General features: G+C 59.9%; 46 protein-coding genes and 1 tRNA gene. 10 read left to right on the forward strand and 37 right to left on the reverse strand.

Going from position 1 to position 41871, the window contains the following annotated elements; translation table 11 throughout:
- The 6 genes from AAC126_RS09415 to eno form a co-directional block, all read right to left on the reverse strand.
- The coding region (locus AAC126_RS09415; protein WP_339852593.1) for an FAD-dependent oxidoreductase at window positions 1-428 on the reverse strand (428 nt) is incomplete at its 3' end.
- A gap of 98 nt (window positions 429-526) precedes the next feature.
- Window positions 527-1873, reverse strand: a complete 1347-nt coding sequence (locus AAC126_RS09420) for a pyruvate dehydrogenase complex dihydrolipoamide acetyltransferase (protein ID WP_339852595.1) — start codon at window positions 1871-1873, stop codon at window positions 527-529.
- A gap of 12 nt (window positions 1874-1885) precedes the next feature.
- Window positions 1886-3271: a pyruvate dehydrogenase complex E1 component subunit beta gene (locus AAC126_RS09425; protein WP_339852597.1), complete on the reverse strand. Its 1386-nt coding sequence runs from the start codon at window positions 3269-3271 to the stop codon at window positions 1886-1888.
- A 55-nt stretch (window positions 3272-3326) separates the two neighbouring features.
- Window positions 3327-4370, reverse strand: a complete 1044-nt coding sequence (gene pdhA, locus AAC126_RS09430) for a pyruvate dehydrogenase (acetyl-transferring) E1 component subunit alpha (protein ID WP_339852598.1) — start codon at window positions 4368-4370, stop codon at window positions 3327-3329.
- Between the two features lie 149 nt (window positions 4371-4519).
- Entirely contained in the window at window positions 4520-4936 is a 417-nt protein-coding gene (locus tag AAC126_RS09435; RefSeq protein ID WP_339852600.1) for a septum formation initiator family protein, read from the reverse strand.
- A gap of 165 nt (window positions 4937-5101) precedes the next feature.
- On the reverse strand, window positions 5102-6385 hold the full coding sequence (gene eno, locus AAC126_RS09440) for a phosphopyruvate hydratase (RefSeq protein ID WP_339852602.1): 1284 nt from the start codon (window positions 6383-6385) through the stop codon (window positions 5102-5104).
- 165 nt (window positions 6386-6550) lie between these two features.
- On the opposite strand from eno, the gene AAC126_RS09445 reads away from it, so the two are divergent.
- Both AAC126_RS09445 and AAC126_RS09450 read left to right on the forward strand, forming a co-directional pair.
- On the forward strand, window positions 6551-7024 hold the full coding sequence (locus tag AAC126_RS09445; RefSeq protein ID WP_339852605.1) for a cupin domain-containing protein: 474 nt from the start codon (window positions 6551-6553) through the stop codon (window positions 7022-7024).
- A 186-nt stretch (window positions 7025-7210) separates the two neighbouring features.
- On the forward strand, window positions 7211-7648 hold the full coding sequence (locus AAC126_RS09450) for a glyoxalase superfamily protein (protein WP_339852607.1): 438 nt from the start codon (window positions 7211-7213) through the stop codon (window positions 7646-7648).
- 135 nt (window positions 7649-7783) lie between these two features.
- On the opposite strand, the gene AAC126_RS09455 is transcribed toward AAC126_RS09450, so the two are convergent.
- The 5 genes from AAC126_RS09455 to tpiA form a co-directional block, all read right to left on the reverse strand.
- Window positions 7784-9187 carry a tetratricopeptide repeat protein gene (locus tag AAC126_RS09455; RefSeq protein WP_339852610.1) on the reverse strand — a complete coding sequence of 468 codons (1404 nt, stop codon included), beginning with the start codon at window positions 9185-9187 and terminating at the stop codon, window positions 7784-7786.
- Window positions 9188-9203: 16 nt separating this feature from the next.
- Window positions 9204-10046, reverse strand: coding sequence for a 3-deoxy-8-phosphooctulonate synthase (gene kdsA / locus AAC126_RS09460; protein WP_339852613.1), 843 nt, complete (start codon window positions 10044-10046; stop codon window positions 9204-9206).
- A 36-nt stretch (window positions 10047-10082) separates the two neighbouring features.
- A complete protein-coding gene (locus AAC126_RS09465; RefSeq protein WP_339852615.1) occupies window positions 10083-11717 on the reverse strand; it encodes a CTP synthase in 1635 nt (544 codons plus the stop codon).
- A 102-nt stretch (window positions 11718-11819) separates the two neighbouring features.
- The gene (secG, locus tag AAC126_RS09470) at window positions 11820-12134 is read right to left on the reverse strand and encodes a preprotein translocase subunit SecG (RefSeq protein WP_339852616.1); all 315 of its coding nucleotides are present in this window, start codon (window positions 12132-12134) and stop codon (window positions 11820-11822) included.
- A gap of 120 nt (window positions 12135-12254) precedes the next feature.
- Entirely contained in the window at window positions 12255-13001 is a 747-nt protein-coding gene (tpiA, locus tag AAC126_RS09475) for a triose-phosphate isomerase (protein WP_339852619.1), read from the reverse strand.
- Window positions 13002-13176: 175 nt separating this feature from the next.
- On the opposite strand from tpiA, the gene AAC126_RS09480 reads away from it, so the two are divergent.
- Window positions 13177-15096, forward strand: coding sequence for a SurA N-terminal domain-containing protein (locus AAC126_RS09480; protein ID WP_339852621.1), 1920 nt, complete (start codon window positions 13177-13179; stop codon window positions 15094-15096).
- A complete protein-coding gene (gene trpE, locus AAC126_RS09485) occupies window positions 15096-16604 on the forward strand; it encodes an anthranilate synthase component I (RefSeq protein ID WP_339852624.1) in 1509 nt (502 codons plus the stop codon). The genes AAC126_RS09480 and trpE overlap by 1 nt, the downstream gene beginning before the upstream one ends.
- Window positions 16605-16702: 98 nt before the next feature.
- Here trpE and AAC126_RS09490 read toward each other — a convergent pair whose 3' ends face one another.
- Window positions 16703-17908, reverse strand: a complete 1206-nt coding sequence (locus AAC126_RS09490; RefSeq protein ID WP_339852626.1) for an MFS transporter — start codon at window positions 17906-17908, stop codon at window positions 16703-16705.
- 146 nt (window positions 17909-18054) lie between these two features.
- On the opposite strand from AAC126_RS09490, the gene AAC126_RS09495 reads away from it, so the two are divergent.
- Together AAC126_RS09495 and AAC126_RS09500 are read left to right on the forward strand one after the other, a co-directional pair.
- Complete coding sequence (locus AAC126_RS09495) at window positions 18055-18327, forward strand: hypothetical protein (RefSeq protein WP_339852629.1); 273 nt, start codon at window positions 18055-18057, stop codon at window positions 18325-18327.
- A gap of 66 nt (window positions 18328-18393) precedes the next feature.
- On the forward strand, window positions 18394-18882 hold the full coding sequence (locus AAC126_RS09500) for a hypothetical protein (protein ID WP_339852631.1): 489 nt from the start codon (window positions 18394-18396) through the stop codon (window positions 18880-18882).
- Window positions 18883-18914: 32 nt separating this feature from the next.
- On the opposite strand, the gene AAC126_RS09505 is transcribed toward AAC126_RS09500, so the two are convergent.
- The 7 genes from AAC126_RS09505 to AAC126_RS09535 form a co-directional block, all read right to left on the reverse strand.
- Window positions 18915-18991: transfer RNA gene (locus tag AAC126_RS09505), tRNA-Pro, on the reverse strand.
- 98 nt (window positions 18992-19089) lie between these two features.
- The gene (locus AAC126_RS09510) at window positions 19090-19608 is read right to left on the reverse strand and encodes a MerR family transcriptional regulator (RefSeq protein WP_339852632.1); all 519 of its coding nucleotides are present in this window, start codon (window positions 19606-19608) and stop codon (window positions 19090-19092) included.
- A 20-nt stretch (window positions 19609-19628) separates the two neighbouring features.
- Window positions 19629-19940 carry an integration host factor subunit alpha gene (locus tag AAC126_RS09515; protein ID WP_339852634.1) on the reverse strand — a complete coding sequence of 104 codons (312 nt, stop codon included), beginning with the start codon at window positions 19938-19940 and terminating at the stop codon, window positions 19629-19631.
- A 243-nt stretch (window positions 19941-20183) separates the two neighbouring features.
- The gene (locus AAC126_RS09520) at window positions 20184-21170 is read right to left on the reverse strand and encodes a beta-ketoacyl-ACP synthase III (protein ID WP_339852636.1); all 987 of its coding nucleotides are present in this window, start codon (window positions 21168-21170) and stop codon (window positions 20184-20186) included.
- A complete protein-coding gene (gene plsX / locus AAC126_RS09525; protein ID WP_339852637.1) occupies window positions 21167-22231 on the reverse strand; it encodes a phosphate acyltransferase PlsX in 1065 nt (354 codons plus the stop codon). The genes AAC126_RS09520 and plsX overlap by 4 nt, the downstream gene beginning before the upstream one ends.
- Window positions 22232-22373: 142 nt before the next feature.
- Window positions 22374-22922: a DUF177 domain-containing protein gene (locus tag AAC126_RS09530; protein WP_339852638.1), complete on the reverse strand. Its 549-nt coding sequence runs from the start codon at window positions 22920-22922 to the stop codon at window positions 22374-22376.
- Window positions 22923-23004: 82 nt separating this feature from the next.
- The gene (locus AAC126_RS09535; RefSeq protein ID WP_339852690.1) at window positions 23005-23481 is read right to left on the reverse strand and encodes a ubiquinol-cytochrome C chaperone family protein; all 477 of its coding nucleotides are present in this window, start codon (window positions 23479-23481) and stop codon (window positions 23005-23007) included.
- On the opposite strand from AAC126_RS09535, the gene AAC126_RS09540 reads away from it, so the two are divergent.
- The gene (locus AAC126_RS09540) at window positions 23395-23712 is read left to right on the forward strand and encodes a hypothetical protein (RefSeq protein WP_339852692.1); all 318 of its coding nucleotides are present in this window, start codon (window positions 23395-23397) and stop codon (window positions 23710-23712) included. The two genes, AAC126_RS09535 and AAC126_RS09540, sit on opposite strands and share 87 nt — an antisense overlap.
- A 45-nt stretch (window positions 23713-23757) precedes the next feature.
- On the forward strand, window positions 23758-24207 hold the full coding sequence (bamE, locus tag AAC126_RS09545) for an outer membrane protein assembly factor BamE (RefSeq protein ID WP_339852639.1): 450 nt from the start codon (window positions 23758-23760) through the stop codon (window positions 24205-24207).
- Window positions 24208-24281: 74 nt separating this feature from the next.
- On the opposite strand, the gene AAC126_RS09550 is transcribed toward bamE, so the two are convergent.
- From AAC126_RS09550 to rpiB, 12 genes are all read right to left on the reverse strand, one after another.
- Window positions 24282-26378, reverse strand: coding sequence for a sodium-translocating pyrophosphatase (locus AAC126_RS09550; RefSeq protein WP_339852642.1), 2097 nt, complete (start codon window positions 26376-26378; stop codon window positions 24282-24284).
- Between the two features lie 204 nt (window positions 26379-26582).
- Window positions 26583-27797, reverse strand: a complete 1215-nt coding sequence (locus AAC126_RS09555) for an MFS transporter (RefSeq protein ID WP_339852644.1) — start codon at window positions 27795-27797, stop codon at window positions 26583-26585.
- Between the two features lie 91 nt (window positions 27798-27888).
- Window positions 27889-28362: a flagellar basal body-associated FliL family protein gene (locus AAC126_RS09560; protein WP_339852647.1), complete on the reverse strand. Its 474-nt coding sequence runs from the start codon at window positions 28360-28362 to the stop codon at window positions 27889-27891.
- 20 nt (window positions 28363-28382) lie between these two features.
- Complete coding sequence (gene thiL, locus AAC126_RS09565) at window positions 28383-29369, reverse strand: thiamine-phosphate kinase (RefSeq protein WP_339852649.1); 987 nt, start codon at window positions 29367-29369, stop codon at window positions 28383-28385.
- Between the two features lie 2 nt (window positions 29370-29371).
- Window positions 29372-29875 carry a transcription antitermination factor NusB gene (gene nusB, locus AAC126_RS09570; RefSeq protein WP_339852651.1) on the reverse strand — a complete coding sequence of 168 codons (504 nt, stop codon included), beginning with the start codon at window positions 29873-29875 and terminating at the stop codon, window positions 29372-29374.
- 8 nt (window positions 29876-29883) lie between these two features.
- On the reverse strand, window positions 29884-30321 hold the full coding sequence (locus AAC126_RS09575; RefSeq protein WP_339852654.1) for a 6,7-dimethyl-8-ribityllumazine synthase: 438 nt from the start codon (window positions 30319-30321) through the stop codon (window positions 29884-29886).
- A complete protein-coding gene (ribB, locus tag AAC126_RS09580; protein WP_339852657.1) occupies window positions 30318-31487 on the reverse strand; it encodes a 3,4-dihydroxy-2-butanone-4-phosphate synthase in 1170 nt (389 codons plus the stop codon). The genes AAC126_RS09575 and ribB overlap by 4 nt, the downstream gene beginning before the upstream one ends.
- On the reverse strand, window positions 31480-32103 hold the full coding sequence (locus tag AAC126_RS09585; protein WP_339852660.1) for a riboflavin synthase: 624 nt from the start codon (window positions 32101-32103) through the stop codon (window positions 31480-31482). The genes ribB and AAC126_RS09585 overlap by 8 nt, the downstream gene beginning before the upstream one ends.
- Before the next feature lie 9 nt (window positions 32104-32112).
- Window positions 32113-33213 carry a bifunctional diaminohydroxyphosphoribosylaminopyrimidine deaminase/5-amino-6-(5-phosphoribosylamino)uracil reductase RibD gene (gene ribD, locus AAC126_RS09590; protein ID WP_339852664.1) on the reverse strand — a complete coding sequence of 367 codons (1101 nt, stop codon included), beginning with the start codon at window positions 33211-33213 and terminating at the stop codon, window positions 32113-32115.
- 79 nt (window positions 33214-33292) lie between these two features.
- Window positions 33293-33754: a transcriptional regulator NrdR gene (gene nrdR, locus AAC126_RS09595; RefSeq protein WP_028464858.1), complete on the reverse strand. Its 462-nt coding sequence runs from the start codon at window positions 33752-33754 to the stop codon at window positions 33293-33295.
- A 56-nt stretch (window positions 33755-33810) separates the two neighbouring features.
- Window positions 33811-35103 (reverse strand): serine hydroxymethyltransferase, encoded by a 1293-nt coding sequence (gene glyA, locus AAC126_RS09600; protein WP_339852668.1) that lies wholly within the window; start codon window positions 35101-35103, stop codon window positions 33811-33813.
- Window positions 35104-35174: 71 nt separating this feature from the next.
- Window positions 35175-35624, reverse strand: a complete 450-nt coding sequence (gene rpiB / locus AAC126_RS09605; RefSeq protein ID WP_339852670.1) for a ribose 5-phosphate isomerase B — start codon at window positions 35622-35624, stop codon at window positions 35175-35177.
- 315 nt (window positions 35625-35939) lie between these two features.
- Between rpiB and AAC126_RS09610 the strand changes: the two genes are divergently transcribed.
- Window positions 35940-36392: a MucR family transcriptional regulator gene (locus AAC126_RS09610; protein ID WP_339852673.1), complete on the forward strand. Its 453-nt coding sequence runs from the start codon at window positions 35940-35942 to the stop codon at window positions 36390-36392.
- Window positions 36393-36466: 74 nt separating this feature from the next.
- Here the strand turns inward: AAC126_RS09610 and AAC126_RS09615 are convergent, their stop codons facing one another.
- Window positions 36467-36691 (reverse strand): hypothetical protein, encoded by a 225-nt coding sequence (locus tag AAC126_RS09615; protein ID WP_339852675.1) that lies wholly within the window; start codon window positions 36689-36691, stop codon window positions 36467-36469.
- Between the two features lie 135 nt (window positions 36692-36826).
- On the opposite strand from AAC126_RS09615, the gene AAC126_RS09620 reads away from it, so the two are divergent.
- Complete coding sequence (locus AAC126_RS09620) at window positions 36827-38050, forward strand: acyl-CoA dehydrogenase (protein WP_339852678.1); 1224 nt, start codon at window positions 36827-36829, stop codon at window positions 38048-38050.
- Window positions 38051-38127: 77 nt separating this feature from the next.
- Here the strand turns inward: AAC126_RS09620 and AAC126_RS09625 are convergent, their stop codons facing one another.
- From AAC126_RS09625 to AAC126_RS09645, 5 genes are all read right to left on the reverse strand, one after another.
- Window positions 38128-38676 (reverse strand): hypothetical protein, encoded by a 549-nt coding sequence (locus AAC126_RS09625; protein WP_339852680.1) that lies wholly within the window; start codon window positions 38674-38676, stop codon window positions 38128-38130.
- 228 nt (window positions 38677-38904) lie between these two features.
- Complete coding sequence (locus AAC126_RS09630; protein ID WP_339852681.1) at window positions 38905-39156, reverse strand: DUF1467 family protein; 252 nt, start codon at window positions 39154-39156, stop codon at window positions 38905-38907.
- A gap of 15 nt (window positions 39157-39171) precedes the next feature.
- Window positions 39172-39576 (reverse strand): methylmalonyl-CoA epimerase, encoded by a 405-nt coding sequence (gene mce, locus AAC126_RS09635; protein ID WP_339852683.1) that lies wholly within the window; start codon window positions 39574-39576, stop codon window positions 39172-39174.
- A 21-nt stretch (window positions 39577-39597) separates the two neighbouring features.
- Window positions 39598-41265 (reverse strand): RNase J family beta-CASP ribonuclease, encoded by a 1668-nt coding sequence (locus AAC126_RS09640; RefSeq protein WP_339852686.1) that lies wholly within the window; start codon window positions 41263-41265, stop codon window positions 39598-39600.
- Window positions 41262-41871 (reverse strand): type III pantothenate kinase (locus tag AAC126_RS09645; protein WP_339852688.1); only part of this gene is annotated, 610 nt, incomplete at its 5' end. The genes AAC126_RS09640 and AAC126_RS09645, both read right to left, overlap by 4 nt.

Below are 41871 nucleotides of genomic sequence, written 5' to 3' on the forward strand. Positions count from 1 at the left end.
GTGGCGAGGATGATATGCTTGGCTGAAAGGGTCTGCTTCTTCCCCTTCTCGTCGATCTCCACCTTGCCGGAACCGGCAAGTTTGGCCGCTGCCATGAAGACAGTCACCTTGTTCTTCTTCAGCAGATGGCCGACGCCCTGATTGAGCTGTTTTGCCACTCCCCGGGAGCGCTGCACGACCTTGTCCAGATCGAAACCGATATTGCCCGCACTCAGGCCGAAACTGTCCGCATGCTTCATGTGATCGTAGATCTCGGCGGAGCGCAGCAGCGCCTTGGTCGGGATGCAGCCCCAGTTGAGGCAGATACCGCCAAGATGCTCGCGCTCGACCAGCGCCGTCTTCATGCCGAGCTGGGCGGCACGGATCGCGGAGACGTACCCGCCCGGGCCGCCGCCAATGACAAGGATATCGAACTGGGTGTCAGCCATAACTTCCTCCGGATCGAAGCCGGTGCCCCTTGGGCCTGTCCGGCTCCGGATATTGGAAACGCCTGAGATGGAACGGGCGGCTCTCCGCCGCCCGGCCCTCAGAGCAGCATGGTTAGCGGATCTTCGATCAGCTTCTTGAAGGCCGCCAGGAACTCGGCCCCGACCGCACCATCAACAACCCGGTGGTCGACCGAGAGCGTGCAGCTCATGACCGTGGCAACGGCGAGCGCGCCATCCTTCACGACCGGACGCTGTTCACCCGCACCGATGGCCAGGATCGCGCCCTGCGGCGGGTTGATCACGGCACAGAAATCCTTGATCCCGAACATGCCGAGATTGGAAATCGAGAAGGTGCCGCCCTGATATTCCTCCGGCATCAGCTTGCCGTCGCGGGCACGGGAGGCGAGATCCTTCATTTCCCGGGCGATGTCGAGAGCACCCTTGTTCTGCGCACCGCGAATGACCGGGGTGATCAGACCACCCTCAATGGCAACAGCAACCGAGATATCAACGGATTTGAAGATCCGGATCGCTTCGTCGGTCCAGCTCGCATTGGCGGCCGGCACTTTCTTCAGAGCCTGCGCGGACGCCTTGATGACGAGGTCGTTCACCGAGACCTTTTCGCCGTCGAGCTTGCCGTTGAGCTGCTTGCGTACTTCGAGCAGGGCATCGATTTCGCAATCGACGGTCAGATAGAAGTGCGGGGCGAACTGCTTGGACTCGGTCAGGCGCTTGGCGATGACCTTGCGCATGTTGGTGTTCGGAATCTCGTCGAACTCCGGCAAGCCAGGAACGTCCGGACTCGGCGCGGAGCCGAGAGAGGGTGCCGGAGCCTTTGCCGCCGCAGCAGGCGCGGGTGCGGAGTCAGCAGCAGCCGGAGCAGCCTTGCCGGTGCCGCCTGCGATAGCTTCCTCGATATCATGCTTCACGATCCGGCCATTCGGACCGGAGCCCGAGATCTGTCCGAGATCGAGCCCTGCCTGCTCCGCCATACGGCGGGCGAGCGGGCTGGCGAACACGCGTTCGCCCGACGATGCGGCTGGAGCCGGTGCAGGTTTCGGCGCCGGTGTCTCTTTTTTAGCTGCCGGTGCAGGTGCTGCCGCCGGAGCGGGCTCAGGTGCCGGTTCCGGCTTGGCTTCCGCTTTCGGAGCCGGACCGCCGCTACCGGCGACGGCGTCCATGTCGACACTGCCGGCGTCTTCGCCTTCTTCCAGAATCACGGCGATCGGCGCATTGACGGCAACATTATCGGTGCCGGCGGCAACGATGATCTTGCCCAACGTGCCTTCATCCACGGCTTCGACTTCCATCGTTGCCTTATCGGTTTCGATCTCCGCAATCACATCACCGGCGGAAATCTTGTCGCCCTCGGCTACCATCCAGGTGGCGAGTTTGCCCTCTGTCATGGTCGGCGACAGGGCAGGCATCAGAACGGGTATGGCCATCTTGTCTCTCCCTTAGCCGCGATAGCAGACGGACTTTGCCGCCTCGATGATGTTTTCCACCTGCGGCAGAGCCATTGCTTCCAGATTGGCCGCATACGGCATCGGCACGTCTTCACCGGCAACGCGCGCAACCGGCGCATCGAGATGGTCGAAAGCCTGCTCCATCACCATGGTCGCGATTTCGGAGCCGATACCACAGGTCGCCCAGCCTTCCTCGCATGTGACGAGGCGGTTGGTTTTCTGTACGGAGGCGACAATCGTGGCCGTATCGAGCGGACGGATGGTGCGCAGGTCGATGACCTCGGCGCTGATCCCCTCCTCGGCCAGTTTCTCGGCCGCCTTCAGGGCCTTGCCGACCATGATGGAGAAGGCAGTGATGGTCACGTCCGTGCCTTCGCGGACGATCTTGGCCTTGCCGATCGGAACGGTGAAGTCCTCGCTCACCGGCACGTCGAAGGACTGGCCGTAGAGCACCTCGTTTTCGAGGAAAATCACCGGGTTCGGATCACGGATCGCGGACTTCAGCAGGCCCTTGGCATCGGCCGCCGAATAGGGGGAGACCACCTTGAGGCCCGGGCAATGCGCGTACCAGCTGGCATAGCACTGGGAATGCTGCGCACCGACTCGTGCAGCGGCGCCGTTCGGGCCGCGGAACACCATCGGGCAGCCCATCTGGCCGCCGGACATGTAGAGTGTCTTGGCGGCCGAGTTGATGATGTGGTCGATCGCCTGCATGGCGAAGTTGAAGGTCATGAACTCGACAACCGGCTTCAGACCACCGAAAGCCGCCCCGACGGCGAGACCGGCAAAACCGTGCTCGGTGATCGGCGTGTCGATCACCCGCTTGTCGCCGAATTCCTGCAGCAGCCCCTGGGTCACCTTGTAGGCACCCTGATATTCCGCGACCTCTTCGCCCATGACGAAGACGCGGTCATCCGACCGCATTTCCTCGGCCATGGCATCCCGCAAGGCTTCGCGGATGGTCTGGGTCTTCACCTCGTCGAAATACTTGTCCTCGTCACTCTCCGGCACCACGGCGGCCGGAGCAGCAGGCGCGGCGGAGGCAGGTTCTTTCGCTTTCGGCTCTTCAGCGGCCGGAGCTTCGGCTACCGGTGCGGGTGCTGCATCAGCGCTATCGATGGCGCTGGCGTCCTCGCCCTCTTCCAGCAGAACCGCAATCGGGGTGTTCACCGCGACATTGTCGGTCCCGGCATCCACCAGAATCTTGCCGATCGTGCCTTCGTCAACGGCCTCGACTTCCATCGTGGCCTTGTCGGTCTCAATCTCCGCAAGCACATCACCGGCGGAAACAGTATCCCCTTCCTTGACCATCCAGGTGGCAAGTTTGCCCTCGGTCATGGTCGGCGACAGGGCCGGCATCAGGATTTGTACGCTCATTCGCTTCTTCCTCCCGCGGCGCCGCGCAGAACCTGCGCGGGCAGCGCGCGCTTACTCAGGCTTCGACCAAAATATCCGTGAAGAGTTCGGAAGGATCCGGCTCCGGGCTGGACTGGGCGAAATCGGCGGCGTCCGTAACAATCGCCTTGATCTCGCGGTCGATGCCCTTCAGCTCTTCTTCCTCGACTCCGATTTCCAGCAGGGTCGCCCGCAGCTGGTCGATCGGGTCATGCTCCTGACGCATCTTGTTGACCTCGTCCTTGGTCCGGTATTTCGCCGGATCGGACATGGAATGGCCGCGATAGCGGTAGGTCTTCATTTCCAGGATGTACGGGCCCTTGCCGGAGCGGCAATGCTTGACCGCTTTCTCCGCCGCTTCCTGTACGGCGACGACATCCATGCCGTCCACTTCCGCACCCGGAATGCCATAGGCCGCGCCACGCTGGTAGAGCGAAATACCGGCCGCCGCACGGGTTACCGAGGTACCCATGGCGTATTTGTTGTTCTCGATGATGAAGATGACCGGCAGCTTCCAGAGCGCCGCCATATTGAACGTCTCGTAGACCTGGCCCTGGTTCAGGGCGCCATCGCCGAGATAGGTCAGGCTGACCTCGTTGGTGCCGTTGAACTTGTTGGCGAAGGCAAGACCCGCACCGATCGGAACCTGGGCGCCAACGATACCGTGGCCCCCGTAAAAATCCTTCTCGCGGCTGAACATGTGCATGGAGCCGCCCTTGCCCTTGGAGTAGCCACCAATCCGGCCGGTCAACTCAGCCATCACACCGCGCGCATCCATGCCACAGGCAAGCATATGTCCGTGATCGCGGTAGCTGGTGACGACCTTGTCGCCCTTGCCAATGGCGGACTGCATGCCGACCACGACCGCTTCCTGGCCGATATAGAGGTGGCAGAAGCCGCCGATCAGCCCCATCCCGTACATCTGACCCGCTTTTTCCTCGAACCGGCGGATCAGCAGCATGTCGCGATAAAACGGCAGCAGCTCCGCAGCGTTGTTCTTTGGTGGTTTGGCGGGTCGGGATTTACGAGTCCGTGTGGGTGCGCTGCGGCTGGCGCCGGCAGCAGACTTCGCTTGAGCCATCTCTCTCCCTTTCGACCGGATCAAAGGTGTCATTTGATGCGTTGACACCTCAGTTGGTATGGAAAGAGAAGTACTTCAAATTAATTGGATTTTCAATAGAGTTAACTTATTGAAAATAAAGAGATATCCTATATTCAACCCGATTTAGGTTAATTGTTGTTGGAAGCTATTGAAATTGCCCGCGTTTTTGCATTTTTGTGCATTGCATCAATGGTTTGCTGCGCTGCACCAACGGGTTTTACCGTCTCCGTGGCGGACATTCCGGAGATCACGAAATCATCCTGATCCAGGTAGTTCAGCACCCGGCGCGCCTGCTCTGTCAGCAGGTCACGGTCGATGCTGTCCGGATGCAGCATCGAGACCTTTTTCTCCAGCGACTCGCGCTTGCCCTTGAGCACGGCAAGCTTGGCCTCCGCGATCTCTATCTTGCTGTCGAGCGCGCGCCAGGCATGGATGCCCCGGTCGCCCTCAATGGAATGGAAAACGAAATAGCCAAGGAGCAGGCAGCCGATAACCGGGCCGACCACGTGTCGTGCACGCCGTTTGAACTCGAATGCGAGGGTCATGACCTGTCTCCAATGACCCGCAGTGAATCACTCGCGAATCGGACGGTCAACGTGAACGAAATGAGAACCTTCAATTTAAGGTTCTCAATCGGAACAACATGTTGCCAAAAGGACTCACCCGGAGACGACGTGATCGCCTCCGGGTTGAAGTGTCACGCGATTTTATCAGGCGCGCGGGCCGAGGGCTGCACGGCCGGCATAACGGGCCGCCGAGCCAAGGTCTTCCTCGATCCGGATCAGCTGATTGTACTTCGCCATCCGGTCGGAGCGGGAGAGCGAACCGGTCTTGATCTGTCCGGCATTCACGGCAACCGCGAGGTCCGCAATAGTCGAATCCTCGGTCTCGCCGGAACGGTGCGACATGACCGTGGTGTAACCGGCCTTGTGCGCCGTCTCGCAGGCATCCAGTGTCTCGGTCAGGGTGCCGATCTGGTTGACCTTCACCAGAATGGAGTTGGCCGCGCCCATGGCGATGCCCTTGCGCAACCGTGCCGGGTTGGTGACGAACAGATCGTCGCCGACAATCTGGACCTTGCCGCCGATCCGGTCCGTCAGGGCCTTGAAGCCGTCCCAGTCATCCTCGGACAGCGCATCCTCGATGGAGACGATCGGGAAACGGGCGCAGAGATCCTCATAGAGATCGATCATGCCGCCCGCATCCAGCGTCTTACCCTGCCCGGCCAGCACATACTTGCCGTCCTTGAAGAATTCCGTCGAAGCCGGATCGAGCGCGATGGCGACATCGTCACCCGGCTTGTAACCAGCGGCTTCAATCGCCGACATGACGAAGCCCAGGGCTTCCTCTTCGCTCTTCAGGTCCGGTGCGAAACCGCCCTCGTCGCCGACATTGGTGCTGTGCCCGGCCTCGGAGAGCTTCTTCTTCAGCGCGTGGAACACTTCCGCTCCGACGCGCACTCCATCCGCCAGAGTGGCAGCGGAGACCGGCATGATCATGAATTCCTGGAAGTCGATCGGGTTATCCGCATGCGCCCCGCCATTGATGATGTTCATCATCGGCGTCGGCAGCAAATGGGCGAAAGCGCCGCCGATATAGCGGTAGAGCGGCATCTCGTGATCGTCGGCTGCGGCTTTGGCGACGGCAAGGCTGACGCCAAGCATCGCGTTGGCGCCGAGGCGCTCCTTCTTGTCGGTGCCGTCGAGTTCGAGCAGGGTTTTGTCGATGACGATCTGCTCGCTCGCATCCATATCGTAGAGCGCGTCGAAGATCTCGCCATTCACCGCGTCCACGGCCTGCAGCACACCCTTGCCGCCATAGCGGCCGGCATCCTGATCGCGCAGCTCCAGAGCCTCGTAAGCGCCCGTGGAGGCACCGGACGGCACGGCGGCGCGGCCCATGGCACCGGTCTCAAGGGTCACATCGACCTCGACGGTCGGGTTGCCGCGGCTGTCGAGAATCTCGCGTCCGGTGATATCGACGATGGCGCTCATGGGATCGTTCTCCAGAAAGACGATGATCGGATCTGAAATCGCCGGAAACCCCGGCCGGGAGAGGCATACTCGGCGCGGCGTCCGGTTGCAATGCCGTCGCGGTGATTTTGTGTGTGGTCACGCTTCCCCTATGATCCTGTTAACCAAAACACAGGAGAGACAGGAATGAGCAAACCGGCGAAACCGGCCTTCGATCCGATGGATGTTCCGGCACGGATCGGCAGCAGCTATCCCGCCCCGTTCCAGGAAGGCTGCGAGCTGCGCGAGAAGAGGCAGCTTGGCGAATTCGGCGGGCTGGTCAATTTCGGCGTCAACCTGACGACAGTGCCCCCGGGACAGGGTTCCGCCCTGCGCCACTGGCACACGATGCAGGATGAATTCGTCTTCATCGTTTCCGGCGAGCTGACGCTGATCACCGATGCTGGCGAGCAGGTTCTGACGCCCGGCATGTGCGCGGCCTTCCCGAAGAACAAACCCGACGCCCACTGCCTGGTGAACCGGTCCGATGCGCCGGCAAGCTACCTCGAAGTCGGTGACCGGACGCCCGGCGATCAGGTGGATTATCCGGAACTCGATCTCAGGGTTGACTGGGTCGACGGTGACCATCAGTTCCAGAAGAAAGACGGCACGCCCTATTGAGGGTCTGTTGACTTGAACGCTTTTGCCGGTATTTTCCACGAACGGGCTCGGGGATGCCCGCCGCTCGCGGCTCTGCCACGGTGAAATCCCCTTCAAGACGATGATCAAACCGATGTCTCCGGCATGCGGGAATGGCAAGGCGAGCACCATTCACTTTCCGCATGTCGCGTGGATGAAAGGTTTGTCATGTCCGACAGCGAAACACTTCCCTCAACCGAAGAGCTGAAATACAGCGCCGGCGAACTACGCCGAGACCTCGCGGCGCAGGGGATCGTCATTTCCCACAGCCAGTCCCTTGAACGGATCGCCCACGACATGGGCTTCAAGGACTGGAACAGCCTGTCAGCCGCAGCCAGCCGGCCCAAAAACCGGAGCCCGGTCAGCAAGGGCGACCGCGTCACCGGCCGCTATCTCGGCCAGCCATTCACGGCAACTGTTCTGGATGTCAGTGCCGCCGAAATGCACGCCCGCTTCCGCGTCACCCTGCATTTCGACGAACCGGTCGACGTGGTGACGTTCGAGAGTTTCTCGTCCTTCCGCCAGCGCGTCACCTGCACGCTAACGCCTGATGGCAGGACGCCGCAGAAAACTTCAAACGGCGCGCCACAACTGGTGTTGGATTGAGAATCCGGGATAACAACATCCCCCCACACACCGTCATCCCGGTGAAAATCGGGATCCATGTAAGGCGCACACCACCCTACGATGCCTAGGTCCCGGATCGGGGTCCGGGATGACGGCGGTGATAGGTGACTTTCGTCAGGCCTGCGCGAGTAATTCGTCCGCGCGGGACTTGGCGCTCGTCGCCTCGGGAGTATCTCCCAGCGCGTCGCCATAGCGCTGCCAGCTCCAGGCGCTGTGCGGCTTCCGGGTTGTCCGCTCGGCGAGTAGAGCGCGGGCGATACGGGGATCGTTGCCTTTCAGGCTCGCGTCCACGAGCATTTCCTCGAACACGTCGCGCTGCGCATGGCTGCCGCCGATCAGGCGGATGTCATAGCGCACCGGCCAGATCAGGGAAACGGCGCGGGATGGGTTGCCGGTGCGGATGGCGGTCATGGCGCCGGCCAGGGCGAGGCCGACTTTCTTCGTGACCTTCGCCTGTGTCTGGCCCCGGGTACCTTCGCCGTCAGCGTAGGCGCGCAGCTTCTCGACCAGCTCACCCGCCTCTTCCATCCGGCCGGCGCCAAGCAGCGCCATCAGGTAATGCAGGCTAACGAAAACGAGTTCGTGATCGTCCAAGTGGTTCTTTGCCAGCTCCGCCAACGCGGCCCAGCGTTCCGGGCCGACTTTGATACCGTAAAGTTCCAGCCGCCAGAGCAATGCTGCCGCGTTCACCACGTCGAGATACTGGTCCGCCTCAAGATCGCTGGCGACCTGACTGTCATAGAGCTCCAGCACCGTGTCGAACTCGTAGCGTTCCAGATGAAACAGTGTGCGGTGCCACCAGACATGGAAGCGGAAATTGTGCACGGAACTCCAGTGCGGCTCCAGGCCCTGGATCCAGTCGATCCCTTCCCGGTGCCGGCCTTCCATCTCCATGACATGGGCGACGGCATGCACGCTCCAGGCATCCTTCGGGTCGATATCGACCGCCTCGCGCGCCATCCGCTCGCCCCGGCGGTAATCGCCGGATTCCTCCAGCCCGAAACCGTACATGCCGATCAGGTTGCCGTAGAGCGGATGGGATTTGTCCCAGGACGGCAGAACCCGGGCCACGCTGTCCCGCATTTTGCTGCCGTCTCCGGCATAGAAATGGGCGAAATGGGCCAGCCGGAGCGCCAGCATGTCCGTCGGATGATCGAGCAGAACGCTCTCCCAGGCATCCGCCGCGCCATCGATATTCCCGGCGCACCAGTTGTCGAGGGCAGCGAGGTGGCCCTGCTCCCGGTCGGTAATCGCAATCCTGGAGGAAAGCTCTTTCGCGGTACCGAGCGCCTTGTCCGCCCGCAATGCCATTGCCTTTGTCCCGAAGAGCTTCATGAAATAGCCTTGGGTCACATGTGCGAGAGGCATGTCCGGGTCGGCGGTCAGGGTATTTTTGAGACGGTCGCCGGTATCGCGCGTGAAGCGGACATAGCCCTCAACGGTCCCGCCGAAAGCCGCTGCGGCCTCCCCGGAGGCGGCTGTGACTGAAAGTCCAAGACCATCCGAGAAAACCGGCATTTTCCGCTCCTGAGGCTTATTCGAGAGAGATGGGATTCGCTTTCGCGAGACTGTCGAATGCCTGCAGAGTTTCAAGCAGTGCGCGCATTTCCGCAAGGGGCACCATGTTCGGACCGTCGCTTGGCGCGCTCATCGGGTCCTCGTGGGTCTCGATGAAAACACCGGCGATGCCGAGGGAGATTGCCGCACGCGCCAGCACCGGCACGAACTCGCGCTGACCGCCGGACGTGCCGCCCTGCCCGCCCGGCTGCTGCACGGAATGGGTCGCATCGAAGATGATCGGATAGCCGGTCTTGGCCATGGTCGGCAGGCCGCGCATGTCGCTGACCAGGGTGTTGTAGCCGAAGCTCGTTCCCCGGTCCGTCAGCAGGATGTTCTCATTGCCGGTGCTGGCGACCTTGGCCGCCACATTCGGCATTTCCCACGGGGCCAGGAACTGGCCCTTCTTCACGTTCACGGTCTTGCCGGTCGCGGCTGCCGCGAGCAGCAGGTCCGTCTGACGGCAGAGGAAGGCCGGGATCTGAAGGATGTCGACATATTCGCCGACCTGCGCGCATTGCTGGGATTCGTGCACGTCCGTCAGCACCGGGCAGCCGAATTTCTCCCGCACCTCGGCCAGGATCGGCAGGCCTTTTTCCATGCCGACACCACGGCCGGAGCCGACACTGGTCCGGTTCGCCTTGTCGTAGGAGCTTTTATAGATGAAGCCGATGCCGAGATCGGCGCAGATACCAGTCAGGGCTTCCGCCATCTCCAGCGCATGGTCCCGGCTTTCCATGGCGCAGGGCCCGGCGATGAGCGCGAAGGGCTTGTCATTGGCAAACTCAACGGGACCGACTTTGACGGTTTTCGCGCTCATATGGATCCTCCCGGGCCGTACCCGGCCCACCTCGACCTAGACGAGACGGGACTGGGTAACGGCAGCCTCGATAAAGCTGGTGAAAAGCGGATGCGGCTCGAACGGCTTCGACTTCAGTTCCGGATGGAACTGCACGCCGATGAACCAGGGATGGCTCGGCAGCTCGACAATCTCCGGCAACTCGCCATCCGGCGACAGGCCAGAGAACCGCAAACCGGCCGCTTCCAGTGCCGCCTTGTGATTGATGTTCACCTCATAGCGGTGCCGGTGACGCTCGCTGATCATCTCGGTGCCGTAAATTTCGCGCACCTTGGAATCGGCGACCAGGCTGCAATCATAGGCGCCCAGACGCATGGTCCCGCCAAGATCGCCGTCCGCCGCGCGCTGCTCTGTCTCGTTGCCGCGCACCCATTCGGTCAGCAGGCCGACAATCGGAAGCTCGCACGGACCGAACTCGGTCGAGCCAGCGCCCTCCATCCCGGCCAGCGCACGGGCGGCTTCGATCACCGCCATCTGCATGCCGAAACAGATCCCGAAATAAGGAATCTTGTGTTCGCGGGCGAAAGTCACGGCCTTGACCTTGCCTTCGGCTCCGCGTTCGCCAAAACCGCCGGGCACCAGGATGCCGTGGACATCCTCGAGCCGGTGAAGAGTGTCGTCGCGCTCGAAGATTTCGCTGTCGATCCAGTCCAGCTCCACCTTCACCTTGTTGGCAATGCCGCCATGGGTCAGGGATTCGGCGAGAGACTTATAACTGTCCAGCAGGCTGGTATATTTGCCGACAACCGCGATCTTCACCGTGCCTTCCGGATTGCGGACGGTATGGGTGATATCGGTCCAGCGCGTCAGATCCGGTTCCGGCTCGCCCTCTTCCAGCAGACCAAAATGGCGGCAGACCTCAACATCGAACCCGTCATTATGGTAGGCGACCGGCACGTGATAGATCGAATCCACGTCGAGCGCCGGGATCACCGCTTCCGGGCGGATGTTACAGAACAGTGCGATCTTGCGGCGCTGCTCGGCCGGGATCTCATGCTCGGAGCGGCACAGCAGGATGTCCGGCTGAATACCGACGCTCTGCAGTTCCTTCACCGAATGCTGGGTCGGCTTGGTCTTCAGCTCGCCGGCGGAAGCAATCCACGGCACCAGCGTCAGATGCACGAACAGGGAGCGCTCGCGGCCAAGCTCGTTGCCGAGCTGACGGATCGCCTCGAGAAATGGCAGGCTTTCGATATCGCCGACCGTGCCGCCGATCTCGCACAGCACGAAATCCTCGTCTCCGAGATTCGACCTGCAGAATTCCTTGATGGCGTCGGTGACGTGCGGAATGACCTGGATGGTGGCGCCGAGATAGTCGCCGCGCCGCTCCCGCGAGATCACGTCCATATAGATCTGGCCGGTGGATACGCTGTCATTCTTGGTCGCGGAGACCCCGGTGAAGCGTTCGTAATGGCCGAGATCGAGATCGGTTTCCGCGCCGTCGTCGGTGACGAAGACTTCGCCGTGCTGATACGGGCTCATGGTGCCCGGATCCACGTTCAGGTAAGGGTCGAGCTTGCGCAGCCGGACCTTATAGCCGCGCGCTTGCAGGAGCGAGCCAAGGGCCGCAGAGGCGAGACCTTTACCGAGAGAGGAAACCACGCCGCCGGTGATGAAAATAAAGCGAGACATGGAGCTGCGTTATATCCGAATTGATGAAACTGACATAGACAAAACGCGCCCGTTCGCCCGCCCGTTTTCGAGCGGGGCGCCGAACACGCCGGAAACTAAGAGTTATTCAGAGACCGGAGCCGCGGGACCGGTCGGAGCAGCAGGCTCGGAAGTCACCGGAACCTGATCGGCAATCGAGCCGCGTGTGTTCGTTTCGGCGAGAATCGCAAGCAGGATACTCGTGCCGAAGAAGCAGGCCGCGAGAATTGCCGTGCTCCGGGTCAGCAGGTTTGCCGTACCGCGTGCGGACATGAAACCGCCGCCAGCGCCGCCGCCGCCACCGATGCCCAGCCCGCCACCTTCGCTCCGCTGCAGCAGAACGACGATTACAAGGGACAGAGCGATCATCAGATGAACGACAAGCAGGACTTCGATCATGATTCTTTCCAGGCTCTCTTCCGGCGCAACGACTGGACGCGCTCCGAAAGGTAGAATGATTGAAGCCGCGTTTTAGCTCCCTCGCCCGCGCTTGGCTAGGGCGAATTCTATCTCGCGGCTTTACGGTGCGGCCGCGGCGATGGCGAGAAAATCTTCCGCCTTGAGACTTGCACCGCCGACAAGAGCGCCATCCACATCCTCAAGCGCGAGGATTTCCACGGCATTTCCCGGCTTTACGGAGCCGCCATAGAGCAAGCGAAGCTTGTCGGCACCGCCCAGCACGTTACCGGCCACCTGCCGCATATGGGCATGCATGGCGGCTATGTCATCCACGGTTGGTGTCCGGCCGGTGCCAATCGCCCAGACGGGCTCGTACGCAATGACGATGGTATCTTCGGCTGCAGCTTCCGGAACGGATCCCCGAATCTGTTTCCCGACGATGGTTTCCGCTTCCCCCGCATCGCGCTCCGCTTCGGTCTCGCCAACACAAATGATCGGCGTCAAACCGGCGGCCAGCACTGCGGCAGCCTTAGCTCTGACAATAACATCGCTTTCCGCATGATCGGCCCGCCGCTCGGAATGGCCGACAATGACATAAGCCGCGCCGAGATCCTTGATCATCGCCGCCGAGATATCGCCGGTATGGGCGCCAGCCTCATTCATATGGCAATCCTGGGCACCAAGGGCGACGGAGCTGTCGGCAAGCACGGCCGAGACCGGCGCCAGAAGGGTCGCAGGCGGGCAGACCAGCAGATCAGCCGACGCACCCGGCTTGATACCGGAGGTCAAAGCAGCAGCCAACGCCTCTCCCCCGGCGCGCAGCATATTCATCTTCCAGTTTCCGGCGATCAGGGCACGGCGCGTCATATCGGTTTCTTCCCTTGAACTTGAACAAATGGCGGGTTCGGCTTAGCACACAAGGCCCGTCTGAGGGAGGCAGGAAATCATCGCAGAATTGCGAGTTGCAGCGACGATTGCGCCGCTTCTATGATGCGCCTCCCCATTGGGGGCCGTGAAACCCGAAAAGGCCGCGACGTTACTCATGCTTCAACTGATCCGATCCCGCGTCACATCGATCTTCGTCAAGGCGCTGTTTGTTCTGCTGATTGCATCCTTCGCTGTCTGGGGTATCGGGGATATTTTCCTCGGCTCGCCGACCGGCAAGGCTGCGATCGAAGTCGGCAGCGTCGAAATCACGACAGCCGAAGTGCTGGACGAGTTCGAGCGCGTCCGGCGCACGACCGGCCTGCAGATGACCGCACAGGAAGCAGCCGAGATCGGCCTGCTCGAACAGGTCATGGACGATCTTGCCAACCGCGCCCTCTTCATTGCCGAAAGCGATGACCTCGGTCTTGCCGTCGGCGAGGATCTGGTGCGCCAGCGCATCGGCGAAATGCCGGCCTTCAAGGACCAGACCGGCCAGTTCAACCCGGATCTTTTCCGTCAGGTTCTGTACCGCGCCCAGTTGAGCGAAGACGCCTTCGTCCGGCTGCTCCGGGAAGAAATCATGCGCGACCAGATCGTCAATGCTGTGACCGCCGGTATCGCGGCGCCCGCTGTCCAGACGGATCTGCTCTACAGCTACCGGAACGAGCGCCGCCTGGCCAAGCTGGTTGCCCTCGACGTGAAAAGCCTGCCGGAACCTGCGGCACCGACCGACAGCCAGCTCGACAATTTCTATAACGAAAACAAGGAAAGATACCGGGCGCCGGAATACCGTTCCGCGACCGTGCTTTCGCTGACCGCCGATGCATTGGCGGCGGATATCGAGGTATCCGAAGACCGTCTGCACGAATCCTATGAAGCGCGGCTTGACGAGTTCCGCACCGACGCGCGGCGCACCGTTGACCAGATCTTCCTCTCCGACAAGGAGACTGCGGACAAAGCCGCCGCAGCTCTGAATGAGGGGCAGAGCTTCGAGGCCGTCGCCAAGGACATCGCGGACTTGCCCGCCGGAGCCCTGTCCCTCGGTACGGTAACCCGCAGCGATCTCGACGGAACGGCGCTTGCCGATTCGATCTTCGGCGCCGAACTGAATGTCCCGACGGCGCCCGTCCAGAGCGATCTTGGCTGGCACATTTTCCGGGTGACGAATATCACCGACGAAAGCACGCAGCCCTACGCGGATGTGAAAGACCGGCTCAAGACGGATCTTGCACATAATGACGCGCTGGACCGGATCTTCGAGATCGCCAACCAGATCGAGGACGCCCTGGCTGGCGGCGCCACCATCGAGGAAGCCGCGAAAACGGTCGATGTCGATGTGCAGACGTTTGCCGCACTCGATAATCAGGGCCGCGATGCCGAGGGTAATCAGGTTGACGGCATTGCCCGTGATCCCGCCTTCCGCACCACGCTTTTCGCAACCCCGCTGAAGGACCAGAGCCAGCTTGAAGAGACCCGCAACGGCGGTTACTTCATCCTGCGCGTTGACGGAATTTCCGAATCCGCGATCCGTCCTCTTGAGGACGTGAAGGAGCAGGTGAAACTCAACTACATGGAAGAGCAGCGGGCCAATGCAAATCTGGCCCGGGCACAGGAGCTGTCGAAAGCATCGGCAAGCGGAGGCCTCACGGCCGCCGCGAAAGAAGCCGGATACGACATCATCACGACCGAGCCGTTCACCCGCACGGGTGATGGCCTTCCTGATGGCGCTCCGGCGGATGTCGCGGAAATCGCATTCGGCCTCAAGGTCGGTGATATCGGCATATCAGAGGACCTGACTCAGGTCTATGTCACCGAGCTTTCCGAAATCCGGACCGCCGAACTGAGCAGCGATGTCACGGACCCGCTTGGCCAACAGGTCAAGGCCGGGATCGCGTCGGATGCGGTCGAGCTTCTGATTGCCGCGCTGCGCAAGAACCATGATGTTTCCATCAACCCTGCCCTGCCGCTCAGCGTCATCGAGGGCGTGGATCAGAGTGGCGCAATTTCCTCGCAGCAGAGCGGCGGGCTGTTCTGATGCAGGTCTCCCCGGAACGCGCCCCGTTCTCCAGGACTTACGAGGACGGGGCTCCACAGGTTGTCTGGACGACGCTTGTTGCCGACCTGGAGACCCCGGTCTCGGCGATGATGAAGCTGGCTGAGCGCAGGGCCAATTCCTTCCTGCTGGAATCCGTCGAAGGCGGCAGCGTGCGCGGGCGCTTCTCGATCATCGGCCTGCGGCCCGACGTGATCTGGCGCTTCAAGAAAAAGCAGGCGGAAATCAACCGGCAGGCCCGGATCGATCCGCATGCCTTCGAGCCCTGCCCCGAAGACCCGCTGACCTCATTCCGCAGCCTTCTCGCGGAATCGGAAATCGATCTGCCTGAAGGCCTGCCGCCCATGGCTTCCGGCCTGTTCGGCTATATGGGATATGATGCGGTTCGGCTGGCAGAGCGCATTCCGGACGAGAATCCGGACGACCTCGGCGTTCCGGACGGCTTGTTCCTGCGTCCGACGGTGATCTGTATCTTCGACCGGCTTGAGGATGTCGTTACCATCGTAACCCCCGTGCGGCCGAGCGAAGGCATGTCCGCCGAAGCCGCCTATGATGCGGCCCGGACTCTGCTGGCGGATGTTCTCCAGGATTTCGACCGGAACCTGCCGCTTGCACGGCAAGGTGTCGGCGAAGCGACGCCCCTGCCCGAGCCGACCTCGAATACGACGCATGAGGAATTCCACCAGATGGTGGAAAAGGCGAAGGACTATATCGCCGCCGGAGACGCCTTCCAGGTTGTTCCCTCGCAGCGTTTCTCCGTCCCGTTCAAGCTGCCGCCGCTGGCGCTCTATCGCTCTCTGCGCCGGCTTAACCCGTCACCGTTCCTGTTCTACTTCGATTTCGGCGACTTCTCGATCGTCGGCTCCAGCCCGGAAATTCTGGTCCGGGTGCGCGATGGCGACGTCACGCTGCGTCCCCTAGCCGGCACCCGCAAGCGCGGGGCGACGGCCGAGGAAGACAAGGCGCTGGCCGAAGAGCTGCTGTCCGATCCGAAGGAACGCGCCGAGCATCTGATGCTGCTCGATCTCGGGCGAAACGATGTTGGACGGGTCGCCAAGATCGGCACGGTCAAGGTCATCGAACAGTTCGTCATCGAATATTATTCCCACGTCATGCATATCGCCTCCCATGTGGACGGCAAGCTGCGGGATGAACTGGATGCGGTCGATGCTCTCTGGGGCGGTTTCCCGGCCGGAACCGTCTCCGGCGCGCCGAAGGTGCGGGCGATGGAAATCATCGACGAGCTGGAGAAATCCAGGCGCGGTGTCTATGCCGGTGCCGTCGGCTATTTCAGCGCCAACGGCTCGATGGATACCTGTATCGCCCTGCGCACAGCTGTGGTGAAAGACGGCACCATGTATGTCCAGGCAGGTGGCGGTGTGGTCGCCGACAGTGATCCTGAAGGCGAATATCAGGAATCGGTGAACAAGGCCCGCGCCCTGTTCCGTGCCGCCGAGGAAGCCGTCAAGTTCGCCGCCCGGACGAGCTAGTCCAGCGTTTCACAAACGTTTCACGGCGAAGGAAGTCGCCGTGAAACGTTTTATTATTGTCGTGAAACAGACTCTTACGGCAAGCCTTTAAAGTCGCCTTACTCAGCCGGCTCCGCAGCCAGCTCCGATGCGCTCCGCACCTCTTCCGTCGGCAGCAGAGCGGCTGCCGCAAGTGCAGTCGCCGCCAATGCCCCCAGGATCAGGAACAGCCACTGGAAGTCCCCGGTCGCGCTGTAGACCCAGGCAAGCAAGGGGACAGCGCCGGCCGAAACACCAAGCGTCAGCAGAAATTTCACACCGAACGCAGTGCCTCTCCAGGCCGGCGGAGAAAAGCGGGCGAACAGCGCATTCTCGGTTGGAACCGCAATCGTGTTCGACAAGACCATGCAGATCGCGACCGGGAATAGCAGCCACCCGTTAAGCGACGCCACGATCACCAGAAGCGGGATCTGCAAGATCCAGGCAATGACATAGACCCGCTTCTTGTTGAACTTGTCGGCAAGCCATCCGCCCGCGATCTGTGCCCCTCCGGAGCAGAAATAGATCGCCGAGACCAGCAGGCCGATCCCGACAAGCCCCTCACCCGAGCCAAGACGGTCCTCGAACAGCTTCGGCAGCGCGAAGGAGGTTGCCTGATAGATCAGGCCCGAGCAGCACACCGTTACCGCCAGAGCCAGCGCTCCGCGCCGCATATCCTTGCGGGAGGACTCGGAGGCCGCGGGCTTGCCCTTGCGTGTATCGTGCTCGATCCAGCCCTTCCAGACGCCCAGGGTCAGAAACAGGCCGGTCATGACGCAGATGATCCCCGGAAGGATGAAGGCGAGGCGCCACGAGCCGAGGTCCGAAAGCAGAGCGGCGATCAGTGGAGCGGAGCCCACTCCCAGGCTGCCGAAAACACCGTTGATCCCAAGAGCCTTGCCGCGATTCGTCACGTGCCGCGCGACCCAGGCGATGCCGACCGGATGATAAATAGCGGCAAAAAAACCGATCGCCGTCAGACCGGCCGCAATCTGGAACAGCGAGGTCGCAAATCCGGTGAGAATCGACATGGAGCCGGTGCCAAGGAAGAACACCACCATCATTCCCGTCGCACTCCAGCGGTCGCCAAGATAACCGGCCGGGATGGCACAGAGCCCGAACATCAGATTACCAAGGAACATCAGCCCGATGAGCTCGTGATACGGCGCGTTGAAAACCGGCTGCAACGCGATGACCGCCGTCGGGTAAAGCAGCATGAAGAAATGCGAATAAAAATGCCCGATGCTGGAAAAGCCGAGCGATAAACGATCCGAGAGAGGACTCATGGCGATGTTCCACGAAAACATGAATGCCCAACCGTCGCAGTAAGGTAAGAGTTTCACAACTCCTCTTTGTGCATTTGACTCATTCCGGCAGGTATTTACGATACTGACCGACCTGCCCGTGGTTTGGGCTGCCGGAAACCATAAAAATGCCCTCTACATCCGACACACCGCCGCCCAGCAAGGACAAACGCCCGACGAAGGCTCAAATTTCCTGGCTCGCACGCGGCCTTGAGGAGCCGGGCGGGAAGCTGCCGCTCTTCACAACGGAAGGGCAGAGGGTCAATGATCGCATGGTACAGTCCTGCCTCAACAATGGCTGGGCTGAACCCTGGTTCGAGAACCCGCTGAAACCCAACTGGCTGGTCTGCAAACTCACCAATCAGGGCCGCGCCATCCTCGCCGGAGGAAACGCACGCTAGGCGCCCTCGCGGCTCCAAACCGGAACAGCCGCTTAACGATCCATAAAAGCCGCTCAGGGAGGCGGAATGACCCTTGAGGAATATCTGAGCACCATTATCGGCAGCAAGCCTGCCCAATGGCGTGCCTCGAACGTCCCGACCTTCATGCACCGCATCGTCCCGTCCCGGACGCCCGGCTCGGATTTCGAGTTGCAAGAGCACAATGTGCTGCTGAACTTCACCGAAGATATCCGGTTCTCGATGGCCTGGGGACTAGTCGCAAACAAAAACTACAATGAGCCCTGGCTGGACAAGCTGGCAAATAAGCGGGGAGACACAGTCATCCTCGACTTCCTGTTCAACGGCTCTCTGGTCTATCGGGAAAAGCTGATCGCCGTCGATAACTGGCGATGCATTATGCCTCAGCCCCTGAATACGGAGACCGCGCCCTATCGTGTTCCGGAGCGGCGCATGCAAATCGCCAGGCTGGTACACAACCTGGTTGGTCCGGACACCAATTTTGGCTCTTATTTCAAGCGCGTCGGTATGGTCACGGTCGAGACACCGTGGCCATAAAACGCCAACCAATTTCTGATTATGCCGAGATTTGGTCGGAGCGGCGGGATTCGAACCCACGACCCCTTCACCCCCAGTGAAGTGCGCTACCAGGCTGCGCTACGCTCCGACCGATCTGGAGGGGTTTCTCTAGCCCGTTGGACAGCCAGACGCAAGCGCCTTCAGGCTTGCCATGGATCATAGATGTTATTGGCGGGATATCGGCGCTTAGCGGCGCACCTTATCCAGGGCTTTTTTCAAGGATTGCAGCTCACCGAGAGCAGCACGCACCTCCTGCAGTGCGTCCGTACCGATCGGAGCGGCTTCCGCATCGGCCGCATTCTGTATCGCCGTTTCGAGCGGGAGGGTAGGCTCGCTGTCCTCTGCCGTACGGGCAGCAGTGGAGGGTCCCGGAATCTCCGGATCGTACTCACCGCCTTCATCATGCCGCATGGCCGCGCGGGCGCCGCCATCCTTCAGGAGTTTCTGGACCCCCTTGATGGTATAGCCGTCTTGATACAGCAAGGTGCGGATACGACGCAGAAGCGCAACGTCTTCCGGTCGATAATACCGGCGTCCACCCCCGCGTTTCAGCGGTCGCACTTGAGAGAACTTGGTTTCCCAGAAACGCAAGACATGCGGCGGCACGTCCAGATCATCGGCGACTTCGCTGATCGTCCGAAAAGCGGAGGCCGACTTGCCGTTTCTACGAGTCCCAGTGCTTTGATGGTCGGTCTGCATAGCCATAAGGCGTCATGCCTCCCTACTCACCCGGCGTCTCCGCCAAGCCCTTCGTTGATCCGATTCTTGAGGACGTGGGAAGGCCTGAAGACCAGGACTTTACGCGGCAGGATCGGAACCTCTTCACCGGTCTTCGGATTCCGACCGATACGCTCACCCTTCTGGCGGACAAGAAAGCTTCCGAATGAAGAGATCTTCACTACCTCGTCACGCGACAAGGATTGCGCGATTTCCTCGAGCACCAACTCAACCAGTTCGGCAGACTCATTACGAGAAAGACCGACTTCCTGATACACCGCCTCGCTCAATTGAGCTCGTGTAACCGTCTTACCAGTCATTGCCACCCCCATCCTTGAAGGACCAAAGTATCGTGGAAATTCGGGACAGTCAATTAATCTACTTATTACAGGAATTTGGAGCGGTTTTCTGAACTAATGTCGAACCGTGTGAAGTCCCAAATCACCGTTCCGGAAAGCGGATTCGAATCGGCCTCTACCGCTCTGATTTAGCAGCAAATTAAGACATTCCGCTTGTCGTTTGACAAGATAATTTCCGGTAGATTAGCGACCGCTATACGGTATTCACGGAGCGCCGATTCGGACCAGCCCGGCGCCCCAAACCAGCCCTCCGCCAATCGCTTCGAACAGCACCAGATCGCCATTCTTCACACGACCGTCGATAACAGCCTCCGTCAGCGCCAGCGGAACCGAGGCGGCCGAGGTGTTCGCATGCCTGTCGATCGTTGAAACCACCTTCTCTTCCGGCAATTTCATTTTCTGCGCCATGCTCTTGATAATACGGCTGTTCGCCTGGTGCGGGATCAACCAGTCGACGGTCGAGGAATCCAGCCCGTTGGCGGAAAGCGCCTCATCGATCACGCCAGACAGCTTGGAGACAGCGTGCCGGAACACCTCCTGCCCGGCCATGCGGACATGACCAACGGTCTGGCTCGATGACGGACCGCCATCAACGTAAAGGACATCACGGTGCCTGCCATCGGAGTGCAGATGGGTGGACATCACACCGAAGTTGCTCTCCGTCTCGTCACCTTCCGCGGCGCGCAACACGATAGCCCCCGCGCCGTCGCCGAAAAGAACGCAGGTCGTGCGATCTTCCCAATCCAGAATGCGGCTGAAGGTCTCGGCACCGATAACCAGCACGGCACGCGCCTGCCCGGCCTTGATGAAATTATCCGCCGTTGCCAGCGCATAGATGAAGCCGGCACAGACCGCCTGAATGTCGAAAGCCGCGCCATGCTCCATACCAAGCTTGGCCTGCACCTTCGTCGCGGTCGACGGGAAGGTATCGTCCGGTGTGGTTGTGGCGACGATGATCAGATCGATATCGTCAACGGTCATCCCGGCGCGCGTCAGCGCATCCCGCCCCGCATTTACCGCAAGATCGGAGGTGGTTTCACCATCCGCCGCAATATGACGCTGCTTGATCCCTGTCCGCTTCGTGATCCACTCGTCAGAGGTATCCACGGTCTTGGAGAGTTCGTCATTCGTCACGATCCGCTGCGGCAAATAGGAGCCGCAGCCGATCAGCAGAGACTTTTTAAGGGTCATGAAGCTACCGATGTCTGGCGTGTCAGGGCCGCGCTTTCGGAACTTCCGTACAGCGCGATCTCTTCTTTTACTTTGTCCAGGAAGTCATATCGGCACATATCGGCAGCCACGCAAACAGCATTGGCGAAACCGAGCGCGTCGGTACCGCCATGGCTCTTCACACTGATACCATTAAGGCCAAGAAAGACGGCGCCGTTGTAGCGCCGGGGGTCGAGCCGTTTGCGCATCTGCTCCAGCGCGCCGCGGCACAGCAGGTAGCCGATCCGCGCGGACCAGGAGGAGCTGAACGCATCACGCAGGAACTGCGTGATCATCCGAGACGTGCCCTCGGCTGTTTTCAGCGCGATATTTCCGGAAAAACCGTCGGTGACAATCACGTCGACCGTTCCGGCCGTGATGTCATCGCCTTCGACAAAGCCGATATATTCGAAATTCTCGGACTTGATCTCACGCAACTTGGCCGCGGCACCGCGCACGGCTTCGCTGCCCTTCTGCTCCTCACTGCCGACATTCAGCAGACCGACAGTCGGTTTGTTGAGGCCGAGGACCATGCGGGAGAAGATCTCTCCCATCAAAGCGAACTGGAACAGGTTCTCCGCGTCGCAATCGACATTGGCACCGAGATCCAGCATGCAGGTCTCTCCCCGTTTTGTAGGGAAGAAACTGGCAATCGCAGGCCGCTCGATACCCGGACACATCCGGAGCACGAATTTCGACATGGCCATCAGCGCGCCGGTATTGCCGGCGGATACCACGCCGTTCGCCTTGCCTTCGGCAACCTGATTGATCGCAATGCGCATGCTTGAGTCACGGCCGGACCGCAAAGCCACGGAAGGTTTTTCCGAGGCCCCGACTTCCTTGTCCGTATGGACCAGCGTGTAGTCGCTGTTACGCAACCGCTTGGTCTTCTCGATCAGCGGGCGCACTTTCGATTCATCGCCGACCAGAATCAACTTGAGATCAGGCAACCGCTCAAGAGCGATATCCGCTCCACGAACAACAATGTCAGGCGCGTGATCGCCGCCCATGGCGTCCAGGGCGAGTGTTGGACCGTCTACCATATGTTCGACATCATCCGGGCTGAAGACGCAGCCGACACGGCGCGTTTCGAAACCTCTTGGTAATTAACCTTCCACATAGTCACACCAGAGGAAGGCAGGTGATCGAGGGTCATATGCAAAGGTTCACAAAAATTCAATATTTTTAGTCCCCATCTCGCAAGCGGTCCCGCATTTCAGACAAGACCGAAAACGGATTTGGCTCCGCTTCCTCTGCATCCTCGTCCGTCCAGACAATACCATCCGGAGCATCAACTTCACCCGGTTTTCTCGGATGCTCATCAAGCAGCAGAGCCAAATTCTGGGAGACGACCTCGCCGAGGTCAAACCCGCCGTCCTCGATCAACCCCATATTTTCATCATCCGGCGTAAGCTCGATTTCCGTATCGGTTTCCGGTGATACCTCGTTGCTCAGAATCTCGGAGAAGGATTCATCAATGACGGCATCGAACGGCTCGAGTGAAACCACGGACCGGTAAGAGAGATTTGCAACAATCGTCCCTTCTATGCGCACGGCCCGGTCACGTGCCAGGCGCTCGACGCGGGTCTTGGCCAGCAGTCCGCTGATCTTTGGCAGCCCCAAACGCTCGGCGAGAGCATGACACTCCTCGGCCGAAGCTTCTATATCGATATAAGTGATCCGTTTCTTCAGATCCTTGATCCGGACCGGGCGGGAAAGTTCGATGTTCTGCATTTTTTCCATGGGAAGCGCACAATATGCCTCGAGAGGCTCCCCCTCAAGCACTACAAAGGGGCAGCCGTCCAAGGTGCACGATTTACGGTGACGTAAAGCTGAGTTTACCGGAGACGATCTCTGCTACGGACAGCGTATCGAGATGCTCGGCCTGCCGTATCACATAATCCGCCATCGGTGCCCCCTGCGGCTCTGCCTCCGGCAGTCCCCGGTACAGGTTCCGGTAAAGGGCATCGGCAAGCTGCCTGCCTCCATCCCCCTCCGAAGAAGCCTCCAGCCCCAGCCGATAGGCATCCAGGCGCCCGTAGAACGCCTTGCCCATCTGCTTCACCTTCTTGCCCACGGACATGTCGCTGACGCCGATTTCCCGCAGGGACTGATCAAGGTCAACGAACAGAGTGTCGAACAAGGCCTGTGAAAAGCGCTCCGATTCGGCGCGATCCCTCCGCAGGCGGAGCACAATGAGGACCGTATGCAGGACAAGCAGGTCGAACCGCCCATCCAGAGTATCCGGTACGCCGTATCGGGTATAAAAGTCGGGCTGCCGCGCCTGCCGGATTACGGCCTGATAGGTTTCCCTGGCTGCGTCGTCGACTTTATCACGCTTAAAAAACTTGCTGAACACGCGGAGTTTTCCAAATCCGGTTTGCATTGGCCGCAAAATGGCTGTGCGGGCCTTCGCCGTCAACGCTGGCTAAGAGGAATGTTGACCTTGGCCTCGGCGGTGCCCAAATTGTCGCCAGAAAGCCGGGCAGCGCAGCCGTCCCAAGCGTTAGCGCAAATTTCATGACAGCGCGAGCCTCCAGGCAATGACGAGACGTAACGGAGACAGTGAGTGAGCCGCATTCCGTTCTGGCGCACCGGACTCGCCTTCCCCCTGATTGCCATGCTTCTTCTGGCATGCACGCCGAGGGTCGAGATTCACGGTAATCTGGTCGATATCGACAACCTCGCGGCCATTGAGCCCGGGAAAAGCGACAAGGGGCGCGTTCTTGCCCTGCTCGGTTCCCCCTCGACGGAAAGCGAATACGGCCAGGAAACCTGGATGTATATCGCCCGCCACACCGAACAGTCGGCCTTCTTCGCCGAGGAAGTCATCGAGCAGCGGGTAATCTATATCTCCTTCGATGAAGCCGGCATTGTCGACAGCATCGGCCGGCTCAACAAGGAAGACGGCAAGCAGATTGAATATGTGAACCGGGAGACTGAAACCGCCGGGCAGAAAATTTCCATTCTGCAGCAGCTTCTCGGCAATGTCGGGCGCTTCAATCAGGAAGTAAACTAACAGCCGTAACAGCGTTCAAACGTCAAAGGCCCCGCCAGAGCGGGGCCTTTTTCGTTGAAGTGTGGTTGCAGCCCTCAGGCAGCGAGCGCTGCAAGCAGCAGCAGTGCCACGATGTTTGCGATCTTGATCATCGGGTTCACCGCAGGACCGGCTGTGTCCTTGTAGGGATCACCGACGGTATCGCCCGTGACGGCAGCCTTATGGGCTTCCGAGCCCTTGCCGCCATGATTGCCGTCCTCGATATATTTCTTCGCGTTATCCCAGGCGCCGCCACCTGCGGTCATGGAGATGGCAACGAAGATACCGGTGACGATGGTCCCGAGCAGCATGGCACCAACAGCGGTGAAGGCCGCGCCCTGCCCACCAATCATGTTGAACACGAAGTAGACCACGACCGGAGCCAGCACAGGCAGCAGCGACGGGATGATCATCTCCCGGATCGCGGCTTTCGTCAGCATGTCGACCGCCCGGCCATATTCGGGCTTTTCGGTGCCCTTCATGATCCCCGGATGCTCACGGAACTGACGCCGCACTTCTTCCACGACGGCTCCACCTGCCCGGCCGACCGCCTGCATGCCAAGCGCACCGAACAGGTACGGCAAGAGACCGCCGATAAAGAGGCCAACCACGACATAGGGATCCTGCAACTCGAACGTCACGTTCAGTTCGGGGAAGTAGTGAGCAAGATCCTCGGTGAAGGCCGCAAACAGCACCAGGGCGGCGAGACCGGCGGAACCGATCGCGTAGCCCTTGGTCACCGCCTTGGTGGTGTTGCCGACGGCGTCCAGCGCGTCCGTGATCTCACGCACCTCGGGGGGCAAGTCCGCCATCTCCGCGATACCGCCGGCATTGTCCGTTACCGGACCGTAGGCATCCAGCGCCACGACCATGCCCGCAAGCGCCAGCATCGTGGTAGCGGCAATGCCAATGCCAAAGACACCGGCCAGCATATGTGCCGCAATGATTCCGCCAGAAATGATCAGTGCCGGAAGGGCCGTGGCTTCCATGGAAACCGCAAGCCCCTGGATCACATTGGTGCCGTGTCCCGTTTCCGAGGATTTGGCGATTGATCGCACCGGCCGGTATTCGGTCGACGTGTAATATTCAGTCACCCAGACAATGAGGCCGGTGACGACAAGACCGACGATCGCGCAACCGAAGAGCGTTTTTCCGGTTACCTCCAGGCCGTTCTTCATCGCCATCGGCGCATCCCAGCCAAGCGTCTGGCTGATCACCCCACCAATCAGGACCGCAGACAGAACGGCACTGACGATGAAGCCTTTATAAAGCGCCTTCATCACCTTCTTGTCGGACCCGAGCCGGACGAAGAAAGCCCCGACCACGGATGCCAGAATGCAGACCGCGCCAATCAAGAGCGGGAAAGTCAGCATCAGGCTCATGGCCTCGCCGGTGAAGAAAATCGCCGCCAGCAGCATGGTCGCCACCACGGTCACCGCGTAGGTCTCGAACAGATCCGCCGCCATGCCCGCGCAGTCGCCGACATTGTCGCCGACATTGTCGGCGATCACCGCCGGGTTCCGGGGATCGTCCTCGGGGATACCGGCCTCGACCTTGCCGACCAGATCGGCGCCGACATCGGCTCCCTTTGTGAAGATCCCGCCACCAAGGCGGGCAAAGATGGAAATCAGGGAGGCGCCGAAACTGAGTGCGACAAGCGCTTCCAGAATATGCCTGAGCCCAGCTTCGGTGCCTGCATCGTAGTAATTGAGCAGGATCGCATAGTACCCGGCAACGCCGAGCAAGCCGAGGCCGACAACAAGCATCCCGGTAATAGCGCCGGACTTGAACGCGATGTTAAGAGCCGGAGCCATACCGATAGTCGCAGCCTGTGTTGTCCGGACATTAGCACGCACAGAGACATGCATGCCGATGTAACCAGCGGCGCCGGACAGGATCGCCCCGATGATGAAGCCGATCGCGACGGTCATGCCAAGCGTCAGCCCGAGAATGACCGCAACAACGATTCCAACGATGCCGATGGTTGTATATTGCCGGTTAAGATATGCCGCAGCGCCTTCCTGGATCGCGCCCGCAATTTCCTGCATCCGTGCAGACCCGGCATCAGCGGCCAGTACCGACCGGATAGCCCAAAGCCCATAGAGCAAGGCTGCCACCCCGCAAAGGATGACAAACACCAAAGTTCCGCTCATATCCGAAACCCTTCTTTCCTCTTGTGCACATTTCCTCCCAGCAAGGCCCGGTCTTTACGCCGGGCTCCGGCTGGCACTTCAAATCGAAGGGTGAAAAAGGCAGACAGCGGAAAGTATTTCGCCGGTCCCCGCCCCACCTATCGAAGTGGATGAAACCGTAGCAAAAAATCTAAGGGTGTAAAGCGAGTCTAACTGAATACGCAATTACATCTGTGATGTTTGCGCGCTGGCCCTTTGACGCCAGAGAGCAAACGCAATCACTGACGTGGCCACTCCGAGTAGCGGAAGCACGCCGTAATTTACAGCATTCCAGCCAAAAGCATTAAGCAGGGCGCCGGACGCGAAGGACGAGGCCGTAACCGTTCCAAAGACTAGGAAATCGTTCAGCCCCTGCACCTTCGCCCGTTCTTCAGGCGTATGGCATTCCGCAAGTAGAGACGTGCCGCCTACGAACATGAAATTCCAGCCGATACCAAGCATGACAAGGCCGAGCCAGAACCGCTCGATTTCAATGCCGCTGATATTCACGGCAACGGCGCCTGTCAGAATTACGGCGCCCGTCAGCATAACCTGACGAACACCGAATCGCTGGATCAGGGAGCCTGTAAAGAAGGATGGTGCATACATGGCCAGCACATGCCACTGGATAACGAAGGCCGCGTCACGAAACTCGTACCCGCACCCCATGATGGCAAGCGGAGTCGCCGTCATGACAAAGCTCATGACCCCGTAGCCGATCATTGCACCGATAGCAGCAACCAGGAATGTCGGCTGGCGGATGATGACCGACAGGGGACGGACATGCACGCCTTCGCTCGGCAGAGCGGGCGGCGGGATGCGAACGAAATACAGAAAGGCGAAGGACAGCGCCTGAACGGACGCGACGATGATGAAACAGCCCGCATAGATTACCGGGGTGAACAGGTCATAGGACCATTTCGAGAGTTCCGGTCCAACGAGCGCGGCAAAGACACCGCCGGCCAGAACCAGGGAGATCGCCTTGCTGCGGAAAGCCTGACTGGCCGTGTCCGCCGCCGCATGCCGGTAAAACACGGCAAATCCCTGAAAGCACCCGATCATCATCGACCCGGCGGTGAAGATCAGGAAGCTCTTCTCGAAGATGCCATGAAACGCGGTCAGCGCCCCCACGATACCGATGGTGATACCGAGAGCAAAACCGGAACGGCGGCCGATACGACGCATCAGGAAAGACGCAGGCAATGTCGTCAGCATGGTCGCAGTAAATTGCAGGGCCAGGGGCACCGTGGCCCAGGCGGGATCGGATGCAAGCTGCTGGCCGACAAGAGCCGTCACGGTCATGTTGACGGACATGCCGGTCATGGCGAGTGCCTGACAGATAGCCAAAAGCACTACATTGCGAACCGTCGGGTCGCGATCCGGGATAGCCGAGCTGGTCATTGTCTGCGCATTTCAAAAAAACAGGGACCGTCTGGTAGCATGGCTTCAGCAAGGCGGCCAGATCGCAGGATGCGTGCAGACGGCCTCAGCCTTACAGAGGGCGTTCGAAAACGTTCTGGAACAACAGCTCGACAATGACGCCCTTGCCGACAATTTCTTCAAGTTTTGCAAGGAGGCGCTGCTTCAGGAAGCCCCGGTCATTCACCCCCGGCTTGATCTCAAGCGAGGAAAGCGCATGCACATATTTCAGGATGGCATCAATGATCCGGACTTTCTTGCTGTTGATCAGCTCGAAATCCGCACCGGGGCGAACTTCGATCAGCAGATGCAAAACCAGAAAGCGGTCCACCTGACCGTCACGGAAAATCGGAATGCTCAACGGCTCCAGATCGACCAACTGCGTCACAGTCGGACGTTCCTCGACCTTCTCCCCTTCGGGCGGTACTTCCTTGCCCAGCATTTCGAGCACCATCGGCGGCAGCAGCCCCGGAGCAAACATGGAAACGCCGAACACACCGCCGCCGGCAAGTACGAGTAACAGGACAAGGATGACGACGATTTTCATGGCTTCATTTAACCCGCCTGTCAGGCATGGGTATAGCCCCGCCTGCCCAGGGCCATGATTTTTCCGGATTGATCCAGCAAATCCACACCGTCACCGGCGCGTATCTTGCCGATCCGGGTCACCGGGATACCGGTCTTGCCGGCATGCTCGAAAACAGCCGACCGGGCACTTTCAGGCGCCGTGAAGAGCAACTCGTAATCATCTCCCCCCGTCACCAGGTCTCCGGCCGGCACACGCCCGGCCGCCACAAGCCTTTGTCCCGACCCAGAGAACGGCACGAGCGAAAGTTCGACTTCCGCACCCACCTTGGAAACCTCGCAAATGTGCCCCAAATCCTGAAGCAGGCCATCCGATACGTCGAGCGCAGTGCCGGTCACACCAAGCAGCGCCAGCCCGAGCCGCGGTCGCGGCTGGGGAAGATGATACCGGTCTGTCAGAAAAGCGCGTTCGGACTCTGCGAGATCAAAGTCATCACCCTGAAGCACGGCCAGTCCGAGAAACGAATCCCCGATGGTACCGGAGACATAAATATCGTCACCAGGCCGCGCTCCGCCGCGTGTCAAAGCCTGGTCCGAGGGCACCCAACCGAAGGCCGTAATGGAAATAGACAGCGGCCCCGGCGTCGAGACGCTGTCCCCTCCCAGTAGCCTGATGCCATATTCCGCATGATCCTCGGCCTGCCCCCGGGCAAAGCGTTCGATCCATGCCTCCGCATCCGCCATATCGCGCGGCAAGGCCAGCGTGATCGTGTAGCCATAGGGCTCCGCGCCCATGGCAGCGAGATCGGAAATATTGACCCGGAGTGCTTTGCGCGCGACGCGGTCAGCCGGATCGTCCGGCAGGAAATGGACACCTGCGACCAGCGCATCCGCCGTTACCGCCATGCGCTTACCGGCTGGCGGTGTCACCAGGGCTGCATCATCGGTCAGGCCCAGCGCATCGCTCTGGCCTTCAACGAGAGGGGTGAAAAAACGCGCAATACGCTCGAACTCGCCGAGCCCGGACATGCCTATTCGCTTTCGGAGCCGGACGGAGCGGCCCCCTTCTCACCCTCACGCAAGGTGCGGGCGATCCGGTCCAGAACACCATTGATGAAGCCCGGTTCCTTCTCCGAGAAGAATCCGTGTGCCACATCGACATACTCGGTAATCACGACCGCCGCCGGCACATCGCCATGCGACAGCAATTCGTGCGCACCGCATTCGAGGATATTCCGGACAATCGTCTCCAGACGGTCGATCGACCAGTCGTCTGAAAGCGCTCCGGAAATAAGCCCGTCTACCGTCTCCAGGTCAGACGTGACGCCAGCCGTGAGCCTTTCATAGAAAGCATGATCTGCCGGGCCGAAACTTTCATTCTCTTCACCGCCGGCAAGGCGAAGCTCCTTGAACTCCGCAATCACCCGCGGCGCCGGAATGCCGGTAATCGACATCTGATAAAGGCTCTGAACCGCGGCAAGACGCGCCGCAGTGCGACGCTGGCGTTCCGGGAGACGTTCTTTGGAAGTTGTCATTTTTTTGCTCACTCGACACCGAAGCGGCGCTTCAGCGCCACCAGTGCGAGGGCGGCATCCGCCGCATCCTTGCCTTTGTTTTTCTTGTCTACTGCCGCGCGGGCCCACGCCTGGTCCCGGTTTTCCACGGTAAGGATACCGTTACCGATGGAAAGACCTTCCCACAGCGCCAGATCCTGCAATCCACGGGCGCTCTCGCCGCAGACATAATCGTAATGGCTCGTCTCGCCACGAATGACGCAGCCGAGCGCAACATAACCCGCATAGGGCTCGCCGTCCGTGCGCTGCGAAGCAATCGCGATGGCCGCCGGAATTTCCAGCGCGCCCGGCACCTCGACCCGGTCGAATTCCACATTGGCTTCCTCGAGCGCCGCGATGGCACCCTTCACCAATTCGTCCGCGATATCCTCATAGAAACGCGCTTCGACAATCAGAATGCGGCTCATTCGCCGGCTCCTTCGTCCCCGGTTTTAACGCCGCGCCGCTCGACCATGCTCAGACCGTAGCCCTCAAGGCCAACGATATTGCGGTCGTGGTTGCTCAGCAAAATCATATCGCGCACGCCAAGATCCAGCAGGATCTGCGCGCCGACACCGTAATCTCTCAGCTCATTTTCGGTCTTCTTGCCCTCGACCTCGGCCCGCAGCTTGCGGCGCACCCGGTCAGAAAGCGCCGTCGCGGACGGCTCGCGGATCAGGACAACGACACCGGAGCCCTCTTCACCAATCTGACGCATGGCGTTCTGCAACTCACCGCCGGCCCGCTTCCCGGTCCGGTCGCCCAGAACATCTTCCATGATGCTCAGCCCGTGCATGCGGACCAATACCGGGTCACCCTTCGTGATGTCGCCCTTCACCAGCGCTATATGTTCGGCATAGGTGATCTTGTTGACATAGACGATCATCCGCCAGTCGCCGCCGTACTCACTGTCGAGCGTGGTTTCGACCGAGCGCTGCACCACGGATTCGGTGCGCCGGCGATATTCGATCAGGTCGGCGATCGTTCCGACCTTGAGGCCATGATACTGCGCGAACTGAACCAGGTCCGGCAGCCGTGCCATGGTGCCGTCGTCATTCATGATCTCGCAGATCACGCCGGACGGGTTGAGCCCGGCCATCCGCGCGATATCGACAACGGCTTCCGTATGCCCTGCCCGCACCAAAGTGCCGCCATCCCGGGCCATCAGCGGAAACACATGCCCCGGCGTTACGATATCGTCCCGCGCCGATTTGGAATCGATGGCAACCTGAACGGTACGCGCCCGGTCATGCGCCGAAATACCGGTCGTCACCCCTTCCCGGGCCTCGATGGAAACGGTGAAGGCGGTTTCGTGCCGTGTGCCGTTGTTCGAGGACATCAGGGGCAGACCGAGCTTCTCGATCCGCTCCCGCTCCATGGAAAGGCAGATCAAGCCGCGGCCATACTTGGCCATGAAGTTGATCGCTTCCGGTGTCGCCATCTGGGCGGGGATGCAGAGGTCGCCCTCATTCTCGCGATCCTCGTCATCGACAAGGATGAACATGCGGCCCTGGCGCGCTTCCTCGACCACCTCCTCAATGGAGGAGAGTGCGGTGCGGTAAAGCTCGCCGAGCGGTTCAGCCGTTTCAGTCATTCCGTAGTTCCCGGACGTCCAACAGGCGCGCAACATAGCGGGCAAGCATGTCGACTTCCATGTTCAAATGATCGCCAGGCTTTCGATCGCCGAGCGTGGTCTCATTCCAGGTGTGTTCGATGATGTTCACACCGAAGGAGACGGCGTTGGAACCACCCCCGGGACCATCGACTTCATTCACCGTCAGGGAAATGCCATCCAGCACGACGGAGCCTTTGGGAGCCACGAAAGCCGCCAGTTCCAATGGTATTCCGAGCGAAATACGATGGCTGTCTCCCTCCGGCGTGATGGACAGGATCTCCGCGAGCCCGTCCACATGGCCGCTGACGATATGGCCGCCAAGCTCGTCACCCATTTTCAGGGCGCGCTCCAGATTAATCCGCGCGCCCTCGGCCCAGTTGCCGAGATTGGTCTTGGAGAGGGTCTCCGCCGAGACATCGGCAGCGAACCAGCCGTCCCCCTTTTCAACAACGGTGAGGCAACAGCCGGAGCAGGCAATGGAGGCTCCGAGCGCGACGCTATCCATATCGAAGCCGGCCGACACGGTCATGCGCGTATCTCCGGCCTTTTCGATACGGCGGACCGTACCGATATGCGTGATGATTCCTGTGAACATGGCCGTAACCTAGTTTCGACGCCGGTAGGTTTCCACCAGATCTTCACCCACGGGCCGGACATAACGCCGTTCGAAACGCGGCATGAATTCGAGAAGCTCCAGATCAAGGTTCCGAACGGCACTCAATCCGTCTCCGCCGATGATGGCCGGCGCCCGGAACCAGACCAACTCATCGACCCGCTCTTCGCGGACGAAAGTGCTGGCAAGCTCACCGCCGGATTCAACCATCAGCCGGGTGACGCCCCGCTCCGCGAGCAGGGAGAGGGTTGCATCCAGATCGAGCCGCCCGTCTTTGACTGCCATCCCGCCGAGCACCTCGACACCGGCTTCTGTCAGAGCGAGCGCTTTCGGATCGTCCGCCGCGACAGCCGTGATGACGGTCGTCGGAATGTCGCGAGCTGTTTCAACAACCTCGCGATCAACAGTCAGCCGCAACCCACCATCGAGAATCACCCGGTCCGGCGAGCGTGCGCTCAATCCCGGCAGGCGGCAGGTCAGTGCCGGATCATCCGCAAGCACAGTCCCGATCCCGGTCATGATGGCATCGTGACTGGCCCGGATCTGATGCGATACCGCCCGGGCACCCGGACCGGTAATCCATTGGCTGCGGCCGTTCGCCAGCGCGACCTTGCCGTCGAGCGACGTTGCCAGCTTCAAGGTAACGAAGGGGCGTTTCTTGCGAATGCGCGTGAGGAAGCCACGGTTGAGTTCCTCGGCTTCCTTTTCCAGAAGGCCGGAGACAACCTCAATCCCCGCATCGGCAAGCCGGGTGTGACCAGTTCCGTCGACCCGGGGATCCGGATCGCGCAAGGCATAGACCACCTTGGCTACGCCTGCCGCGATCAGGGCATCAGTGCAGGGCGGAGACGCGCCATGGTGCGCACAAGGCTCCAGTGAGACATAGACTGTCGCCCCGCGTGCCGCATCACCGGCATCGGCAAGGGCCACGGGTTCCGCATGCGGGCGTCCGCCGGGTTGGGTCCAGCCGCGCCCGACAATCCGGCCGTCACGGACAATGACGCAGCCAACCGACGGGTTCGGCGCGACCTGTCCAAGCCCGCGCCTGGCAAGTGCCAGGGCGTGCCGCATGAAGGAGATATCTTGGCTCATTTTTCCACGCTCCCGTCATGGCTTCAGCCCCAGGGCATCACCCTCGGGCTGAACACCAGACGCCGGGCGGCGAGGACGGTCAGTCGTCGCCGTCGTGACTGATTTCTTCGACGAATTCCTCGAAGTCTTTGGCTTCTCGGAAGTTCTTGTAGACCGACGCAAACCGGACATAGGCAACCTGATCCAGGTTTGCCAGGGATTCCATGACCATTTGACCGATCACTTCGGACGGGATTTCCGCCTCTCCCATGCTTTCCAGCCGCCGGACGATGCTGGTCACCATCCGCTCGATGCGCTCCGGATCGACCGGACGTTTGCGCATCGAGATCTGAACCGACCGGACCAGCTTGTCCCGATCGAAGGGGGCCCGCTTGCCCGTCTTCTTGACCACGGTCAGCTCACGAAGCTGGACCCGCTCAAAGGTCGTGAAACGCGCACCGCAGGCCGGGCAGAACCGGCGCCGCCGAATAGCCGCATGGTCTTCCGTCGGACGGGAGTCCTTCACCTGGGTATCGGTGTGGCCGCAAAACGGACAACGCATGGTCTTCCCCCTTCAATCAGTAACTGGCGGCGGCCTCCCCGGGCCGCACACCGGGTTTAGTAGATCGGGAACCGATCACACAATACCCGGACACTTTCCCGGACCTTCTCTTCGGTCAGCGAGCTGTCATCCGGATTCTGCGCGACGGCGTCCAGCACATCGCCAATCAGGTTTCCGATTTCCTGGAATTCCGCCACGCCGAAGCCGCGCGTGGTTCCCGCCGGCGTACCAAGACGCACCCCGGACGTGATCATCGGCTTTTCCGGATCGAACGGAACACCGTTTTTGTTACAGGTAATGCTGGCCCGTTCGAGAGCGGCTTCCGCCACTTTGCCTGTAAGACCTTTCGGACGCAGATCGACGAGCAGAACATGCGTATCCGTGCCGCCGGAGACGATATCCAGCCCGCGCGCTTTCAGCACTTCGCCGAGCGCCTTCGCATTTTCGACGACCTGACGGGAATAGGCCTTGAATTCCGGCGTCAGTGCTTCGGCGAAGGAAACCGCTTTCGCCGCGATCACATGCATCAGCGGGCCACCCTGGAGACCAGGGAACACCGCCGAGTTGATCTTCTTGCCGATGTCCGGGTCGTTCGACAGGATCATGCCGCCGCGCGGGCCGCGCAGGGTCTTGTGGGTTGTGGTCGTGACCACATGGGCATGGGGCAGCGGGCTCGGATGCGCACCGCCGGCAACCAGGCCAGCGAAATGCGCCATGTCCACATGGAAATAGGCACCGACGGAATCGGCGATCTCGCGGAACCTCTTGAAATCGATCTCGCGCGGATAGGCGGAGCCGCCAGCGATGATCAGTTTCGGCTTGTGCTCCTCGGCCAGCGCCTTGACCTGATCAAAGTCAATCAGCGCGTCTTCCTTGCGCACGCCGTACTGCACCGCCTTGAACCATTTACCGGACAGGTTCGGCGGAGCGCCGTGCGTCAGGTGACCGCCAGCAGCCAGAGACAGGCCCATGACCGTGTCGCCAGGCTCGACCAGAGCCAGCATGACGGCCTGGTTCGCCTGCGCGCCGGAATGCGGCTGCACGTTTGCGAAGCTGCAGTCGAACAGCTTGCATGCGCGCTCGATCGCCAGAGCTTCCGCCTTGTCGACAAATTCACAGCCGCCGTAATAACGGCGTCCCGGATAGCCTTCCGCATACTTGTTCGTCAGGACCGAGCCCTGTGCTTCCAGCACCGCGCGGGAGACAATATTCTCGGAGGCAATCAGCTCGATCTGGTCTTTTTGCCGCTCCAGTTCCTCGGAGATCGCGCTGTAAAGCGCGGGATCACTCTCCGACAGCGGTTTGGCAAAGAAAGGGTTATCGGTTGTGCTCGTTTCAAAGGCGGACATGACAGCTCCTGTTCGTATCCCGCAATGCAACGTGGCCTACTCGCTCAGACATCGCAGTGCAAGGACGTGATTTACATGCTCTCGGCAAACCCGAGTTTGTCGACGCGACGTTGATGCCGGCCGCCTTCAAAATCTGTTGCGAGAAAGACATCGACACAGTCTTTCGCGACCTCTTCGCCAATAAGGCGTGCGCCGAGCGCAAGAACATTCGCGTCGTTATGCAGCCGGCAGAGCCGTGCCGAGGTCGTGTCATGACAAAGACCCGCGCGGACCCAGTCGTGCCGGTTCGCAGCGATGCTTATGCCAATGCCCGTGCCGCAGACAACGATCCCCAGAGGGGCCTTGCCATCCTTCAGGCCATGTGCGACCGCAGAGCCGAAATCAGGATAGTCAACCGAGTCCGGCCCGTTCGTCCCGACATCAACAACCGTCCACCCCTTTTCTTCAAGGTGAGCTACCAATACTTGTTTCAGTGAATATCCAGCGTGATCTGAACCGATCACGATCGCGTTATCTGTCATTACCTGTCAGGCTCGTTGTTCCATCAAACGGAGGATCTACTATATACGCGGCGGGAAGGCCAGCGAACCACTATTTACGCACCTGACGTTTCATCAGAGAAAGTAAGAAAGTCGTCACGCACCACAAAATAACCACTAAAATATCTTGACCGTGTATTCCAGAAAAAAGCTGCTTTCAAAAACCGTAGAAATTCAGAGCATTTGAATTCAGAATTTGAAAAGCTGAACCCTGCATTATTTCTTGACAACTATTTCGCCCGGGACAATGTTCCGAGGACACCCTAATCAAGATAATGTTAAATATCGGATCTAGAAATGACCGACGAAACCCGTGAAGACAATCTGGACTCTTCTGAACTACTCCGTATGACCACGGATGTTGTGTCCGCATACCTCGGAAATAACACTGTGGCTGCGTCGCAGATTTCGGAGGTTATCAGCACGGTTCATGAAGCGCTGACGCGTCTTAATATTGACGTTAGCGAGCCGGAAGTAGAGCCCGCGAAACCGGCTGTGCCGATCCGCCGCTCGATCACCCCGGAATACATCATCTGCCTTGAAGACGGCAAGCGCCTCAAGATGCTGAAGCGCCATCTCCGGACCACGTACAACATGACTCCGGAAGAATACCGTGCCAAATGGGGCCTCCCGGCCGACTATCCCATGGTCGCTCCAAACTATGCCGCCCAACGGTCCGAGTTCGCCAAGAAGATTGGCCTCGGCCGCAATACCGTCAAACGTGGTGGCCGCAAACGTAAAGCCGTCTGATTCTCAGCCGCACTGCTTTTCGAAAAGCGCCGGATTTTCCGGCGCTTTTTATTTTAGGCCATTTATTTCTGTAATCAGACGGTAGTGCCCCGGCCACGTGGTTCTGGCTGAGATTTCTTTTCAAGAACGTATTTCAGCTTACGAAGCACGACCTGCTTGAGCCCCGCCTCTCCACTCGCCGGGTTACCGACAATGGAAACCTCCACCATGCTTACCGGATCGAAGGCACTGACCTTCACATAACTCCCGGACGGCAGGAACTCGATTATCACTCTTCGCTCGTCTAACTTTCGCGCCATCATTTTTTCCCGGCGGTAAAAGCGGTTCTTCACGGTGCCCAAGAACGGCAACAATGCCTCAACGGAAATTTGAAGCTGCAACCGCTTCGGCGTATATACCTCTGCAACGAATTCAGCAACTTTGGGAGTACCCCCATGTCCGTCCAACCCGCTGTCGACGCAGCCAAGTCTGCAAAAGCCTCACGGCCGCAGTTCGACTGGGAAGATCCTCTCCTCCTCGAACAGGAACTGACCGAGGAAGAGCGGATGATCCGCGATGCCGCGCGGGCCTATTGTCAGGACAAACTGATGCCGCGGGTGCAGGAAGCTTTCCGCAACGAAGTCTTCCATCGTGAAATCATGAGCGAAATGGGCGAGCTCGGTTTTCTCGGCTGCACCATCGACGGTTATGGCTGCGCTGGCGTGAATCATGTCTGCTACGGCCTGATCGCCCGTGAAGTCGAGCGGGTCGACAGTGGTTACCGCTCGGCCATGAGCGTCCAGTCCAGCCTCGTCATGCATCCGATCTATGCTTACGGAAGCGAAGAGCAGAAGCAGAAATATCTGCCGAAGCTTGCGACTGGCGAATGGGTCGGTTGCTTCGGTCTGACAGAACCCGATCACGGGTCCGATCCGGGAAGCATGGTCACCCGTGCGAAGAGCGTCCAGGGCGGCTATCTGCTCAACGGCGCCAAAATGTGGATCACCAACTCCCCGATCGCCGATGTCTTCGTCGTCTGGGCAAAGACCGATGACGGCCAGATCCGCGGCTTCGTCCTTGAAAAAGGCATGAAGGGACTGACCGCACCGAAGATCGAAGGCAAGTTCTCTCTGCGCGCCTCTGTCACCGGCGAGATCGTCATGGACAATGTCGAGATCCCGGAAGAAAACATGCTGCCGAACGTCTCCGGACTGAAGGGACCTTTCGGTTGCCTGAACAAAGCTCGTTTCGGCATTTCCTGGGGCGCCATCGGCGCCGCCGAGTTCTGCTGGCATCAGGCCCGTCAGTACACGATGGACCGCAAGCAGTTCGGCCGTCCCCTCGCCGCGAACCAGCTTATCCAGAAAAAACTCGCGGACATGCAGACCGAAATCACACTCGGCCTGCATGGCGCCCTGCGGCTCGGCCGGATGATGGATTCCGGTAACGGTGCGCCGGAAGCCATTTCCCTGATGAAGCGGAACAATTGCGGCAAGTCTCTCGACATCGCCCGCGTTGCCCGCGACATGCATGGCGGTAACGGCGTTTCGGACGAGTATCACGTGATCCGTCACGTGGTGAACCTGGAAGCCGTGAACACCTATGAAGGCACGCACGACGTGCACGCCCTGATCCTGGGCCGTGCGCAGACCGGATTGCAAGCCTTCACCGGCGCCTGATCCACTCAGGCCCTCTCGGTCCTCACATCAGATAGAAACGGCGGTGTCCTCGGACGCCGCCGTTTTTCTTTATTGCTTTATTTCTTCACAGCCCCGCAAGCGGCAACAATAGCCGCCATTTGCGGATCGTTGAGCGGCTGGCCATTATATTCGAGCCGTCCCGCCATGATGTCATACTCGATCTTGCCGATATCGGTTTCCCCGGCCACGCCTGCCGGCAAGGAGAAAAGCTCGGCGACATCAAGCGTGAGCGGAATGACGATTTTCTTCGGCGCCTCGATGATGGCCGACCCAGGTAAATCGGCGGGAGCAACCGGCTTCCCCGCAGCGTCGACGCCCGGCTTGTACTCGACATCCGCCGCCGGCTCGTGTGCAACGATGCGCGCACAATCCTTTTTCGACACCTCTATACCTTGCGGCTCATCAGCCGAGGCAATGACGGACCCAGCTCCCGTAAAGATCAGCGTTCCGAATATCAGAAACGGAGCTGACAACTTCAACTTTTTCCAAAAGCACATTATCATGTCCCTATCCGCTCCCAAGACGATGTTTGATAACAAAAAACTGGTGAGAATCGATATCATTTGACCATGGTGCAAAAAAATTGGTGACGCCTTCAACAACATGTCATATGGTCACCATCCAAGAAAAAAAAGAACAAGTCCGAGCCGCGAATTTGGCCCGAGTTTAGGGAGGAAGCGAACCACAGCGTTAAAGCGCCGTGGTCGAATCATAAAAAAAATTCGCCCGGCAAGATCTTCAGGATCTTGCCGTTTTTCTTGGTGCAGACCTAATCCGAACCTGAAAGCCTGTACCGCTTCAGATCCTCGTTCAGATCCTTACGGAATCACAGACTACCAATTCTGGATCGCATCCCGGAACGAGAACAGATTGGCTGCAATAATGTAGTTGATCAGAACCGTTCCAAGGATTGCCGCGATCGTGGCTCCAAGCGCTTTCTTCCAGAGATGCGGTCGCTTAGGCGCGCTGGAAGCATGTCCTTCCTCTGCCTCCTCGGAGACCCGCACACCGATGGGCAGCGCCATCAGGAAGAACCACCACCAGAGCAGCAGGAAGACGACAATTATGGAGACCCAGTCCTTCATGATCCGACGTCCCGTCTAGGCCTGTTCGAGCTCAACCAGCGTGCCGGCAAAGTCCTTCGGATGAAGAAACAGCACAGGCTTGCCATGCGCGCCGTTCTTCGGCTCACCGTCTCCAAGAACCCGCGCGCCCTCGGCCTTCAGGCGATCCCGTGCGGCGAGGATATCATCCACCTCGTAACAGACGTGATGCATCCCGCCGGACGGGTTCTTTTCAAGGAAGGCCGCAATCGGCGAAGCCTCACCAAGTGGATACAACAGCTCTATCTTGGTGTTGGGAAGCTCGACAAAGACGACTGTCACACCATGCTCGGGCAGATCTTCGGGGGCACTCACGTTGGCGCCAAGCGCACCGCGATATGTCGCACATGCCGCATCCAGATCCGGCACGGCAATGGCAACATGGTTCAAGCGGCCAATCATGAGTTCTCCCCTTATTCCTTGTCAGACACGCAGCACATGAACTGTCGTCACAGGGCGTTTTCCATATTCCGCCCGAACGACACGGCGAACAGCCCGGCGCACCGCTTCCCCGACTTCATCATCCTTGGCCCGCGCCTTCTTGCCGAGCGCACCGACCGTCTCCCATATGAGGTCTTTTGCCGTATCGCTCAATGCGTCAATTTCGCCCTCATCGGCGATACCGTTGAAAGTCAGGACGGGATCACTGTGTAGCTGGTCCTTGCCGTTCATCAGCACAGTTGCCGAAACCGCCCCGTTGAACAGCATCTTCTTACGATCACCGATCACGCTCGATTCAAGCGGAATGATCCGGCCGCCATCGACGGTCAGCATGCCGGTCGGAACCCAGCCGATAATCTCGACATTGCCTTCTTCAAGGCGGATCAGGCTGCCATTTCCCGGAACGATGGATTCCGGCACCTGGCACTCCCGAGCGAGCCGTGCATGAGCTTCCAGATGACGCGGACTGCCATGCACCGGCACGGCAACCTTCGGACGGATATACTGGTACATCTCGACCAGCTCTTCCCGTGCCGGATGGCCAGAGACGTGGACATGATGGTCCCGCTCGGTCACCACCTCGATGCCGCGCGCCACAAGCCGGCTCTGCACGCGGCCGATCGCGGTCTCGTTTCCGGGTATTTCCCGTGACGAGAAGACAACGACGTCACCGCGCTCCAGGGTGATTTCCGGATGCGCATTCTCGGCAATGCGGGCAAGTGCGGCCCGCGACTCCCCTTGCGAGCCGGTGCAGATCAGCACCAGCTTGTCGCGCGGAATGAAGCCCGCGTCCTTTTCTGAGAGAAATTCCGGAATATCGCGCAGATATCCGTTCTGCAGTGACGCCTCATACATGCGCCAGAGAGAGCGTCCGACCAGTGCCACGTTACGCCCGGCAGCCGCAGCGGCAGCCGAAATATTCGCAAGCCGGCCAACATTCGACGCAAAACAGGTGATGGCGATACGCTGATCATGCTGCCGGAACAGCTCGGCAAGAGAGTCTGTCAGGCTGGCCTCGGAGCCGGAGCGGCCCGGGTCCAGAACATTCGTTGAATCACCAATGAGGGCGAGCACGCCTTCATCGCCGAGTTCACGGAGCGCCTCGATATCGCTCGTTCGCCCGATCACCGGGTCCGGATCGAATTTCCAGTCCCCCGTATGCATCACGGTACCGCCGCCACACCGGATAGCCAAACCGTTAGCCTCCGGAATGGAGTGGGTGAGCGTGATAAATTGCAGCTCGAACGGGCCGAGAACAAAATTGGCCGAGATATCCACCTCGATCAGTTCGACCTGCTCAAGGATCCCGACTTCGGTAAGCTTCCGGCGGATCAGTGTTGCCGTAAACGGGGTCGCATAGATCGGGCAGCGCAGACGCGGCCAGAGATGGGGAATGGCCCCGATATGATCTTCATGGCCATGGGTGATAACCAGCCCGACCAGATCCTTCCGGCGCTGTTCGATGAACTCGGGATCCGGCAGCAGAACATCAATGCCGGGCATCGTGTCGTCGCCGAAGGAGATTCCCAGATCCACCATCAGCCACTTACCGCCATAATGGTAGAGGTTGAGGTTCATCCCGATTTCGTCACTGCCGCCAAGCGGCAAGAAAATGAAATCCTCGTCCTTGATCTTCGGCACGCCGCTCATTGTGTTTTATTCCGCTCATGGATCAGCAATAGGCCGCGTAGCGTGATCGCCTCGTCCACATGTTCAATAACCGGCGTGCAGTCGGCGAAGATCGCCGCAAGCCCGCCCGTGCCAATAACCGTCATATCTGTTCCGTATTCCGCTTTGATACGGGACACCAGCCCTTCGATCAGGCCGATATATCCCCAAAAAATTCCCGAGTGCATGGCACTCACTGTAGACTTTCCGATAACGCGCACGGGACTGTTGGTCCCCACATCCGGCATTTCTGGCGGACGGATTGCAATGCGCGGCAGCTGTGCCGCGGCATTGTAAAGCGCATCAAGAGAAAGATTGATGCCCGGCGCAATGATCCCTCCGGCATACCCGCCGTCAGGCTCCACAACATCAAAGGTCGTTGCTGTGCCGAAATCGATGACGATCAGCGCGCCCTCATAAGCCGCATGCGCGGCAATGGCGTTCACCAGCCGGTCCGCGCCGACTTCGGTCGGCCGCTCGATCCGGATATCGATCCCGAGATCCACCCCCTTTCGGCCGACAACCATGGGCTCGATCTTGAAGTACTTCCGGCACAGGGTTTCCAGATTGAAAACCACCTCCGGCACA

It is taken from the genome of uncultured Nisaea sp., assembly GCF_963974195.1.
Taxonomy (GTDB): domain Bacteria; phylum Pseudomonadota; class Alphaproteobacteria; order Thalassobaculales; family Thalassobaculaceae; genus Nisaea.

Coding starts and splice junctions, on each gene's coding strand:
- AAC126_RS09425 (WP_339852597.1), bottom strand. CDS start 3,271: ATGAGCGTACAAATCCTGATGCCGGCCCTGTCGCCGACCATGACCGAG.
- AAC126_RS09420 (WP_339852595.1), bottom strand. CDS start 1,873: ATGGCCATACCCGTTCTGATGCCTGCCCTGTCGCCGACCATGACAGAG.
- AAC126_RS09640 (WP_339852686.1), bottom strand. CDS start 41,265: ATGAGCGGCGTGCCGAAGATCAAGGACGAGGATTTCATTTTCTTGCCG.
- AAC126_RS09550 (WP_339852642.1), bottom strand. CDS start 26,378: ATGAGCGGAACTTTGGTGTTTGTCATCCTTTGCGGGGTGGCAGCCTTG.
- AAC126_RS09520 (WP_339852636.1), bottom strand. CDS start 21,170: ATGACCCTTAAAAAGTCTCTGCTGATCGGCTGCGGCTCCTATTTGCCG.
- AAC126_RS09455 (WP_339852610.1), bottom strand. CDS start 9,187: ATGCCGGTTTTCTCGGATGGTCTTGGACTTTCAGTCACAGCCGCCTCC.
- AAC126_RS09530 (WP_339852638.1), bottom strand. CDS start 22,922: ATGCAGAACATCGAACTTTCCCGCCCGGTCCGGATCAAGGATCTGAAG.
- AAC126_RS09450 (WP_339852607.1), top strand. CDS start 7,211: ATGTCCGACAGCGAAACACTTCCCTCAACCGAAGAGCTGAAATACAGC.
- AAC126_RS09500 (WP_339852631.1), top strand. CDS start 18,394: ATGACCCTTGAGGAATATCTGAGCACCATTATCGGCAGCAAGCCTGCC.
- tpiA (WP_339852619.1), bottom strand. CDS start 13,001: ATGACGCGCCGTGCCCTGATCGCCGGAAACTGGAAGATGAATATGCTG.
- pdhA (WP_339852598.1), bottom strand. CDS start 4,370: ATGGCTCAAGCGAAGTCTGCTGCCGGCGCCAGCCGCAGCGCACCCACA.
- glyA (WP_339852668.1), bottom strand. CDS start 35,103: ATGTCCGCCTTTGAAACGAGCACAACCGATAACCCTTTCTTTGCCAAA.
- AAC126_RS09435 (WP_339852600.1), bottom strand. CDS start 4,936: ATGACCCTCGCATTCGAGTTCAAACGGCGTGCACGACACGTGGTCGGC.
- AAC126_RS09490 (WP_339852626.1), bottom strand. CDS start 17,908: ATGAGTCCTCTCTCGGATCGTTTATCGCTCGGCTTTTCCAGCATCGGG.
- mce (WP_339852683.1), bottom strand. CDS start 39,576: ATGATTGGCCGCTTGAACCATGTTGCCATTGCCGTGCCGGATCTGGAT.
- AAC126_RS09465 (WP_339852615.1), bottom strand. CDS start 11,717: ATGTCTCGCTTTATTTTCATCACCGGCGGCGTGGTTTCCTCTCTCGGT.
- thiL (WP_339852649.1), bottom strand. CDS start 29,369: ATGTCCGGGCTCGGCGAGTTCGAGCGTATTGCGCGTTTTTTCACCCCT.
- rpiB (WP_339852670.1), bottom strand. CDS start 35,624: ATGACAGATAACGCGATCGTGATCGGTTCAGATCACGCTGGATATTCA.
- eno (WP_339852602.1), bottom strand. CDS start 6,385: ATGAGCGCCATCGTCGATATCACCGGACGCGAGATTCTCGACAGCCGC.
- AAC126_RS09480 (WP_339852621.1), top strand. CDS start 13,177: ATGCTTCAACTGATCCGATCCCGCGTCACATCGATCTTCGTCAAGGCG.
- AAC126_RS09495 (WP_339852629.1), top strand. CDS start 18,055: ATGCCCTCTACATCCGACACACCGCCGCCCAGCAAGGACAAACGCCCG.
- AAC126_RS09540 (WP_339852692.1), top strand. CDS start 23,395: ATGCAGGACAAGCAGGTCGAACCGCCCATCCAGAGTATCCGGTACGCC.
- AAC126_RS09585 (WP_339852660.1), bottom strand. CDS start 32,103: ATGTTCACAGGAATCATCACGCATATCGGTACGGTCCGCCGTATCGAA.
- ribB (WP_339852657.1), bottom strand. CDS start 31,487: ATGACTGAAACGGCTGAACCGCTCGGCGAGCTTTACCGCACCGCACTC.
- AAC126_RS09510 (WP_339852632.1), bottom strand. CDS start 19,608: ATGGCTATGCAGACCGACCATCAAAGCACTGGGACTCGTAGAAACGGC.
- AAC126_RS09515 (WP_339852634.1), bottom strand. CDS start 19,940: ATGACTGGTAAGACGGTTACACGAGCTCAATTGAGCGAGGCGGTGTAT.
- plsX (WP_339852637.1), bottom strand. CDS start 22,231: ATGGTAGACGGTCCAACACTCGCCCTGGACGCCATGGGCGGCGATCAC.
- nusB (WP_339852651.1), bottom strand. CDS start 29,875: ATGACAACTTCCAAAGAACGTCTCCCGGAACGCCAGCGTCGCACTGCG.
- ribD (WP_339852664.1), bottom strand. CDS start 33,213: ATGAGCCAAGATATCTCCTTCATGCGGCACGCCCTGGCACTTGCCAGG.
- AAC126_RS09555 (WP_339852644.1), bottom strand. CDS start 27,797: ATGACCAGCTCGGCTATCCCGGATCGCGACCCGACGGTTCGCAATGTA.
- AAC126_RS09560 (WP_339852647.1), bottom strand. CDS start 28,362: ATGAAAATCGTCGTCATCCTTGTCCTGTTACTCGTACTTGCCGGCGGC.
- AAC126_RS09615 (WP_339852675.1), bottom strand. CDS start 36,691: ATGGCGCGAAAGTTAGACGAGCGAAGAGTGATAATCGAGTTCCTGCCG.
- trpE (WP_339852624.1), top strand. CDS start 15,096: ATGCAGGTCTCCCCGGAACGCGCCCCGTTCTCCAGGACTTACGAGGAC.
- AAC126_RS09575 (WP_339852654.1), bottom strand. CDS start 30,321: ATGAGCCGCATTCTGATTGTCGAAGCGCGTTTCTATGAGGATATCGCG.
- AAC126_RS09620 (WP_339852678.1), top strand. CDS start 36,827: ATGTCCGTCCAACCCGCTGTCGACGCAGCCAAGTCTGCAAAAGCCTCA.
- AAC126_RS09610 (WP_339852673.1), top strand. CDS start 35,940: ATGACCGACGAAACCCGTGAAGACAATCTGGACTCTTCTGAACTACTC.
- AAC126_RS09445 (WP_339852605.1), top strand. CDS start 6,551: ATGAGCAAACCGGCGAAACCGGCCTTCGATCCGATGGATGTTCCGGCA.
- AAC126_RS09625 (WP_339852680.1), bottom strand. CDS start 38,676: ATGTTGTTGAAGGCGTCACCAATTTTTTTGCACCATGGTCAAATGATA.
- secG (WP_339852616.1), bottom strand. CDS start 12,134: ATGATCGAAGTCCTGCTTGTCGTTCATCTGATGATCGCTCTGTCCCTT.
- nrdR (WP_028464858.1), bottom strand. CDS start 33,754: ATGCGTTGTCCGTTTTGCGGCCACACCGATACCCAGGTGAAGGACTCC.
- kdsA (WP_339852613.1), bottom strand. CDS start 10,046: ATGAGCGCGAAAACCGTCAAAGTCGGTCCCGTTGAGTTTGCCAATGAC.
- AAC126_RS09630 (WP_339852681.1), bottom strand. CDS start 39,156: ATGAAGGACTGGGTCTCCATAATTGTCGTCTTCCTGCTGCTCTGGTGG.